Genomic DNA, 56,984 nt, shown 5'->3' with positions numbered 1-56,984 from the left:
CGGACGTGAACCGACAGGCAAGGGAGAAGCCTCGTGAGCTTTAATGCGATCAACACCGCCTCGGCCGGCCTGAAGGCGACCCAGGCCGCCATTGGCGTGGTCTCGCAGAACATCGCGAACGTCGGCACCGTTGGATACTCCAAGCGTACCCTCACGTCCGTGGCGCAGGGCATCGGCAATTCCGGCGTCTCCATCGGAACGCTCGGCCGCGCCTTCGATGCGGCGTCCCTCAAACAGTTGCGGATGGAAACCTCTGGGTCCGCCTATACGGGCTTCCTCTCGACGGTTCGCACGTCCCTCGACCAGCTCTACGGGATGCCGGGATCGTCGACCGCGCTCGATGGCGTCGTCAACGACTTCGCGCTGTCCCTGCAATCGTTGACCAACGATCCGACCTCCGCACCGGCCCGTGCCACCGTGGTTTCCAGGGCCGCGAACCTCGCCTCCACCATCGGCACCATCGCGCAGGGTGTACAGGATCTGCGCTCAGCCACCGAAAGCCAGGTCGGCAGCGACACGGCCAAGGCCAACGATTACCTGTCCTCGATCGCGACCCTCAACACGCAGATTACCAGCGCCTCCGACGAGGGCGCCCGTGCCAGCCTGCTTGACCAGCGCGACCAGGCCATCAACGGATTGTCCGCCTTTCTCGACGTGCAGACGGTGGATCAGCGCGACGGCACGGTGACGGTGATCACCACGTCCGGAATGACCCTGGTCGATCGCGGCGCGGCGGCGACCTTGAGCTTCGACGGCCGAGGCGCCCTGGATCCGGATTCCGCCTATACGCAGGATTCAGAGACGCGAGGCGTTGGCACCATCACCGCCACGACCCCCGGCGGCTCTCGCGTCGACCTCATCGCCTCGCAGGCCATTCGCTCGGGCTCACTCGCGGCAGCCATCGAGTTGCGCGACTCGATTCTGCCCCAAGCCCAGCGGCAGCTCGATGAACTCGCCGCCGGGCTGTCCCGCTCCATGTCCGACCGAGCCGCCGTCGGCACCGTGCCCTTGGATGGAACGGCGAATGCGCTGGACATCGATCTCGCCGGCCTCAGCTCGGGAAATGCGATCACGGTCAGCCTCAAGGACGCGATGGGCGTCTCGTATAATCGTGTGCTGATCCCCTACAGCTCGGCGACCCCACCGAGCGTCAATCGCGCGGATCTCAGCGATCCGAACGCCAAGATCAGCATGATCAGGCTGACCAATCCGACAACGGATCTTCGCGCCGCCCTGCAGGCTGCCCTCGGCTCCGAATTCAATGTCAGTAACCAGCCGGGCGCCGCCGCCGGCAGCTTGCGCATCGCCAGCAACCCGGCCGCCGGTGCTCCGACGCTTCTCGGCATCAGCGCCAGCGTAACTCAGGCCGCGAATCCAACGGACTTCCAGACCGGCAAGCCACAGATCCCGCTCTTCCTCGACAGCAGAGGCAAGGGGACGCTCTATACCGGCTCCTTCGAGGGCGGATCGCAACTGACCGGCTTTGCCCAGCGGATCACCGTCAACCAGGCCGTGGCCACCAACACCGCCCAACTCGTCAACACGGCGTCCAACACCCTGGCGTCAGACGCGACGCGCCCGCAATACCTCTACGGAGCGCTCATCGGCTCGAGCCGGACCTTCGCGGCGGCGAGCGGCATCGGGGGCGTCGACGCGCCCTACACATCCAGCGTCCAGGATTTCGCCCAGCGCATCATCGACACGCAGGGCGCCGGCGCCGCTTCCGCGCAGAGCCTCGACGAGGGCCAGGGAATCGCGCTGGCGACGGCGCAGGCCCGGGTCGCATCGGTGTCGGGGGTGAGCATCGACGAGGAGATGTCGAAGCTCGTGCAGCTCCAGACTGCCTACAGTGCCAACGCGCGCGTGCTCACGGCCGCCCGCGACCTTCTCGACACCCTGCTGCGGATCTAGGACGAGTCCGCGGTGTTCAGGCCTTCCCAACGCAAAGCCCGACCGAGGTCACGCATTCTCCCGAGGAACCGATGAGCATCGCTCCGTTCAACGCCAGCACCTATCTCGGCGACCGCAACACGGCCAATCTTGTCGGCCTGAAGGGTCGCCTCGATACGCTGACCAACCAGCTCGCCAGCGGCAAGACAGCCACGACGTATGGTGGCCTTGGGACGGGTCGCACCACCAGCCTCAGCGCGCATGCGGCCCTGAGCGCCCTTGATGGGTACGATGCAGCCATCACGGGCGCGACCACGCGCGTTACCCTGGCCAACCTGAGCATCACCCAGATCAACAATCTCGGTACCAATCTTCAGCGTTCGCTCGCCGCCAGCAACGGCTCGACCATCGACAACACGCCGCAGATCGCCCGCAACAGCCTGGACGCCGCGATCGATGCCCTGAACATCGACATGGGCGGCCAATACTTGTTCGGCGGGCGCGCGACCGATGCACCGCCGGTGGCCACTGCCGATACCATCCTGAACGGAGATGTCGCCCGGAACCTTGACGGACTGAAGACTCTGATCGCGGAACAGAAGGCAGCCGATCTCGGAACGGGTTCCGGCCGGATCACGACCGCGGCGAACGGCGCGACCGTCAGCCTCTCGGAAGACGGCATCGGCGCGGCCGGCATGGAGATGCGCGCCAATTTCGGGTTTCGACTGCTCGGCGCAACGAGTTCCAACCCGGCCGCGATCGAGCCGAGTGCGACCGGTGGCGGCGCACCGTCCAACGTCAGTTTCAAGTTCGCGGCGGCTCCGCAAGAGGGGGACCGCATTCGGGTGACCCTGGATCAACCCGACGGCACCCAGACCTTCGTTGATTATGCAATCAAGGCTGCAGCCACCGACGATGATCCGACAGCGCTGCGTCCGGATGTTGCCGAGGCCGTATTGAACCAGCGGTTCGGAGCGGATCGCGAGAAGAATTTTGGCAAAGCCACCGTCGCTGGAATCCAGGGGCCGGATCGGGTCGGAATCACCTCGACCTATAGCGGGGGCACGCCCGCGTCTCTGACCCTGGGCCTGATAGGGACGCCCCTTGCGGGCGACACCGTGACCGTCAGCGTCGGCCTGCGCGACGGCACGACCCAGACCTTGACCCTCACCGCCAGGGCCACCGCCGATGCCGCCTCCACGACGGAGTTCTCCCTCGAGGGCGACCGGGAGACCATCGCCAAGAGCCTGTCGAACGCCGTGACCAATGCCCTGAAGGGGTCTGCCTCGACCAGTCTCGCGGCCAGTTCGGCATCGCGGGCGGCGCAGGATTTTTTTGCCGGATCGCAATCGCCGGGCTTCGCTCCACGGCGCATCACGTTCGCCAACGGTCAGGCCACAGGTTACACCGAGCAGGCGAGCACCAAGACGGTGATCTGGTATAAGGGCGACGATACGTCTCCCGATCCGCGCGCCACGGCCACCGCTCAGATCGGCGCCAATCGAATCCTGAACATCGGCACCCAGGCCAACGAAGCGCCGATCCGTGCCGTGCTCTCGGGTCTTGCGATCATCGCGGCTGATCCGGGAACGACCGCCGTCAGCGGGACGCCGGACGCACAGCGCTTCAGCGCACTCGCCGACAGCGCCAGAGCCCTCCTGGTCACAGACTCGCGCAAAGGGGGCGGTGTTCCCGGCATTGCGAGCGATATGGGGCTTGCCGCCAACACACTCTCGAACACCAAGGCCGACAACCGGACCAATCGCGCCACCCTGGAGGGCTCGCTCGACGGCGTGGAAAACATCTCGGCCCAGGAGGTGACCGCCCAGCTGCTGCAACTCCAGACGCAACTTCAGGCGAGCTATCAGGTCACCTCGATGCTTTCGAAACTGAACCTCGTGAACTATCTCAGCTGACGCGCTCGCGCAGCGGTTTTCGGCTGACGAAGCAGCAGCTTCCGGCTGTCGAAGCAGCAGCTTCCGGCCGCCGAACTTGGCCGGGAAGGTGGGATGGCTTATCCCGGATTTCGGTTCAAGGACGGGAGACCCGGCATGACCTCTGCGATGCGTGCCGCATCGGCGATCGGCCTCGCCGCGCTTTTCGGCGGAGACCTTGCCGCGTCGGCGCAGCCGGGGGAGCGACCGAAACCGCATCCGGACCTGCGGCAGCGGGAGACCCGCCAGCCCTGCCCGAAGCAGGGTCCCGGCTTCGTGCGCGTTCCGGGCTCGCCGACCTGCATTCGCCTGAGCGGCCGGGCGGTCGGCGCCCTGGATATCGGCAGTCACGGCACTGCGCCCGTCACCGCGGGGCAGCTCTCGATCGACACCCGCAGTGAATCCGAGTTCGGGCCGGTGCGCGCCTTCGTGCGGATGGGCCACGGGCGGCCCTGACGCGCCACCCGGCCGTCGATCGCGTTCCTTGGTCCGTCGTCAGAGGCTGCGCGATAGGACCAGGGGCTGGCTGCGGGCGCCGCCGCTGCGTCCATAGGGGGAGGGCGCCTGCGAGGGGCGACCGTAGACCGTGGGGGTTCGAGCCCGGTCGATCTCGTCCACCAGGGTCTTTACCAAGCCTTCGGAGACGCCCCGCGCCGTGGCGAGGACCGCCTGATTGGTCTCCAGCGCCTGAGCAAAGCGAAGATGCGCCGCCTTCAGGGTTTCGATGTCCTCCGGTGCGAAACGGGCGAGCACGATGGCATTGGCCTTGATCGCCTCGAGCCCCTGGAAGTAGGCCGCCGCCAGGGCGGATTTGCGATCCATATCCGCAAGTCCCTCACGCATTCGACCGACCCGGATGTGATCGCTTTCCCGGGCCAGCACGGCTTCCAGCGCTTCGAGGCTCGCCAACACGCCGGTGACCAGCGCCTGAGCGCCGGCGCGGTCTGCGATGCGAGGCGTTTGTGTCTCAGCTGACCTTTGCACCGCCACCCTCCTGCATCTTCATCATCTCACGGAACACCTGATCGGCGATGCCGACGCCGCCGCTCTTCACGATCTGGCCGGCATATTCCTTGGTCAGCATCGAACGGTACACGCCACCGCCGGTGCCGTTCTCGCCGAGCGGGCCATCGGTGCCTTCGGATTGCGACAGGCGGTCGAGGGACTGCTCGAGAAACATCGATTCGAAATCCGTCGAAGCTTTCTTCGCCTTGGCCTCAGCGGCGGTTTTGGCGGCCGTGGCGGTGCCCGAGCCGACCGCACTTTGGACGGTCTTGGCGATGTCTCCGACGATGGCCTTGCCGACCCCAAGGGCGGCGCTGGCGGCGAGGGGCGCGAACAGCATGGGATTACCTCTCGGGTCAGTTTGAGGAGATGGAGAGAACAGGCATCACATCACCTCGATGTCGGCCTGCAGGGCGCCGGACGCCTTGATCGCCTGAAGGATCGAGATGAGATCGCGAGGACCGATACCGAGGGCGTTGAGGCCGTCGACGAGTTCCCGCAGGGTCACGCCCTCCTTCACGACGGCGAGCTTGTTGCCGTCGCCGGTATCGACCTTGACTCCGGTGCGCGGCACCACCGTCGTGGCGCCGTTGGAGAGGGGAGCGGGCTGGCTGACCTGCGGCTGTTCGGTGATCGTCACGGTCAGGTTGCCCTGCGCGATCGCCACGGTGGAGACGCGCACGTCACGCCCCATGACGATGATGCCGGAGCGCTCGTCGACGATGACCCGCGCGGTCTGGTCCGGCTCGACCTTGAGTTGCTCGACCTCGGTCACGAGCCGGATCATGTTGCCGGTGTAGCGGGCTGGAATCTGCAGAGTGACCGTGGCCGGGTCCGTCGGCTCGGCCGTGTCCGCCCCCATGAAGTCGTTGATCGCGGCCGCGATCCGCTTGGAGGTCGTGAAGTCGGGGTTGCGCAGGGAGAGACGAAGCGACCGCATGTCGTTCATCTTGAACGCCATCTCGCGCTCGATCATGGCCCCGTTCGGAACGCGCCCGTTGGTCGGCACGCCGCGCGTGATCTTGGCGGCGTCCCCTTCGGCGGAGAAGCCCGCAATGGCGACCGAGCCCTGGGCCAGGGCGTAGACTTCGCCATCGGCGCCGAGCAGAGGCGTGACCAGCAGAGTACCGCCCTGGAGAGACTTTGCGTCGCCGAGGGAGGAGACGGTGATGTCGATGCGATTCCCCTGGGTCGCGAAAGGCGGCAGGCTCGCCGTGACCATTACGGCCGCCAGATTCTGAGTGCGCATGGTCGCCCCGCGGGTGTTGACCCCGAGCCGTTCCAACATCGCCTGCAACGATTGCTTGGTGAACGGGATGTTGTTCAGGGTATCGCCGGTGCCATTGAGGCCGACGACGATGCCGTAACCAACGAGCTGATTCTGGCGCACGCCCTCGACGCTGGCGAGATCCTTGACCCGCGACAGGGCGAGGACAGGTGCCGCATGGCCGAAAACCAGGGCCATCGCTGCCAGCAAGCCGATGGTGAAGCGATGAAGCCGGGACGGGCCGTTCTGACTGTCAGGCATGGGGCTCTTCGCAGCAGGGATGTCCCGGATACCTTGCCAGGACCATGCCAAGCCAATCGTTTCCCCAATGCGTTGGAATTGAATGGTTTTCTTTTGTGAGGGCAGGGATGTACGATCCGTCGGACTGATTGCTTCATGCCGACCCGGCATTTTCTGCCGGGCTCTTTACGCCGGCTTAACCATCATCGGCGGATTCTCACGGTGCAGGGCGCACCGCCGCCCCGATTGGTCTTTTCCCATGCGCGTCGATCCCCGCTTCGTCACCTTGAACACCGGTCCGGCGGCCGCGGGCGCTCGTCGCAACGACACCATGCGGTCCTTTACCCTTTCAGACCCCGGCAAGGCGTCCACCAGCGCTGCGGCCACCCCGGCAGCCTCTCTGGCCGGACTCGATGCGATCCTGACCCTCCAGAGCAACGCGGACACCCCAGAGGAGCGTCGGCGGCGCTCGACCCAGCGCGGCAGCGACCTCCTTGATGGGCTGGACCGCCTCAAGGCCTCGCTCATCATGGGACGGGTCTCGACGCGCGACCTCCAGTCCATCGCGCGCCGCTTGGCCGACCGGACCGGGATCAGCGGTGACCCGCGTCTCGACGGTCTGATCGCCGATATTGAGTTGCGGGCCGCCGTCGAACTCGCCAAGCTCTCCCCCTCGGCAGCATTCTGACCTGCCTGGCGAAGGGCGGGGCACCAGCCAACTCAGCGCCCCGCTTCTCCCCTCGACCTCGAGGGACCGTTCAGCCCTTGGTCTTCGCCTTGGCGCGCGGTGCCTCCTCGGCAGCCTCGGCCACTTCGCTTCCATCCGTATTGATCCGCTCGGCGATCTCGCTGAGGAGCGCGTCGGTCTTCTTCTCCTCCTCAAGGGTCTGTTCCAGAAGCTTGGCGGCATCCGCGTAACCGAGCTGCCGCGCCCAGGTCTTCAACGTCCCGTAGCGAGCGATCTCGTAATGCTCGACAGCTTGGGCACAGGCAGCCAGCACAGCGTCGGCGGCCGGGCTGTCGGCGAAATCTTCGAGATCCTCTTCCATCTCGGAGGTGATGCCCTGCATCGCCTCGCAGGTTTTGGCGCGCGCCGGCTTGCCGATGATCTCGAAGACCTGTTGAAGACGCTCGACCTGCTCGGCGCTTTCCTCGGCATGCGTCTCGAAGGCGCTGCGAAGTTCCTCGTGCTGAGCCGCTTTCGCCGACTTCTTGAGGGCTCGGACCGACTGCTTCTCGGCGTAGTAAACGTCTTTCAGCGTCTCATAAAACGCATCGTGCAGAGACTTGACCTTGGTCGCCATGAGATATGCTCCGGATCGTATGAGAGAATAATCACTTGCCGAGACAGCAATCGGCGCATCGACTGCATGGTTCGCAGTGAATATTGAGCGATCCCCGCAGAACCACGTCGATACAGTCAAACAAGCAAAGCCAGTCTGACTGCTATCGGCCCCAAGCATCGACCATAAGTTAGGCCGATTATCTTGGTGGTAGTAACCTAGGTAAAACCTCGAGGAACTTCGGCCAAAATCTCGACTGCTGAAGACTTACCATTCTCGGCGGTGCCGAGCCCAACGTAGGGCCATCGCTCCGGTTCCGCTTGCGGCGCGCTGTGTTCGATCTCGGCCACAGGATTGGTGAGGCCGGCGGAAGCCATTCAGCCTGCATTTTAACGCAGATTAGAAAGTCCATGACAAAGCGTCGCCGTTGTTGCAGCGCAAAGCGACTTGCAGAGGGTTTGCAGCCGTTGCGTGTTTGCCGCAGCGCGCAAAACATCCGAGAGGATTGCCGTGAGTAGGGATCACGATGCGTTGTCGTGGCCTGCCCCCTGCATTATAGCCACGCAAAATGATCGCCGCGAACCGGCTGCAAGAGGCGCGAATGGCGAAGATCACGATTGAGGACGGATACGTACCGAGTGAAACCGAGCCGTTCATGAATGATCGGCAGCGGGAGTATTTCCGTCGCAAATTGCTCGGCTGGAAGTCTGATATCTTGCGGGAGGCGCAGGATACGCTGGTGGCATTACAGACCGAGAACGAAAATCATCCTGACCTCGCCGATCGCGCATCTTCTGAAACCGATCGCTCGATCGAGCTGCGGGCGCGCGACCGACAGCGAAAGCTTACCGGCAAAATCGATGCGGCGCTGGCGCGTCTGGAAGACGGCTCCTACGGCTATTGCGAGGAGACCGGCGAGCCGATCTCGCTGAAACGCCTCGATGCCCGTCCGATCGCCACACTGTCCCTGGAAGCCCAGGAGCGCCACGAGCGTCGCGAGCGAGTCTATCGCGACGACTGACCCCGGATGGCCTGTCACCTGATCTCGAACAGAATCCTCTCCTGGATCGACCCGTGATCGATCGGGCTGCTGACGACACGATCTCGGCGCCCATCCACGGGGCGCCGATCGGTCTCAGAACGGCAGCAACACATCGACCAACTGCTGGCCGTAACGCGGCTGCTGGACGTCTGTGATCTGACCGCGCCCGCCATAGGCGATCCGCGCCTGGGCGATCTTGCTGGATTCAATGGTGTTGTCCGACTCGATGTCCTCGGGACGGACCACGCCGGCGACGATGAGTTCCCGAACCTCGAAGTTGATCCGGATCTCCTGCTTGCCCTCGACCACGAGGTTTCCGTTGGGCAGGATCTGCGTCACGATCGCCGCCACGCTGGTGGTCACCGTCTCGTTGCGCTGAACCGAGCCGGCGCCGTCGCTCGACGTGTTCGAGGTGGCGGTGATGAGCTTGTCGGGGCTGATCCCGGATGCCGCGATGCCCTTGCTGCTCTCCAGACCGAAGGCATTGGGCAATCCCATTCCCTCCGCGTTCGAGCGCGAGCGCTTGGTCTCGTTGTTCAGGTTCGCCTTGTCGGTGACGTTGACCTTCACGGTGACGAGGTCGCCGATCCGGGCTGCACGCTGGTCTTTGAAGAAGGCGCGCGAGCCTGTCCGCCATAGGGAATTCGGCGCGTAGGACACCGGCTGAATCTCCGGCATCGGCAGGCGCACCGGCTTGTAGCCGGCCTGAGAAGTCGGATCCTCGATGGCCGAAAGGGCGGGGGTCGCACCGATCTGGGACAGGCGGTCGGCCGTGTTGCAGGCACCGAGCGCGGTGCACATCAGCGTGACGGCAAGAGCGGGCGAGAGGCGGTAGGTCATGGGGACCGGACCTTTGGCAAACCGGAAAAGGGACGCGAACGAAGCGGATCAGCGCTGAACGGTTGGTGGGTCGAAGGCCGCACTGGCCTGGCGCAGCAGCGGTGCCGGACCAACCGAGACACGGCCAGCCCCGATCACCGTGGCGGACAGGATCTTCTTCGAGATCGGGTTGGTCACCGTGATCGATGCCCCGAGACGGCCGCTCTCGTTGGCCTGCCCCCGGAGGGAGAGATTCAGGCCGGGGGAGTCGAACACGATGGTCACGGCCTCGCCACGTGCCACCAGATCGGGGGGTGCCAGGTCACCCGAACGCAGGATCGCGCCGGCACTCAGGCTGCGCTGCGCCACCTGCCCGGCGAGGTCGGCTTGCGCCCCCTGCGCATCGGCCGGGGTCGCCTCCCGCGGGCGGCGCTCGACTGTGAGATCCGAGGCCAGGATGGTCTCGCCGCGATTGAGGCTCCGGCCGAGGACCGCGACTTCGCGAATCTCTATGACCTGACCGGACACACGCAGGGATGCCTGACGCTCGCCGAGCGTGATCAGAGCAGCGATTCGACGTGAGCGGGCATCGTAGCTGAGGTCGAGGGCAACGGCCTGGCCGTTCAGATCGAGGGGCGCCAGCAGGACCGGCGCTTCGCCATCGAGGCGGATGGCCAAATTGCGGGAATCGACGCCGTAACCGGAATCGAGGGCGCGCTTGAGGGCGGCCTCGATCTCCGGCTGCGTCACCTTGCGGGCGGCGCGCTGGACCGACACCTGAAGCCGGCCGCCGGTCTCGACCGAGCCGAGCCCGAGCCCCGCGATCGCTTCGGCGATGCGGCGCACCTGGATGGTGCCGGTGGCGCCGAGAGCCGGCGCCCGGAACAACGGACGCAGGGCCATCTCGGCGGCCGCACCCTCCACGAGGTCGCCGAGCGTCAGCACGTCGCCGCGCGCCGTGACGTCGCCGCGGAGGCGCATGGGAGCGCCGGCCGATCGCGCGTCCTGCGCCAACACCTGCAGGGTGAGGACGGACAGGGCCAGCACGGCGAACAAAGTCCGCGCGACGATGGCGGCGCTCAAGGTCGCAACGCGGGCGGAACGGTGGGGCGGGATCTGTCGCAGAGCATGCATGGTCAGGAGCCCGATCAGCTGCGGAACATCTGGGAGGTGGTCGAGAGCATCTGATCGGCGGCCGTCACCACCTTCGAGTTCATCTCGTAGGCGCGCTGGGCAGCGATCAGGGAGGAGATCTCGGTGACGGCGTTGACGTTCGCCTCCTCGAGGTAGCTCTGCTGAAGGTTGCCGAAGCCCTCCGCCCCCGGCAGGCCGTTGATGGCGGGACCGGACCCGGCGGTCTCGATGAACAGGTTGTCGCCGATCGACTCGAGGCCGACCTTGTTGACGAAGCGGGCAAGCTGGAACTGGCCCAGCGCCTGCGGAGCCGTCTGGCCCGGCACGGTCGCCTGCACGGCACCCTGGGCGCTGATCGTCACCGAGGTGGCATTGTTCGGCACCGTCACGCCGGGATCGACGAGGTAACCGTCACGGGTGACGAGCTGGCCCTGTGCCGACAGATCGAACGAACCGTCTCGGGTGTAGGCCGTGCGCCCGTCCGGCAGGGTGACCCGAAACAGGCCCTCGCCGCGGATGGCGACGTCATATTCCTTCTCGGTGCTCGTCAGAGTGCCCTGCGACATCACCCGAGCAGTCGAGGTGGTCTTCACACCCGACCCGATGGCGAGGCCGGCGGGAAGTTGCGTGTTCTGGTCGGAGGTCGATGAGCCGGCCCGGCGCAGGTTCTGATACAGCAGATCCTGGAAGTGCGGTTGCTGGCGCTTGTAGCCGGTGGTGCGCAGGTTCGCGATGTTGTTCGAGATGACCTGAACGTTGAGTTCCTGGGCCGCCATGCCGGTGGCGGCAGCGTAGAGGGCACGCATCTGCGGAGATCCTTACGCGACGTCGGCGAGACGGCGGATCGCCGTGCCGCGCAGGTCGTCGAGGCGCGAGATCACGCCCGAAACCATGGTGTAGGTGCGGTTCACGTCCATGAGCCGGGTCATTTCCAGGACCGGCTTCACGTTCGAGCGCTCGAGGGCACCGGCCTCCACCCGCCCGGCGAGGCCGGCGGCCTGGGGTGGTGCCGTCGAGGCGTACAGGTTCGCGCCCTCATTGGTAAGCGCCTGAGGATTGGCGAAGGTTACCAGCCGGACGCGTCCGCGAATGCCGAGATTGGTCGAGACCGTTCCGTCGGGGCCGATGGCGATGCCGGTCTCTTGCGGATTGATCTGGATCGGACCGCCGTCACCCTGAACCGGATAGCCGTCGCTGGTCACCAGCGTGCCCCGGGCGTCGGTTTCGAATGCGCCGTTGCGGGTGTACCGGTCTCCGTTCGGCGTGCGGACCACCAGGAAAGCCTCACCCCGCACCGCCACGTGGAGGGGATTGCCGGTCTGCTCAATCGGGCCCTGGGCAAGATCGAGGGCGGTGCCCTGGTCGATCACGTAGGAGACGCGTCGGTCCGGCGTCTTGAACGATTCGGCGCTCGCCACCGGCATCAGGTACTCTTGGAAGCGGGTGTTGCGCCCCTTGAAGCCGTTAGTGGAGATGTTGGCCATGTTGTTGGCGATCACGTCCAGCTCGCGCTGAAGCGCGACTTGGCTTGATACCCCCACGAACAATGCATTCTGCATGACACTCTCAGTCCCGACGAGCGACGACGCAGACATCTCCGCATGCGGCGTGCCAAACCCGTTCGGAGTCTTTTATCTTTTAAAATGAGAGCATTACGTGAGTTTTAGGAGCCTCCGGAGGCTGACCATTACCGGCCGCACGGCAACTCCAACCCGGCAGCTTTTGCCGCCTTAACGGCGCGTTAACCTTATCTGCTCGATACCATTGTGAGAGCCGCGGGAATTGAGCGGCAGCCCGGCGCGCTACCGATCCACCTGCGAGGTCCACCGATGGCCAAGAAGCCGAAAAAGGCCGTCGCCGAAGGTGAAGAGGGTGTGGAAGGCGATGCCCCGCCCGCCGGCAAGAAGAAGATCCTCATCATCGGCGCGGTCGTCGTGGCGCTGGCGGCGGGCGGCGGATTCTTCTTCATGAAGAAGAAGGCTGGGGGCGACGGGCACGCCGACGCGGTTGCCGAGGTGAAGAAGCCGGTCGTGTTCCTCGATGTGCGGGAGATGACGGTCAATCTCGCCAACGAGCCCGGTCAGGATCGGACGCGTTTCGCCAAGGTCAAGGTCGCAATCGAGCTCAAGGATGCCAAGGTCGAAAGCGAGGTGAAGCCCCTGATGCCGCGCATCGAGGATACCCTCCAGGTGTACCTGCGCGATCTCAGGGCAAGCGACCTCGCTGGCTCGGCCGGCATCTACCGCCTGCGCGAGGAATTGTTGCGCCGGGTCAACGTCGCCATCCACCCGGCTCGGGCCGAGGCGGTGCTGTTCAAGGACGTGGTGATCCAATAGGCGATCCGCGCCTCAGCGCGCGCGTAAAGCGCGCGCGTTCATCCCGAGCGACCAACCAGATTGTCTGAGACGTTGCAGGTAACGAGAGTCTGATGGCCGGACCGGAAGACGAGATCGACGAAGACGATTGGGCCGCCGCGCTCATCGCCCAGAACGCCGAGGGCGGCGAAGCATCGCTCGCCGACGAGTGGGGCGCGGCCCTGGCCGAGCAGGGTACGACGACCCATGCCAGCGACGTCGCCGCCGAATGGGCGACGATGATCGAGGACGGGGAGACCGACAACCTCCCCGAACTTGCCGGCAACGACCGGATTCTGAACCAGGACGAGATCGACGGCGTCCTGGGCTTCTCCCTGCGCGAACTCTCCGCATCGGGAGCCGGCGGTGTCCGGGCGATCGTCGATTCCGGCGTCGTCCAGTACGAACGCCTGCCGATGCTGGAAATCGTCTTCGACCGGATGATCCGGTTGTTGTCGACAAGCCTGCGCAACTTCTTCCAGGACAACGTCGAGGTCACTCTCGACAACATCACCTCCGTGCGTTTCGGCGACTACCTGAACGCCATTCCGTTGCCGACGCTGCTGGGCGTCTTCCGTGCCGATGCCTGGGAGAATTCCGGGCTCGTCACGGTGGAATCGAACCTGGCCTACTCGACCCTCGACCTGCTGCTCGGCGGCAAGCGCGGTGGGTCCTCGACCCGCCTCGACGGACGCCCCTTCACCACCATCGAGATGCAGCTGGTCCGACGCCTCGTCGAGATCATCCTCACCGACCTCGAACTCTCTTTCCAGCCGCTCTCGCCGGTTCGCTTCGCCATCGACCGGATCGAGACCAACCCGCGCTTCGCCACCATCACCCGGCCCGCCAACGCCGCCATCCTAATCAGCCTCAAGCTCGACATGGACGGACGCGGCGGCCTGCTGCAGATCCTGTTTCCCTACGCCACCATCGAGCCGATCCGTGAACTGCTCATGCAGAGCTTCATGGGCGAGAAGCTCGGCCGCGACCACGTCTGGGAAAGTCACCTCGCGACCGAAATCTGGCAGGCCGACGCCACCATGGAGGCGGTGCTGCACGAGATGATGCTGCCGTTGAAGAAGGTCCTGTCCCTCAAGGTCGGCGATACACTGATGTTCGACACCAAGCCCTCCGACCTGATCGCGGTCCGGTGCGGCGACTGGGCTCTGACCCAAGGGCGGATCGGCCGGATCGACGACAACATCGCGGTGCAGCTCACCCGGCCCCTGCGCCGGTCGCGCACCACCCTCCAGGCCTTCGAGGCCTCCATGAACAACCGCAACGACGGGTGAGCGACCGACCATGAGCCTCCTCGTCACACTCGCCGCCGACATTCTCGTCGCCGTCCTCCTGGTTGCCAGCATCGTTTCGTCGATGCGGCTCAGCGGACGCATCACCAAGCTGAAGGCCGACGAGGCGGCGCTTCGCCAGACCATCGGCGACCTCGTCATGGCGAGTTCCACCGCCGAGCGCGCTATCGTGGGCCTGCGCGCAACGCTCGACGAGTGCGACCGGACCCTGGCTGACCGGCTCGGAACCGCCGAGCGTTACGCCACGGATCTCGCGGCTCATGTCGAGGCCGGCGAGACGGTCATCGCCCGCATCGCGTCGATCGTCGCGCAGGCTGCCCCGGGACGAGAGATTGTCCGCGCCGCCGCGCCACCGACGCAGGAGCCGCGCGACCTGGAGCGCGTGGTCGCCCCCGTCCGCATCGCCCCGGCCGGGCCGACAAGTCCCAACGGTGAGCGCCTCGGCGTCGCCGCTGCCGCTGCTCTCGCCATGTCCGAGCGGGCCCTGGGCCGCCTGAGGAGCAAAGCCGCGTGACGATTCCGGCTCGCACCCAGAAACCGAGCCGCCTGGTGCGGCTCCGCCAACAGCGGCCCATCAAGCTGCGCCTGATCGATGCCGTGACCCTGGCAGCTGTCGGATTGCTGGTGCTCAAGCTCGCAGCGATTACCGTTGAGGAATCGAGCCTGCAGCCGGGCGCGCCGATGCCGGATTTTGCGCGTGTTCTCGCCAAGGCTCGAACCAACTATGAGCCGGCCGACCCTGCGACCACCGGATCGGTCACGCCGAAGGAGCCGGAGAAACCAGCTCCGGAGCCTGAGAAACCCGCCGTGCGGCCGCCACCACCGCCGGAGGCGATGCCCGCTTCCGAACGCGCCATTCTCGAGCGTCTGGCCACACGGCGGGATACCCTCAAGCAACGCGGCGATGCCCTGGACCTGCGCGAGCAGTTGATCGGCAAGGCCGAACGCAAGCTGGAGGAGGGCGTCGATTCGCTGAAGCAGGGCGAGGACAAGGCGGACGGTAACAGTGCCCAGCGGGCCGAAGCCGAGAGAGCCGCCCTCAAGAACATCGTCACGATGTACGAGACGATGAAGCCGAAGGATGCCGCACGGGTGTTCGACAGGCTCGGCCTCGACATTCTCGTGCCCATCGTCCTCGCAATGAATCCCCGCAAGATGGCCGAGGTGCTTGCCCTCATGCAGTCCGAACCCGCCGAGAAGCTGACCGTCGCGCTCGCCAACCGTGCGCGCGGCCAGGGCGGCGTGACGGCGCCCACCGTCGCCTTGGGGCTCGGCGCCAACGAGCTTCCGGCGATCGACGCGCCGGGGTCTCCCGCGCCGCGCCGATGAAATGACGAATCGGAGGCTCCGTCCACCGCGTGATGCCGCGCTCCATTGCGCGCTGCGCCGCGCCCGACTAGGGGCAGGGTTCGCGGACGGAACAGGTATCCACCGCGTGGTTTCGGGGGAGCCAACTACGTGTCGTCCAGCAGCTTGATCCGTTCCCTTGCCGTGATGAGCCTCGCGCTGTTCGTGGCGGGGCCCGTCGTCGCGCAGGATGCGGCGGCACCGACCGCATCGGACCCGGCGGAGGCTCCTGCCAAACCGAAGCCCCGGAGGGCGACGCCTGCCAAGCCTGCGCCCACCAAGGCGGCCGCGCCCACGCCCGCCGCCACCCCTGCGGCCGGTGCGGGGTGGCCGAGTGGTGCGAGTTCCGTGAGCGAGGTCTACGGCGATTGGACCGTGACCTGTGCGAAGGCCGACACGAAGGTCGAATGCGCCGTCATGCAAGCGCAGGGGGCGAAGGGCCGTCGTGAATTCGCTCTGGAGATCCGGCCGCCCAGCGACGGACGGGCTCAGGGCTTCATCCTGATGCCGCTCGGTCTGGCCATCGAGCCGGGCGTATCGTTCAAGCTCGACGAGGCCGTGCTGGGCAAGGGTGCCCCATTCATGTCCTGCAGCCAGGAAGGCTGCCTGGTGCCGGTCAGCCTGCCGACGCTGGCCACCGACACGATGAAGACGGCCAAGAACCTGCTGGTTTCGGCTACGAAGCCGGATGCCAAGGAGCCGGTCGTCATCACGGTCCCGCTCGAGGGATTCGCGAATGCCCTGGCGCGCGCCGCCGCCCTGGCAGGCTAATCGGCAAGCGAGCGAGCACTCCAGCGGGACTGTGCACACCTCCTGTGTCCCACCCTTCGCTTCGAGCCAGCGACGCCATCGCTCTCGATAGGGAAGCAGACCGCAGGATCGAACTTCGAAGAAAAACCACGTGCCCGACCTGCGATGGGATCTGGCATCAGGGCGGACGCTCCAGGAGACATCTATGACGAGATCGGCTGCGCTGACGCGAAGCTTGACGGCCCTGGTCGTGGTCGGCGCCCTGACGGGTCACGCCAGCGCACAGGACGCATCGCCTCCGGAAAGGCCGCCCGGTCCTCCACCGACGGCGGCGGAAGCCAAGGCCGAGCAGCAGAAAAACAGTGCCGCCAAGCTCGCCGGCCTGCTGGCGTTCGTCGTAGCGTCCTGCCCGGACGTCAGGCCGAACACCGAGCGCTTCAAGGCCGTCGTCTCAGGTCTCGGCGTTGCGTACGACGATCTCGCCAGCGGCGAACTGCGGATTCGCGCTCAAGCTTATACCGAGGTCTACAGCAAGGATATCGCCGCCAACTGCGCCCGTGCGACGGAGAATTTCGGTCCCAAAGGCCGGACGATACCGGATTTAATTGTCAAACGTTAGGAGTTCGAACAAAGCGACCGGGGGTCTTAAGCGCCCGTTAGCCCCGAAGAGGGAGGATGCCTCACTGGTGCGGCGTTCGGCGAAACGGCTCGGTAGCGAGCGGGTTCGTCCCTTTAGGTTTGGTGAAAACTGCGATGGCACTCGGCGCCGATATCGCGACACAACGGCGTCGGCTTCGGACCGGCCTCGCCGCGATATCAGTCGCGGCAGCCACCCTGTGGGGAGCGACAGCCGCCTCCGCTGCGCGACTCACGGCCGTCAAGGGGGCCCAGATCGAACGTTACGGACGGATCGTCCTGAACTTCGACGGCGTCGTCTCCGTGAAAGCGCGTGTCTCCGGCTCCGTGCTGGTCCTGACTTTTTCCGAGAAAGCCAGCACCGGTCCGGAGCGGATCGCTTCCGAGATGCCGGACTTCGTCTCGGCGGTTCGGCGCGATCCGGACGGCACGGGTTTGCGGCTCGCACTCCAGAGGCCCTATCGGGTCAATGTGCAGCAGGCCGGCGAGACCGTCTTCGTCGATCTCCTGCCGCAGGATTGGAGCGGTCTGCCGCCGCCCCTGCCGTCCGATGTGATCGCCGAACTGTTTCGCCGAACTCAGGCGGCCGAGGCGGCCCTTCGCGCAGCCAAGCCCCCCACCGAACCGACGCCTCTGCGCCTCGAACTCGCCCACCTGTCGACGCTCACGCGTCTGAGCCTGCGCATGCCGGCATCGGCGCCCCTCGAATTCGATGCGGTCGGTGGAGCGACCCGTCTCGTTCTCCCAGGCGCTTGGCGGATCGACGACATCGCGACGCGCGGGCGTCTGAAGCCGGCGATCGCCGCGCTGTCGGTGGAGAACGGCGTGGCCGGCGCGCGTCTCCTCGTCACTCCGGCGGCGGGCTTTGAAATCAGAACCTTCCACGATGAGGACGGGGCGACGATCGACGTCGCGCGCAAGGCGACCGATCCCAAAGCGATGTCCGCAGCCGCCGCCGGATCGCCGCCGCAGGATGTTGGCGCGGCGGACCCTGACGCGAAGGCGTCCGCCCGGGCCGACGCCAAACCGATGGACGCCAAGCCGACCGACGCCAAGCCGGCCGACTTGAAGCCAACCGATACGAAGCCGGAACGCACCTCTGCGATACCCTCGTCGCCAATGACGGAAGCGCTTGGGCAGCATCCGCCCGAGCCAGTTCAAACTGCGATTCAGAGACCCGCCGGTCCAGGCCTCGTGTTTCCCTTCCGTACCCGGCCGCCCGCGGCCCTGTTCGAGCGCGCCGGCATCGCCCATCTGGTCTTCGAAACCACGGAACCGGTGGTCGTTCCGAGCGGCGATCCGCTGCTCACGCCGCTCGGGCCACCGACGCGAACCGGACGCGTCGTCCTCCTACGGTTTCCGGTCCCGCGTGATCGGCTGCTCGATCTTGTGCCCGTTGGTCCCGCAGAAGCACCCACCGGCTGGGAGCTCGTGGCGGGTGAGAACTTGGCGGCGAGCGTCGCGCTCTCGGCCGTCCGCGTCACCGACGCGGCCGGCCGGGTCGGCGTCGGCATCCGGCTCCCCCATCCCGGCGTCGCGTCCTGGCTCAACCTCGACGGCGAGCGCATCGCTGTCGTCACCGGCCAAGGCCCGAAGCCGGCCGGAATCCCGAAGCGCCAAGTCTTCGTCGATTTCGAACTGTTGCCGAGCCGCCAGGGCGTCGCGGTGCTGGCGCAGGCCGATGATCTTCTCGTGCGCCCTGATCTCGACGGTGTCGCAATCTCGCGCGACAGCGGCATGGCGGTCTCCGGGGTGGCACGCCAGGACGAGGCTCCGCTCGCGACGTTGAGCGACCTCGCCGTCGATCGGACCCCATGGGAAGCGTCCCAGCGCGGCGACATCCGCGAGGTTCTCAACGCGCAGATGCAGGCCATAGCGGAAGCGCCGCGCGCGGCGCGCGGCCCTCTGCGAATGGTGCTGGCCCGCACGATGCTGGCCAACCGTCTGGCGATCGAGGCCCTGGGCGTTCTGAAAACCGCCTTCGCCGACGACCCCGTTCTGGCCGGCCAGCGCGACATCCCGATGCTGACGGTAATCGCCGATGCCCTGCTGGGGCGCACGGGCGACATGCGCACGCACCTCGCCGCCGAGATCCTGCGCAACGATCCCGAGGCGCGAGCGTGGCAAGGCTACCTCGAATCGCTGGAGGGTCGTTGGAGCGCCGCCAACACATCGTTCCGCGCGACCGCGAGCGTGCTCGATCGCTACCCCGACGACCTTCAGGCGCTGTTGCGCACGGCCGCAACCGAAGCCGCGATCGAGACGGGCGACTGGGATGCCGCCAATCGGCAGATCATCGCGGCCACCCGCGCCGCCGATCACCCGACTCGGGAACGCCTCGCGCTGCTGCGTGCGCGGATCGACGAGGTCACGGGTCAGACCGTGGCGGCCCTCGACGCCTATGACCGGCTGAGCGACAGCACCGAGGCGCAGACCGCTGCAGCTGCCCGTCTGCGCGCGACGCTGCTGGCGCACGCCTCAGGCAAGATCCCGGTCGCCGATGCGATCGAGCGTCTCGAAACCCTGTCGCTGTCTTGGCACGGCGGCGATCTCGAGCCGAAAACTTTGTCCGGCCTCACGAAGCTCTACATCGAGGCCGGCCGGTGGCGCCAAGCCCTGATGACCGCGCGACGGGCCGATGCCCTCGGCTCGGATTCCCCCCTGGTCCGGGAGGTCCACGACACCGCGCAGAATCTGTTCGACGATCTCTTCCTCGGCGAGCGCAGCCCGAAGCTCTCGGGCGTGGAGGCCCTGGCGCTGTATTTCGACTTCAAGGATTTCGCCCCGATGGGCCGGCGCGGCGACGAGATCGTGCGCCGCCTGGCGGACCGTCTGGTCGAGCTCGATCTGCTGGATTCCGCCGGCGAACTCTTGCAGCATCAGGTCGATCGCCGCCTCACGGGCGCGAGCCGCGCGGGGGTGGCGACGCGTCTGGCCGCGATCCGTCTGATGGATGACAAGCCGTTGCAGGCCCTGCAGACGCTGGACAACACCTACTTGCCGGAACTGCCGGAGGATCTTCGCCGCGCCCGAGCACTCCTGCGCGCACGCGCGCTGTCGGACCTGTCCCGCACCGATCTCGCGCTGGAGACCATCGAGGGCGAGACCGGCGCGGACGCCGAGCGCTTGCGAGCGGACATCCTCTGGACCGGCCGGCGCTGGCGCGAGGCCGGTGAGGCCCACGAGGGACTGGTCGGCGACGCCTGGCGGCGGCGTGTTCCCCTGGAGGACGCGGCGCGGACCGACATCCTGCGGGCCGCAATCGCCTACGGGCTTGCCGGCGAAACCCTCGACATGGAACGCTTGCGCGGAAAATTCGCCGATGCGATGGCCGAGAGCGGCGACGCCCGCACCTTCGCGCTGCTCACTCAGGCGAACGCCGTGCGCACGCCCGGCTTCCGGGAGATCGCCCAGAAAGCCACCAGCGCCGAGACGCTGCAGGCGTTCCTCTCGGAATACCGCAAGCGCTATCCGGACAGTGCCGTCCCGACGCCGAGCAAGCGTGACACCGATGCGAGGGCGGATGCACAGGCGAGCGCGCCGCCGCCGGGCTGAGCGGGAACGCCTTGCCAGGGCGCCGGCGGAGCGCTTCGTAAAAGTCTGATCAGATTCGCGGATTTCAATTCAGCGCCGCGCAACAAACGCGGTGCGGCCACGTTCTGAATCCAATCGCATCGATCAGTGCGGCGCACGTTCCAGCCTGGCACATCAGAGGCCCACCATGTTCACGGAACCGCTCGACACCAATACCGGCAAGACCCACCTCGACATCTACGACAGCCAGCAGCGCAGCTCGATCGCATCGCGCCTCGGGGTCTCCGAAGATCGCCTGAAGCGCGCCGTGCGGCTCGTCGGCAATCGGATTTCGACCCTGAAAAGCTATCTCGAGCGCTGACCGGTCACGCAGGACTGATGTCGGACAGGGGCGCCCTCGGGCGCCCTTTTTCATGTCCGGCTCGTTCGGGCCGAGATCGCGGCCCGTCAGGTCCCGTAGCTCTGCACCAACGAACCGGCGACGAGGGTCCATCCATCGACCAGGACGAAGAAGATCAGCTTGAACGGAAGCGCCACCGTTGCGGGCGGCACCATCATCATGCCGACCGCCATCAGAATTGATGCGACGACGAGGTCGATGATGAGGAAAGGAATGAAGAGCAGAAAGCCGATTTCGAAGGCGCGGCGCAGCTCGGAGATCATGAAGGCTGGCGTCACCACTTCCAGGCCGACCGCCTCGGGCCCGGCGGGCACCGGCGCCTTGGCCATGTCGAGGAAGAGCTTCAGGTCCTTCTCCCGCACATTCTTGAGCATAAAGGTTTTGAAGGGCGCCGACGCGCGCTCGAACGCGACGCTCTGGGTGATCTGTCCGGCGATCAGCGGCTCGATGCCGTTTCGGTAGGCTTCCCGTCCGACCGGGGCCATCACGAAGGCCGTCAGGAACAGGGCCAAGCTGGTAACCACGGCATTCGGCGGTGCGCTCTGGGTTCCGAGCGCCGACCGCAGGATCGACAGCACCACGATGATCCGGGTGAACGAGGTCGCCATCACCAGCACGGACGGCGCCAGGGCGAGGACGGTGAGGAGTGCGACGAGCTGCAGCGCGCGTTCGGTCACGCCCCCGGTGCCGAGATCGACCGACAGGCTCTGAGCCTGCGCAGCTGCGGTACTCAACGCCAGACCCGCGCCGATCAGGATTGGGCGGCGCAGGCGCCTTGGCAGGGAGGGTCGGGGCTCAATGATCATGCGGGTTCCGGGTGGTGCGACGCAGCGTTGCCGCGCGCTTCTCATAGCACCCGGACTCCCGCGCGCATCCCCGCGAGGCCTGACCTACGACTTCCGATCGAGCGGCCGACCGAGAAGGCGCGCGAACTCGGCCTCGATCTCTTCCACGGAAAACGGATTCGGTGTTGGCGCTGCCTTCGTCGGCTTCGGCGCCGGTGTTACGGGCGCGACGAGGGGAGGCTGGTCGTCCGTCTGGTTTGCCGTCGATCCGGGAGGATTGTCCGTGGGCTTCGGCGCGTCCGCAACGACCTCGTGGACGACCGCCGTCGAGTCCTCGCTGGGCTCGGGCTCCTGGACCGGCGGGGTATCTCGGACAGGCTGATTTTCTCGGACAGGCTGATTTTCTTGGACAGGCTGGATTTTTTGGACAGCCTCACGCGCCTCATCAGAATCGCGCTCCCGGACGGGCTCGGGGATATTCTCGCGCTCGGGACTGTTGACGCGCTCGAACGGGGTGGACTCAGACTCGCCGGCCGAAGACCCGGAAGACGTGTCCGTGGCGGACGCAGGCTGGTCGCCTGCCGGACGATCGGTCGCGACGGCCTCGACCATGTCGGCGAAGAAGAGATCCTGACCGGCGGACGCTTCGGACGCCGCGGGTTCCGTCGGCGCCGGGCCCCGTGCCGTTGCAGCCATGGCGGCTGCGATCGGATCGATCGAGACCGGCCTTACGCCGTGTGGCGCCGGTTCGCGTTCGCCCGCGGTCATGCCGGCTTCGGCCTCGGCCGGTGGAATGGGCGCAGGCTGGACCGGCATGGCCGGACGGACCGCCGCGGACGGACGGCGCAACGCCTCTTCCAGCTGCCGCGCCATATCGGACAGGATCGCCGCATCGATGCCGCGCGTCGCCGGAGCCGATGAGACGGGTGCCGGCGGAGGAGCTGCGGGGGGAGCAACCGGAGCACGGGGGCTTGCCTGCTCGGGCGTTCCCGGAAAGCCGACCCGCTCGGCGAGACCGGCCGGGACGAGATTCGCGATCGACGGCGGCGTCCGCCTGATCACGCGCGCCAGCTGAGATTCCCGCGGCCGCGCTGTCAGGCCCGGATCAGGGAGCGGAGCCTCAGGAGTGGAAATCTCCGAGACAGGGGCCTCTGGGGTAAGGGGCTCGGGGACCGGTTCGGAATGCCCGAAGGCACCGAGCGGACGACCGACCGTCCGGGGCGGGGCGTCGGAGCCTGGCACCGGCGCAGAGACCACCACCGGCATCTCGAAGGTTGGCTCGCGATAGGGCGCGATCGGCTGGTACGCGGGGGCAGGAGCCGGTTGCGTCTGGTGGGCGATCGAGGGTTCGGGCAGCGGATTCAGTGTCGGCTCGGGCGCCTCGTCGAACGCTGGCTCCTCGGGCGGCAGGCGAGCGCTGATGCCCCGCAGGATGTTGCGTTCGATCACCACGTCGTTCGGACCACCGACGAGCAGGAGGTGCTCGACGTTGTCGCGTCGGAGGAGGATGAGCTGACGCTGACGATCCAATTCGTAGATGTCGACAATGCCGAGCCGCGGCTGGCGTCCCCGTGCCGAGTTCTTGTCCGACAAGGGCATTCCCTTGCCGCCGAGGCGCCGGATCACGAACACGACGGCCGCCAGGATCACGAAGATCACGGCGAAAATGATCGCGAACTGGAGAGGGAACGAGCCTTCCGAGCTGAAGAACGATGGCAAGACCGGGGTCTCTCGCTTTTAGGGGCTCGTGGCCCGACGCAACACTAGAGGGACCAGTATCATGCGCGGCAGCGGCGCGGGCAACAACGTTAAGACTTCGTTAACAGCTCCTTTTCAGCTTCCCGGACCCGTAGCAGTGAGAAGCATTTAGGAGAGGTCAGGTGCCCTGCCGCCCGATCTGATCACGGGCTGGCAGGGCATGCCGTGTCCACACGACGAAGCCGATACGCAACGCGGCTTGAGTGCGTTCTGAAGCAGGTGCGGTTAGCCGCGCTTCAACGTGCATTTGCGCCACGGTCTCGAAACGGGACCCGTTGACGAGCTCGGCGCGTTGCTACGGCACAGACTCGAGCGAGGATCGACGTGACGCCTGCGGATGACCACCACCAGCACCATCTCCGCGACGCCGTCGCGCTGGCCCGTGACAACGTCCTTCAGGGCGGCCGGCCCTATGGCGCCGTGATCGTACGGGACGGCGAAGTGCTGTCGCGGGCGGTCAACACGACGGCGATCACCCAAGATCCGACCGATCACGCCGAGATGGTGGCGATCCGGGAAGTCAGCCGAACACTGGGACGCACGAAGCTCGACGGCTGCATCGTCTACGCGAGCGGACGACCCTGCCCGATGTGTCACGCGGCCATGCGTCTGGCTGGAATCACCCGGGCCTTCTTCGCCTTTAGCGCGGAAGAGGGCGAGCGTTACGGCCTGATCGGTGCGGGCATCTACGCGGAACTCTGCCAGCCCTTGGCGGAACAGCCGATGCGCGTCGAGCACCAGCCCGTCGCCGTGGCCGAGCATCCCTACGCCCTCTGGCGCGACCGTCAGACAATCACCGATCGAGCAAACACGGATTGAGCACACACTGATTGAGGATGACGCGATGACTGTCCCGCGTTGGATCTCCTTCCTGGCCATTGCGCTATTTCTCGCGGCAGCGGTCACCCTCGGGCTCCTCTGGAGCCGGGGCGCTTTGCGGCACCCCAGCGAAGATGCCCGCGGCGGCGCCGCGCCAGCGGCCTGCGCACCGCTCAATCCCAATGGCCCACCTCCGGCCGACTGTCCGCAGGTTCGGCAGCCGACGGAGCGGAAACCGTAGGCGCCGTACGCTTTAGAGAGCAGACGGTTCGATTTTTAACGGTGCATTAACCATAGCAGTGGCAAATTCTGCCGGTCCTACCGGGCAGAGTCTTCCGGGTGAGGGGGAGGGTTTCACCCATGTCCATCACCGACCTTCCAGTTCTCGGCATGCTGCGCACACGCATGCAGTGGCACCAGAGCCGCCAGAAACTTCTGGCGGAGAACGTCGCCAACGTCGATCTCCCCGGGTTCAAGCCGCGTGATCTGGCTGACCCGAATCTTGGCCGAACCGGCCCCGTCCTGGCGCAACCGTCGGGGTCTACGACGAGCAACAGCCTCGCGATCACGAACGTTGCCCATATCGCGCCCGGCGGGGGGCCGGATGGCCCCGGCGCCGATCCCCGGCGCGTCAAGGAGTTCGAGATCCGTCCCAACGGCAACGGCGTCAATCTCGAGGACGAGATGATGAAGGCCGGCGACAACCAAGCCGACTACCAGATGGCGGCTTCGCTCTACCAGAAGAGCATCGACACCCTCAAAATCGCCATCGGCAAGCGCTGAGCGGCCATCGATCTCTTGTCGGAGCTTGTCATGGATTTCCTGAAATCGCTCACCACTGCCGCCTCGGGGCTCAAGGCTCAGTCGAGCCGGATGCGCATCATCGCCGAGAACATCGCCAACGCGGATTCCGCTCCCAGCACGGTCGGCGGGCAGCCATACCGGCGCAAGATCGCGACCTTCACCCAGCAGGTCGATCGCGAGACCGGCGCGGCGCTGATCGAGCAGGGACGGGTCCGTCGCGATACCTCACCGTTCCGGACCAAGTACGACCCGGGCAACCCGAGCGCCAATGCCCAGGGCGAGGTAGCGATGCCCAACGTCAACGGGCTGATCGAGAACATGGATATGCGCGAGGCCCAGCGCTCCTACGAGGCCAATCTCAACATGGTGACGGCCACCCGCCGGATGGTCGCCAAGACCCTGGAAATCCTCAAGGCCTGATCCCATCCCCGATCTTCACTGAAAGCCCCACCCTATGACGACCAACGCTTTTGCCGCCGGGGCTTATTCGGCAATCCAGAACATCGGGGCCAAAGGCGCTCCCAAGATCGCGTCGCCCACGGGCGCAACGGGATCGAACTTCACCTCGCTGCTGACCTCCACCCTCGACTCCGTCGGCGAGGCGGGCCGCAAGGCCGACACTCAGGCCCTGGCGGTGGCGGGCGGCAAGGCGAACGTCGTCGACGTCGTGACGGCAGTGGCCGAGAGCGAAACCGCCCTCCAGACGCTCGTGGCCGTCCGCGATCGCGTGATCTCGGCTTACGAGGAAATCATGCGGATGCAGATCTAGGGCAACGGGTCGGACATCTCTTTTCCCTTTGAATCGAGCACTTTACCCCAGACGCAAGATGACATTCCTCCCATGACCGGTCTCGCCATCATCGACGTCGCCCGCGACGGCATCTTCGTCTTCCTCAAGGTTGCGGGGCCGATCATGCTGGTCGCCCTCGTAGTCGGTCTCGTCGTGTCCCTGCTACAGGCCCTGACGCAGATCCAGGAGCAGACCCTGATCTACGTTCCGAAGATCGTGGCGGTGTTCGCGACGCTTCTGCTGATGCTGCCCTTCATGGGCGACGCCCTCGGCAGCTACATGACCCGCATCGCGGCCCGCATCGTTTCCGGCGGCTGAAGCCTGTTATGACGGGGCATGAATCTCCTCCTGCCGGGCATCGCCGCGTCCTTCCTGGTCACCTTCGCGCGGATCGGCACCCTGGTGATGCTGATGCCGGGGGTCGGCGAACAACTCATCTCCCCGCGCCTGCGACTCGCCTTCGCGCTGCTGCTTTCGCTCATCCTGTTCCCGACCGTGCGGCCGCTTCTGCCGATGCAGGGCGGCGCCATCGCGGGGCCGGACTTGATCACGCTCCTGATCGGCGAATTGCTGATCGGGCTGGTGCTCGGGCTGACGGTTCGGATGGTCCTCGCCTCCCTGCAGACGGCCGGCATGATCGTGTCGCAGCAGCTCGGATTGTCGTATGCCATGACGGTCGATCCGACCCAGGGCGGGCAGCAGGCGGCGATCGGCAATTTCCTCGCCCTTCTCGGCGTGACGCTGATCCTCGCCACCGATCTGCACCACATCGCCCTGGACGGGATCGGACGCAGCTACGTCCTGCTGCCGCCGACCGGCCTGCCCAGTATGGGCGAGGCGGCGAGCCTCGCACTCAAGGCGATCGCGCGCGGCTTCGCGCTCGGCGTCCAGATCTCGGCCCCGTTCATCGCCTTCGGCATCCTGTTCAATGTCGGGCTCGGAGTCTTGGCGCGGCTGATGCCGCAGATGCAGGTGTTCTTCGTCGCCGTTCCGGCCTCGGTCCTCATCGGGATGCTTCTGCTGCTGGGCAGCCTCGGCGTGATGATGGGCGTCTTCCTCGACGATATCGGGCGTTACTTGGCGGACCTCGCCGGGCGCTGACGCGCAGCACGGAGTCCTGAGCCGTGGCCGACGATTCCGATCCGGAAGACAAGACCGAAGACCCGACTCCGCGGCGCATCGAGAAGGCGATCGAGCAGGGCAACGTCCCGAACAGCCCGGAGATCAACACCTTCTTCATCCTGGCGGCCTTCACCATGGCCCTGCTGATGGTGTCGGGCATGATCGCCAAGGATATGGTGGCGAGCATGCGCGGGTTCCTGATGAACGCCCACATGGTGCCGTCGGACCCGACGGCCTATACCGAGATGGGATTGCGCACGCTGATCATCTGCGCGCAGGCCCTGTGTATACCAGTGGGTCTCGTCGTGGTCGCGGGCCTGGCGGCGGGCATGATCCAGCACCCCTTCGTCTTCAGCACCGAGGCGCTCGGCCCGAAATGGGATCGGGTCTCGCCGATGGCCGGCGTCAAGCGCGTCTTCGGCATGGAAGCCTTGTTCCAGTTCGTGAAAGGGCTTGCCAAGCTCGGCATGGTCGGGGTCGTCGCCGGCACCATCCTGTGGGGCGAGCGCGACCGGATGGAGGTGTTCGCGCGCCTCGACCCGAGTGCCGTCCTGGCCGGAATCCTTACCCTCGCCCTGAAGATGATGGCGGGCATGCTCGCGGTGTTCGTGGCCATCGCCCTCGGCGACGCCGTCTACCAGCGCTTCCGCTGGCGCCAGCGCCTGCGCATGTCGAAGGAGGAGATGAAGCAGGAGCACAAGGAGAGCGAGGGCAGCCCCGAGGTGAAGGGCCGCTTGAAGCAGCTCCGTGCCCAGCGCGTGAAGAAGCGCATGATGGCCGCCGTGCCCACCGCCACCGTCATCGTCACGAACCCGACCCACTACGCGGTCGCGCTGCGCTACGAGGCCGGCATGGCGGCGCCGGTCTGCGTCGCCAAGGGCGTGGATTCGCTGGCGCTCAAGATCCGCGCGGTGGCCAAGGACCACGACGTCCCGATCCTTGAGAACCCGCCGCTCGCGCGCGCGCTGCACGCCACCGTGGAGATCGACGAGGAAATCCCGGCCGAGCATTACCGTGCGGTGGCCGAGGTCATCGGCTACGTCATGCGCCTGCGCCGGCGCGCGGCGTAAAGGAGAGCCGCGTGACGATTGGCGCGCGCGCCCGCCACCCTTTATGCACCGTCTTTCGCGAGAATTCTCGGCGACTTGCGCCGGTTGGCCCTTGCTGCGAACGGAAGCAGGGCGCTAACCGGAATGGCTTCAGGGGTGGATCGGCGGCGGATGGTTGAGTTCAGCGGACACGGAAAGCCCGCGTCGAACGCGATCGATCGCTCCGAGCGGCCGGGGCGCGTCGGGCTGCTGCTGGTGCTGGCCGGTTTGCTGGTCGGCGCGGCGGTCGGCCTGTCCTTCGTCGCCAGCGACCAGGCCCAGCCGCTCATCCTCGGCCTGCTGGCACTGCTCGCCATGGCGGGGGTGTTCTGCCTGTTCGCCCTGGCGATCGGCGCGATCCAGTTCGCCGGCCAGACCACCCGCGACGACATCACCAAGGCGATCGTCGATGCGGCGCCGGATGGCGCCATCGTGGTGGAGGAGGGCGGCCGCCTGATCTACGCCAACGAATCCTACCTGCGCCTCGCGGGCGGCGAGACCGTCGCCAGCCTGCGGCCGGTGGAGCGGGTCTTCGTCGGCTCGCCCGAGGTGTCGGAGGCCGTCTACCGCCTGGCTCAGGCCTCCCGCGACGGCCTCGGGCACGCCGAGGAGATCCGGATGGCGCCGCCGCCGGGTAGCGCCGCCGAGCGGGCCTTCGCGTGGTTCCGCATCAGCGTGCGCCCGGTCGAGCGTCCGCGCCGGGCCGCCACCCTCTGGACCGTCAGCGACATCACCCACGAGCGCGAGCGCCAGGAGAACGTCTTCCAGGAACTCCAGCACGCGATCGACTACCTCGATCACGCCCCCGCCGGCTTCCTGTCGATCGATCCCGCCGGTTCGATCGTCTACATGAACGCGACCCTGGCCGCCTGGCTCGGCTACGATCTTGCCACGGTCGGCTCCGGCGGGCTCCGCCTCGCCGAGATCGCGCCCGGCGCCGATGTCCTCACCGCCTCCGAGGGCCTGCCCGGGGAGGTCCGCACCGATCGCTTCGACCTCGATCTGCGCCGCCGCAACGGCCATCCGCTGCCGACGCGCCTGTACCATCGCGTCGCGTTCGGCCAAGACGGACGGCCGGGCCCGTCCCGCACCTTCGTGCTCAACCGCTCGGCCGGCGCCGAGAGCGACGAGCCGCAGCGCGTGGCCGAGGTGCGCCTCGCCCGCTTCCTCAACAACAGCCCCATCGCCATCGCGACCCTCGACCAGAGCGGCCACATCGCCCGGGCCAACGCCTCGTTCGCGCGGCTGTTCGGCGGCGTGCCGCGCCAGGCGCTGCCCGATGGACGCAACGACCTGCACGGCGAGCCGACGATGTGGGAGGCCGTGGCCGAGCGCGATCGCGCGGCCCTCGAAGCGGCCCTGAGCAAGGCCGCCGCCGGCCTCGCCGAGGTGCTGCCGATCGAGATCGCCCTGTCGGGACCGGGCAACCGCTCGGCCCGGGTGTGGCTGAGCCCGGCGGGCGGCGAACCGGCCGCGGTCGGCCGCGACGGCGCCGAGGCCGACCAGGGCGACCGCGAGCGCGTGATCCTCTACGCCCTTGACACCACGGCCCAGCGCCAGCTCGAGCAGCAGGTGGCCCAGGCCCAAAAGATGGACACGGTGGGCCAGCTCGCCGGCGGCATCGCGCATGATTTCAACAACGTGCTCCAGGCCATCATCGGCTACTCGGATCTGCTGCTGGCGAGCCACCGGCCGACCGATCCGGCCTTCCAGGACATCATGCAGATCAAGCAGAACGCCAACCGGGCCGCCAGCCTGGTGCGTCAGCTGCTCGCCTTCTCGCGGCGCCAGACCCTGCGCCCGGAGGTGATGAATGTCGGCGAGGCGCTGTCCGACCTGACCCTGCTGCTCAAGCGCCTGCTCGGCGAGCGGGTCGACCTCGACCTCAAGCACGGACGGGACATCTGGCCGATCAAGGCCGACGTCAATCAGTTCGAGCAGGTCATCGTCAACCTCGCGGTCAACGCCCGCGACGCGATGCCGGAGGGCGGCCGCCTCCTCATCCGCACCGCCAACATCGCGCACGACGCCGTCCCCACGGAGAACCGGGACGGGATGCCGACCGGCGACCATGTCCTGATCGAGGTGCTCGACACCGGGCAGGGAATCCCGCCCGACGTCATGGAGAAGATCTTCGAGCCGTTCTTCACCACCAAGGAAATCGGCAAGGGCACCGGCCTCGGGCTCTCGACCGTGTTCGGCATCGTCAAGCAGAGCGGCGGCACCATCGACGTGCGCTCCACGGTGGGGGAGGGGACCGCCTTCCGCATCTCCTTCCCGCGCCACGAGCCCGCCGCCGAGCCGGCGCCCGAGCCCGAGATCGCCCTGGCACCCCCGAGCCCGCAGACGACCGCCGCCATCGCGGCCGACCGACTCAAGGTGACGTCGAGCCGGGCCGAGGCCGAGAAGCCCGCGCCGCGCAAGCCCGCGCCGGACCATACCGGGCAGGGCGTGATCCTGCTGGTGGAGGACGAGGACCCGGTGCGCGCGGTCAACAGCCGTGCCCTGTCGGCGCGGGGCTACACCGTGCTGGAGGCCGCCTCCGGCCTCGATGCCCTGCGGATCATCGCCGAGACCACCGAGACCATCGACCTCGTGGTGTCCGACGTGGTGATGCCCGAGATGGACGGGCCGACCCTGTTGCGCGAACTGCGCAAGCAATCGCCCGACCTCAAGGTCATCTTCGTCTCGGGCTATGCCGAGGACGCCTTCCGCAAGAACCTTCCCGACGGCGAGGATTTCAACTTCCTGCCCAAGCCCTTCAGCCTGAAGCAGCTCGTCGAGACGGTGAAGGAGATCATCGCGCGCTGAGCCGGCGGCGACGCAGATTCCTGGACCGGAGTCCCGGGAATCTGCATCGCCGCCCTTGTTTCGTGAGAACAAAACAGGTACATAATCGGCAACCGGGGCGCATTGAGCCTTGCACCTCCCCCATGCATAAGGATGCCGACGAATGGCCCAGCCCGCGCTGAAAGTTGTGGATTCCCCGATGGTGGATAAGGACAAGGCGAAGGCGATCGACGCCGCTCTGTCGCAGATCGAGCGGGCCTTCGGCAAAGGCTCGATCATGCGCCTTGGCAAGAACGACAAGGTCCAGGAAGTGGAGGTGGTCTCCACCGGCTCCATCGGGTTGGACATCGCGCTCGGCGTCGGCGGATTGCCGCGCGGCCGCGTCATCGAGATCTACGGGCCGGAATCCTCCGGCAAGACCACCCTTGCCCTGCACACCATCGCGGAGGCTCAGAAGAAGGGCGGCGTCTGCGCCTTCGTCGATGCCGAGCACGCCCTCGATCCGGTCTATGCGCGCAAGCTCGGCGTGCAGCTCGACGATCTCCTGATCTCGCAGCCCGATACCGGCGAGCAGGCCCTGGAGATCACCGATACGCTGGTGCGCTCCGGTGCCATCGACGTGCTGGTGGTCGATTCGGTGGCGGCCCTGACGCCGCGCGCCGAGATCGAGGGCGAGATGGGCGATTCGCAGCCCGGCCTTCAGGCCCGTCTGATGAGCCAGGCCCTGCGCAAGCTCACGGGCTCGATCTCGCGTTCGAAATGCATGGTCATCTTCATCAACCAGATCCGCATGAAGATCGGCGTGATGTATGGCAGCCCCGAGACCACCACGGGCGGCAACGCCCTGAAGTTCTACGCCTCGGTGCGCCTGGACATCCGCCGGATCTCGACCCTGAAGGATCGGGACGAGGCGATCGGCAACCAGGTTCGCGTCAAGGTCGTGAAGAACAAGGTCGCGCCGCCCTTCAAGCAGGTCGAGTTCGACATCATGTTCGGCGAGGGCGTCTCGAAGGTCGGCGAGTTGATCGACCTCGGGGTCAAGGCGGGCATCGTCGAGAAGTCCGGCGCGTGGTTCTCCTATGCCAGCCAGCGCCTCGGCCAGGGTCGTGAGAACTCGAAGGGGTTCCTGCGCGACAACCCCGAGATCGCCAACAAGATCGAAGCCTCGATCCGCCAGAATTCCGGACTGGTGGCCGAGAAGATCCTCGAAAACGCCAAGCCGACCGAGGACGACCTCGACGAGGGCGAAGCCTGAGATCAACGCCTCCGCCGTTCCCGCGGAGGCCGTCTGGATCAGCGAAAGGCCGCCGGACTTCGTCCGGCGGCCTTTCTCGTTCTCAAACCTGACCGGTCGGTTGGAAAAGACCCTCGCTCCCGTATGGGCGACGGTGTTCACCCACCCGTTTTCGCAAGCAGTGGCGTCCCTCTCCCCCTTGTAGGGGGAGGTTCGAAGTGGGGGTGGCTCCGCCAGCCTTCGCAGCACGCGGGTCGGCCGACCACCCCCACCTGCAACGCCCTTTGAGACGGGGGAATGCCATATCCGTGCGGGACAGAGACCCCGTGCTCGCCAGCAACCAGCCCTCTGAATGAAGCCACCATCGAACCCCGTAAGGCCTATCCGGGGGGAAGAACGTCGACCTGGATCGCCGCATAATAGGCGGCCAGATCGGCGATCTCGGTGTCGCTGAGCGGCTTGGCGACCACGTTCATGATCGCGTTGCGCCGGACACCGTCCCGATATTCCGTCAGCGCCTTGACGAGGTAGGGCTCGACCTGACCCGAGAGATTCGGCGCCTCGGGCAGCTTCGAGACCCCATCGAGGCCATGGCAGGTCTGACAGGCGATGGCGGCCTTGCGCCCGGCCTTGGCATCACCCGCCTGCGCCGCCGCCGGGAGCAGGACCGATGCGAGGAGGCCGAACAGGGCCGCGCCTAGGCCGGGGCGAGCCATCGTCACTGGCCCTCGTACGAGATGCGGTAGATCGCCCCCGCCGTGTCGTCGGCGACGAGGAGCGAGCCGTCGAGCAGGACAGCGACGTCGGCGGGACGGCCGAGATATTCACCGTCCGCCGTCAGCCAGCCCTCGGCGAAGGGCTTGGGCGTCCCGGCCTTGCCGTCCTTGTCGAGCGGCACGAACATGATCCGGGCTCCGATCGGCTGGGTCCGGTTCCAGGAGCCGTGCTCGGCGGTGAAGAGGCCGCCCTTGTAGGAATCCGGGAACTGGCGGCCGGTGTAGAAGGTCATGCCGAGATCGGCGGCGTGCGGCGGCAGTTCGGCCTGCGGAAACACCGCGTCCGTCGGCGGCGTCTCGTCCTTGTACTCGACGGTGCGGACATGCCCGCCGCCGAACCACGGGAAGCCGAAATTCTCGCCCGCCTTGGCGATGCGGTTCAGCTCACCGGGCGGGGTATCGTCGCCCATGCCGTCGACCTGATTGTCGGTGAACCACAGGGCCTTGTCGGCCGGGTTGAAATCCATCCCGACGGAGTTGCGGATGCCGGTGGCGTAGACCTCGCGGTTCTTGCCGTCCGCCTCCATGCGGATGATGCCGCCGATGCCCGTCCGCGCGTAGAGGTCGCGCTTGGCGGCCGGCGGCACGTTGTAGGGCTGACCGAGCGAGATGTAGGTCTTGCCGTCCGGTCCGACGCGGCACATCCGGGCCGTGTGGTTGTAGCTCTCCTCGGACGCCGGGATCAGCTCGCCCTGCTTGACCAGGATGCCGGCCGCCACGTCCGGGCTCTCGTAGAAGAACTCCGCCGCCGGGAACGACAGCACGCGGTTCTGCTCGACGATGGTGAGGACGCCGTCCTTCGAGAAGCAGACGCCGTTGGGGATCTTGAAGTCGATGCCCGGGGCGAAGGCCCGAACCTCGTCGGCGACGCGGTCCTTGTCGCGGTCGGTGACCGTGTAGACCTTGCTCTTGCGGGTGCCGACGAACAGCACGCCGGCATTGGGGCCGACCGCGATCGAGCGTGCATCCGGCACCACGGCGTAGAGGTCGATCTTGAAGCCCTCGGGCAGCTTGATCTTGGAGAGGGTCCGGCGCAGCGCGTCGGCGCGCCGGCCGGTCTGAGGAATTTCCGGCGCCTCCGCGGTTCCCGTGCTCTGCATGCCGGTCAGCGTTTCCAGCGCGTCGGCCTTGGTTTTCGTGTCGGCCGAGGAAGCGCCCTGCGCCAGGGCGCCGGCGGAGAGCGCCAGCCCGGCACAGCCGGCCAGCAGCGTCGCGGTGAGGACCGTTCGCATGGATGTTCTCCCGAACTCCGCCCGCATGGTCGGGGCGGTTGCCCCGACGATATGAGCCTCGCAGACGGGCCGGCAAGAGTCCGAGTTGCGGATCGGCGGCGGCCTTAGGGGGTGTAGGGCAGGAGCTTGATGAACAGGCCCCAGAGGATGAACAGGATGCCGATGATGGAGACGAACCAGATCAGGGACCGGACCTTCGGAATGCCGAAGCCGTAGACCGGCAGGTAGACCAGCCGGGCGAAGAAGTAGAGATACGCTCCGAGCACCACCGCGGTGTTGTGGCGGCCGGTCGCCACGCAGGCGAGGACCAGGGCGGCGAAGATCGGAAAGGTCTCGAAGAAGTTCTTCGACGCCTTCTCGAGGCGGCTCGCCGCGCCCGTCACCTCGGGAGTCTTGCCCTCGCGGTTGCCGGAGGCCCAGGCGAGCCCGCCGCGCTGCTGCACGCCGCTGGCGGAAGCGGCGATGATGTGGACCAGCCCGAGCAGGCAGGACCAGGCGAGAAGGCGGATTTCGACCGGCATAAAACGATGTCCCTGAGATCAGCGAAGACGTGTTCCTAGCTCGGCCCTGGGCAAAAACGAAACCCGGTCGTGACTTGCGCCGGAACGCTCCTTATGAGTGCGCCTGCGCGGCGGAGCCCCCGGACACGGGGTGTTCGGCGCGCAGCATCCCGCGCACCGGAGCATTCCGGCGCGTCGGCATGCCGGCGGCACCCTACGACAGAGTTGTGATGCGATGAGCGGCGTCAACGAGATCCGGTCGACCTTCCTCGACTACTTCGCGAAAGAGGGCCACGAAGTGGTGCCGTCCTCGTCGCTGGTGCCGCGCAACGACCCGACGCTGATGTTCACCAATGCCGGCATGGTGCAGTTCAAGAACGTCTTCACCGGCATCGAGAAGCGCCCCTACGACCGCGCGACGACGGCCCAGAAATGCGTCCGCGCCGGCGGCAAGCACAACGACCTCGACAATGTCGGCTACACCGCCCGGCACCACACCTTCTTCGAGATGCTCGGCAATTTCTCGTTCGGCGACTACTTCAAGCCGCGGGCGATCGAGCTGGCTTGGAACCTGATCACCCGGGAGTTCGGCCTGTCCAAGGACCGGCTCCTGGTGACGGTCTACGCCGACGACGACGAGGCCGCCGGGCTCTGGCGCAAGATCGCCGGGTTCTCGGACGACCGCATCATCCGGATCGGCACCTCCGACAACTTCTGGCAGATGGGCGATACCGGCCCGTGCGGCCCCTGCTCGGAGATCTTCATCGACCAGGGTCCGGACCTCAAGGGCGGCCCGCCCGGCTCGCCGGACGAGGACGGCGACCGCTTCCTCGAGTTCTGGAACCTCGTGTTCATGCAGTACGAGCAGGTCGAGCCGGGCAACCGCCTCGACCTGCCGCGCCCGTCCATCGACACGGGCCTCGGCCTGGAGCGCATGGCGGCGATCCTCCAGGGCGTGAAGAGCAACTACGACACCGATCTGTTCCGGGCGCTCATCGATGCGGTGGCCCACGCCGTCGGCCGTCCGCCCGAGCCCGGCACCGTCGCTTCCTACCGGGTCATCGCCGACCACCTGCGCGCCGCCTCCTTCCTGGTGGCGGATGGCGTGCTGCCGGGCAACGAGGGCCGCGGCTACGTCCTGCGCCGCATCATGCGTCGCGCCATGCGCCATGCGGAGCTGCTCGGCTCGCGCGAGCCGATGATGTACCGCCTGGTGCCGACGCTGCTGCGCGAGATGGGCCAGGCCTATCCCGAACTCACCCGCGCCGAGGGCCTGATCGGCGAGACCCTGCGCCTGGAGGAAACCCGGTTCCGCCGCACCCTGGAGCGCGGCTTGGCGATCCTCGATGCCGAGAGCCGGACCCTCGGCGCCGGCCAGAACCTCTCCGGCGAGACCGCCTTCACCCTCTACGACACCTACGGCTTCCCCCTCGACCTGACGCAGGATGCCCTGAAGGCGCGCGGCATCGGCGTCGACACAGACGCCTTCGGGCAGGCGATGGAGCGCCAGCGCAAGGCGGCGCGCGCCGCCTGGACGGGCTCCGGCGAGGCCGCCACCGAAACGGTCTGGTACGGCCTCAAGGAACGCGTCGGGGCGACCGAATTCCTCGGCTACGAGACCGAGAGCGCCGAGGGCATCGTCACCGCCCTCCTGCGCGACGGCGCCGAGACCGAGACCTTGAAGGCCGGCGAGACCGGCCTCGTCCTCGTCAATCAGACACCGTTCTACGCCGAGTCGGGCGGCCAGGTCGGCGACACCGGCACCCTCACGGGCGCGGGCCTGAAGGCGCGGGTGACGGCAACGGAGAAGAAGCTGGGCGACCTGTTCGTCCACCACGTCACGGTCGACGCGGGCAGCCTGTCGCCGAACCAGCCCGTGGAGCTGGCCGTCGACCACGCGCGCCGGGGAGCCATCCGCGCCAACCACTCGGCCACGCACCTGCTGCACGAGGCCCTGCGCCAGGTCCTGGGCGATCACGTCGCCCAGAAGGGATCGCTGGTTTCGGCCGACCGCCTGCGCTTCGATTTCAGCCATCCGAAGCCGATGGACGAGGCCGAGATCCGCGCCGTCGAGGACATCGCCAACGCGGTCCTGTTGCAGAACACCCCCGTGGTGACCAAGCTCATGGCGGTGGACGAGGCCATCGAATCCGGTGCGCGCGCGCTGTTCGGCGAGAAATACGGCGACGAGGTGCGGGTCGTCTCGATGGGCGCGCCGATCGCCGGCGAGGGCGGACGCACCAAGGCGTTCTCGGTGGAACTCTGCGGCGGCACCCATGCGGGCCGCACCGGTGACATCGGGCAGGTCTCGGTGGTGGGCGAGAGCGCGGTCGGCGCCGGCGTCCGCCGCATCGAGGCCCTGACGGCGGGGGCGGCGCGCCGCTACCGTGCCGAGGAGAGCCGGACCCTGGCGCAGGTCGCCGGCCTCCTCAAGGCGTCGGCCACCGACGTGCCGGATCGGCTCGCGGCGCTGCTGGAGGATCGTCGGCGGCTCGAACGTGATCTGACCGAGGCCCGCAAGAAGCTCGCCATGGGCGGCGGCGGCAGCGCCGGCGACGACGGGATCGTCGAGATCGGCGGCGTGAAGGTCATGGCGCGGGTGGTCGAGGGCGTCGAGATGCGCGACCTCAAGAGCCTCGCCGACGAGGGCAAGACCCGCCTGGGCTCCGGCATCGTCGCCATCGTGGGCGTCGCTCCGGATGGCAAGGCCGGCCTCGTGGTCGGCGTGACCCCGGACCTGACGGAGCGCTACGACGCCGTGGCCCTGGTCCGGGCCGGCGCCGGGCATCTCGGCGGCAAGGGCGGCGGGGGACGCCGCGACATGGCCCAGGCCGGGGGCCCCGAGGGCGCCGGTGCCGAAGCTGCCATCGCGGCGATCCGGTCCGCGCTCACGGCCTGATCGCACCGGACGCCGGCCCCTCGCGCCTGGGGCCGGGGCCGGACCGGGTGGGAGCGCTCAGTTCGCGCGTTTCCAGGTCTGGCTCTTGCAGAAGACGCTCATGACGCAACCCGAGACCTCGATCACGTCCGGGCTCTTGATGGTCATGGTACCGGCGTAGGTTTTGCCGTCCTTCGGGTTGTAGAGCGTTCCCTCGAAGCCGCTGCCGGCTGCCGTCCGGGTGTTCATGATCTGCACGCCGACGAGGCTGCGGGAGCGCAGCGACGGGTCCGGATTCTGCGCGTCGAGGCCCGGACCGGAGACGCTGGCCAGCACGCCGCAATAGCCGTTGCCGCACCGGCTGATCCGCACCTTCGAACCGCCGGTCTCCGTGAGCCAGAGCCCGGTCGGGTCGCGTCCCTGCTGCGCCAGCGCGGTGCCGCCGAGCATCAGCGTCACGGCCGCCGCCCAACCGGCGCGCTGCCAGATCCACCCTCTGGTCGTCATATCGAATGTCCCTCATCCCCCAGGTGATCGGGGCGAAGGCCATAGCGTGCCCGGTCCCGGCTTTCCAGAGCGTTGCGGTTCCACACCGCCAGCGATGGAGGCTGAGGCTCACCCTTTCTCATGATAGCGCCTCGCTCAGGGCAGCGCCCGGCCCAGGACGGCGCCCGCGTAGATCTCCGCGACCTCGCACAGCGGCAAGCCATCCTGGCGAAGCAGGAGCGCCTCGATCGCGAAGAGGGGATCGTCCGGGCCTACCGATTCCGGCCTGCCGGCACACGGCAGGAGGCGCAGGGCGAGGGTCTGCCGGGAAGGCGCCAGGGCGTGGACGACGCGGCCGAACGGCACTTCGCTCGTTTCCAGCATCCGGTTCATGTCGCGGGTCAGCCGGTCCGGAACGTACCAGTTGTCGGCCTCCGACAGGACGAGCGCTCCGCACGCGAGGCGCACCCGGCGATAGCGCACGAGGGCGTCCGGCGGCACCTTCAGGCGCGCGCGCATGGCGGGGCTCGCGGGGCGATCCGGGCCCGCAACGGCGTGGGCCACGAGGCCGGAGGCAGGCGCGAGGCCGCGTTCGCGGGACCAGTCCTCAAGAACCCGGGTGGCACTCGGACCGGCCAGCAGGCGGTCGCAGAGAACCTTCAGATCGGCCGACGCGGACCGGGCCGGGGCCGCTTCACCAGGAGGGAACGTCGCCATGAACACCGAACCACGTCCCATCCCATGACAGAACGCCGTGTCGTGGCCACCGCGCCCGCCTTACCCGTGCTGCCCCTGCGCCGTGCCATACGCAGCCGGACGGCGCCCGTCCATGTCGAAGCGCGCACCCATCACGAAGAACATCATGTCGAAGAAGGAAGATTTGGTGGAGCCTAACGGGATCGAACCGATGACCTCTTCCATGCCATGGAAGCGCTCTCCCAGCTGAGCTAAGGCCCCACTCTCAACACCCCGGCGTCTGGAACACACGGGGTGGTCGTTCGCACGGGCAGGGTCTGAACCGCGCCGGCGATGGCGGTGTATACTGGCGGTCGGGCCGCGCCTCAACCCCTATTTCGCGTCCGCGGCGCTTTCCTGCCGCGTCATCGTCCGGTGCCGTTGTGATGCGCCGCGCCGGCTCACGCCAACAGGCGCGATCCCGCAACCAGCCAGGAAAGATCAAGGCGATCCACCCGATCGGATGTCGGTGCGTCAAAACAAGATCAGGGCGTTCAGCAGCCCGGTGGGACGGGCGAGATTGGTGGAGCCTAACGGGATCGAACCGATGACCTCTTCCATGCCATGGAAGCGCTCTCCCAGCTGAGCTAAGGCCCCACTCTCAACACACCGGCGTCTGGAACACACGGGGTGGTCTTCGTCGTCGCCGGCCACGTTGGCCGCCGTCGATGGCGGTGATGTACTGGGGCTTGTCCGCCGCCTCAACCCCCTTTGTGCCCCGCCGGCAAACTTTTTTCGCGGCGGGGCTCGGCGGTCGTCGGACGAGACTCAGCTTTCCTCGTCGTTCTCGATGTCGCTGTCGATCAGGTCCGCGACGTCGTCGTCGCCGGTGTCCTCTTCCTCCAGGAAGGTGTCGTCGGCATCGTCGTTGCTGTCGCCATCCACGTCCTCGGTCGTGGTATCGGCATCGTCCTCGGCCGCTTCGACCTCATCCAGGGAGACGATCTCCGGACCACCCTTCTCGGCGTCCGTATCCTCGTCGTCGTCGGCCGGGACCGCGGCGGCGCGGGCCGCCAGGGCGGGAGCGGCGCGGCCGGAGGCCGCCGCCACCTGATAGATCGTCCCGCATTTCGGGCAGGTCGGCGGATCGTTGTCGAGGTCATAGAACTTGGCGCCGCAGCTCATGCATTGACGCTTCAAGCCGAGTTCCGGTCTGGCCACGGGTGAACCTCTAATACGTGCAATCTTTTGGGAGAGCGGCCCCGTTAGTCGCGTGGGACGCTCCTGTCAAATCCGCTCGATCACCGCGGCATGCCGGAGCGCGGCCGTGAACTTTTCCCGAGCGTTTTCGGATCCCCGGATCGCCACGCCGCAGGCCTCGGATGACGTCGGCACCCCCGCGTGTTAACCGGCGTCACAAAGGACGTGCAGGCCTGCGAAGGCCGGCGCGCCGCTGCCCAGCTGAAAAGTCGTTGCCCGTGTCCCATGATTCCGAGCCCCAGCCGCTGACCGCCCATGCGGGCCTGCCCCTGAAGGGCGGCCTGCGACCGCCCGGCGACAAGTCGATCTCGCACCGGGCGATGATCCTGGGCCTGCTCAGCATCGGCGAGACCAACGTTCGGGGCCTGCTCGAGGGCGACGACGTCCTGAGGACCGCCGCCGCCGCCAAAGCCCTGGGCGCCGACGTCGAGCGCGTCGGCGACGGGCTCTGGCGCGTGCGCGGGGTCGGCCTCGGGGGCATGTCCGATCCCGAGGAAGTCCTGGATTTCGGGAATGCCGGCACCGGCTCCCGGTTGATGATGGGTGTCGTCGGCGGCCAGCCGGTGACGGCGACGTTCGACGGCGATGCCTCCCTGCGCAAGCGGCCGATGCGCCGCATCCTGGACCCGCTCGTCCGCATGGGCGCCGAGGTGGTGAGCGAGGAGGCGGGCGGCCGCGTGCCCCTGACCCTGCGGGGCCCTCGCGAGGCGATCCCGATCACCTACGAGACCCCCGTGGCCTCGGCGCAGATCAAGTCGGCGGTGCTGCTCGCCGGGCTGAACGCGCCGGGCATCACCACGGTGATCGAGGCGGCGGCCACCCGGGATCATACCGAGCGCATGCTGCGCCTGTTCGGAGCCGAGGTCACCGTCACGCCGCACGGTCCCGAGGGCCATGGCCGTGCGATCGCCCTCACGGGCCAGCCGACCCTGCGCGGCACCAAGGTGATCGTGCCGGCCGATCCGTCCTCGGCGGCCTTCCCGCTGGTGGCGGCCCTGATCGTGCCCGGCTCCGAGGTGACGCTGGAGGGCGTGATGATGAACCCGCTGCGAATCGGGCTGATCACCACCCTGCTGGAGATGGGCGCCGATATCGAGCGCCTGCGCGAGCGGGAGGAGGGGGGCGAGACCGTGGCGGACCTGCGGGTGCGGGCGAGCCGCCTGCGGGGCGTCGATGTCCCCCCCGAGCGGGCGCCGGCGATGATCGACGAATATCCGGTGCTGGCGGTGGCGGCCGCCTTCGCCGAGGGCACGACCCGGATGCAGGGGCTCCATGAACTCCGCGTCAAGGAATCCGACCGCCTCGCCGCGGTGGCGGACGGCCTCAGCGCCAACGGCGTCGCCTATCTCGTCGAGGGCGACGATCTGATCGTCCATGGCACCGGTGAGCCGGCGCGCGGCGGCGGCACGGTGGCGACCCATCTCGACCACCGCATCGCCATGGCGTTCCTGGTGATGGGGCTCGCCACCCGCGAGCCCGTGACCGTGGATGACGGCGCGATGATCGCCACGAGTTTCCCGAGCTTCCTGCCGACGATGCAGGACCTCGGCGGCCGGATCGAAGGTTGAGCGCGATGTCGATGGTGATCGCGATCGACGGCCCGGCCGCTTCGGGCAAGGGTACCCTCGCCAAGCGCCTGGCCGAGCATTACGGCCTGCCGCATCTCGATACCGGCCTGCTGTACCGGGCGGTCGCCCTGACGGTGATCGATGCGGGCCGCAACCTGGACGACCATCAGGCCGCGGCGCGCGCCGCCTCCAGCCTGATCGCCGACCGCCTCGCGGACCCGCGCCTGCGCGAGCGTGCCATGGGCGAGGCAGCCTCCCGTATCTCGGCCGTTCCGGCCGTGCGCGCGGCGCTTCTCGCCTGGCAGCAGCGCTTCGCCGGCAACGCCAGCGGAGCGGTGCTCGACGGTCGCGACATCGGCACCGTGGTCTGCCCGAACGCGCAGGTGAAGCTGTTCATCACGGCCGCGCCCGAGGAGCGGGCCCGGCGCCGTCACCTGGAGTTGCTGCGACGGGGCGAGTCGGCCAGTCTCGGCGCCATCCTGGACGATATCGTGGCCCGGGACGCACGGGACGCGCAGCGGTCCACGGCGCCCCTCAAGGCTGCCGCCGACGCCGTCGTGCTCGACACCACGGACCTCGACGCCGACGAGGCTTTCGCGGCGGCGCGGGCCGTGGTCGACCGCGCCCGTCCGCACTGAACCTGCGCGACGGACGCCAAATCCCTCGCCGGACTACCGTCCGGCGAGGCGGACCGGCTCAGCCGCGCTGGTCGATCGGGGTGTATTCGCGCTTGTCCGGGCCGATATAGAGCTGGCGCGGACGGCCGATCTTCTGCGAGGGGTCCTCGATCATCTCGGCCCACTGGGCGATCCAGCCGGTGGTGCGGGCGAGGGCGAACAGCACCGTGAACATCGAGGTCGGGAAGCCCATCGCCTTGAGGGTGATGCCCGAATAGAAATCGATGTTCGGATAGAGCTTCTTCTCGATGAAGTAATCGTCCTTGAGGGCGATCTGTTCGAGCTGCACCGCGACTTCGAGCAGCGGATCGTCCTTGATGCCGAGCTGGCCCAGCACCTCGTGGGTGGTCTTCTGCATGATCCGGGCGCGCGGATCGTAGTTCTTGTACACCCGGTGGCCGAAGCCCATCAGGCGGAACGGATCGTTCTTGTCCTTCGCCTTGGCGACGTACTTGGCCACGTTCTCCGGATGGCCGATCTCCTCGAGCATCTTGAGGGCCGCCTCGTTGGCACCGCCATGGGCGGGCCCCCACAGGCAGGCGATGCCGGCGGCGATGCAGGCGAAGGGGTTGGCTCCCGACGACCCGGCCAGACGCACGGTCGAGGTCGAGGCGTTCTGCTCGTGATCGGCGTGCAGGATGAAGATCCGGTCCAGCGCGCGGGCGAAGATCGGATTGACCTTGAACTCCTCGCACGGCACCGCGAAGCACATCCGCAGGAAGTTCGAGGTGTAGTCGAGGTCGTTCTTCGGATAGACGAACGGCTGACCGATCGAATATTTGTACGCCATCGCCGCCAGGGTGGGCATCTTGGCAATCATCCGCATCGACGCGACCATGCGCTGCTGGTCGTCCGAGATGTCGGTCGAGTCGTGGTAGAACGCCGACAGGGCGCCGACGCAGGCGACCATGATCGCCATCGGGTGCGCGTCGCGGCGGAAGCCCTGGAAGAAGCGGTTCATCTGATCGTGCACCATGGTGTGGCGCGTGATCCGGTAGTCGAAATCGGCCTTCTGGGACGGGGTCGGCAATTCGCCGAACAGCATCAGGTAGCAGGTCTCGAGGAAGTCGCCGTTCTCGGCGATCTGCTCGATCGGATAGCCGCGATAGAGGAGAACACCCGCATCGCCGTCGATGTAGGTGATCTTCGACTCGCAGGAGGCGGTCGAGGTGAATCCGGGGTCGAAGGTGAACTTGCCCGTCTTGGCGTAGAGCTTGCCGATGTCGATGACATCGGGGCCAATCGTGCCGGTCTTGATGGGAAGCTCGACGTGGTCGTCGCCCACGGTGATCGTGCTGGAGGCGCTCATGGAGACCTGGACCCTTTCGTGACAGCGGGGCGGCGCCGGCCCGCGTGGCGATGCAGTCAGCCACCCGGATCCGGGGCGCAACTGCAGCCTATGCTGCACTTGCTCACACGAGCATGGGGGTAGCGGATCGGCGAACCGTCATCAACCGACGGTCCGCCTCTCACCGGCATCGAAGCGAAATCCAGGCCGATTTGTCATGCCTCGGCGCCCGGGGAACGCCTGGTCCGGTCACCGTTTCGGGATCGCCCTCAGCCCGTCTGGTCGCGGAGACGGCCGAGGCATTCCTCCCGCCCGAGCACCGCCATGACGTCGAAGACCGGCGGCGACGTGGCGCGGCCGGTCAGCGCCGCGCGGAGCGGCTGGGCGATCTGGCCGAGCTTCAGGCTCTCGGTCTCGGCGAAAAGCCGGACGGCGCCCTCGGTCGCCGCCGCACTCCAGTCCGGCAGTGCCTCCAGGGCCGGGACGAGGGCGGCGAGCCGCGCCCTGGCCTCCTCGCCGAGGAGCCCCTTGGCCTTCTCGTCGGGGACCAGGGGCCGGGCCGCGGTGAGGTAATAGGCGCTGTCGAGGAGTTCCACGAGGGTCTTGGCCCGCTCCTTCAGGCCCGGCATCGCGACCAGGAGTTTCTCGCGCAGGGCAGGTGCCAGCGGCACCGCGATGCCGCGGGCCGGCCCGAGCGCCGGAAGCACGTCCTCGATCGACCGGACGAGATCCGCATCCGCCGCGCCGCGGATGTAGAGACCGTTCAGGTTCTCCAGCTTGGCGAAGTCGAAGCGCGCCGGGGAGCGGCCGATCGCCTTCAGGTCGAAGGCCGCGATCATCTCATCGGTGGAGAAGACCTCCTGGTCGCCGTGGCTCCAGCCGAGGCGCACGAGGTAGTTGCGCAGCGCGCTCGGCAGGTAGCCGAGGTCGCGATAGGCATCGACCCCCAGCGCCCCGTGGCGCTTCGAGAGCTTGGCGCCGTCCGCCCCGTGAATCAGCGGAATATGCGCCATGGCGGGCGCCGCCCAGCCGAGGGCGTCGGAGATCTGGCGCTGGCGCGCCGCGTTGGTGAGATGGTCGTCGCCCCGGATCACCTGGGTCACGCCCATGTCGTGGTCGTCCACCACCACGGCGAGCATGTAGGTCGGGTTGCCGTCCGAGCGCAGCAGGACCAGATCGTCGAGGTCCTTGTTCTGCCAGACGACGCGGCCCTGAACGCCATCCTCGACCACGGTTTCGCCCTCGGTCGGCGCGCGCAGGCGGATCACCGGCTTGACCCCGGCGGGCGCGTCGGACGGATCGCGATCGCGCCAGCGGCCGTCGTAGCGCAATGGCCGGCCTTCGGCGCGCGCCGCCTCGCGCATCGCCGTCAACTCCTCCGGCGTGGCGTAGCAGCGGTAGGCGTTGCCGGTGGCCAGCAGGCTCTCGGCCGCCTCCCGGTGTCGGGCGGCCCGGGCATACTGATAGATGACGTCGCCGTCCCAATCGAGGCCGAGCCAGCGCATGCCGTCGAGGATCGCGTCGATGGCGCCCTGAGTCGAGCGTTCGCGGTCGGTGTCCTCGATGCGCAGCAGCATGCGACCGCCGAATCGGCGCGCATAAAGCCAGTTGAACAGGGCCGTACGGGCCCCGCCGATATGCAGGTAGCCCGTGGGCGAGGGGGCAAAGCGCGTGACGACGGCTGACGACATCAATCTGGACTTGAACTGCCTAGTGGAACAGGCGGGAAGCGGATCGACCGGCCTGGAGCGGCGCGTGTAGCATGCGCGACGCCCAGCGTTAAGAAATCGTCCCCTGGAAATCATGTCTTCCGAAATGGACTAAGGTCGCTGGCCCGACGGTGCGACCGGAAAGCGTGAACGATGGCGCAGGTGCGCGCGGCTGCAGCGGTGGGGCGATGGACGCGCCGCTTCGCCGTGCGCCGGGCGGTCTGGCGGCTCGTTGCGAACTGGGTCGGGGCCGGTTGGACCCGGGAGATCGAGCAGCGTCGCCTGTTCGCCTGGCTGGCGGTCGCCTTCGGGGCCGGCATCCTGGTCTTCTTCCTCGGGACGCAGGGCGCGCCGTCCCTCGCAGCCCCCCTCGTGGCGGCGGTGCTCCTCGGTGCCCTCACGCCCCTGCTGGTGGCGCGTCCGGTCGGGCTCGCGCTGGTTCTCGCCGGCATCGCCGCCCTCCTGGGCTTTGCCGCCGCGACGTTCCGCGTCCAGCAGGTCGCCGGCCCGATCCTCGCCCGGACGACGATCGCCCCGCTGGTCGGCACCATCGAGGGGCTGGACGAGCGGGAGGAGGGCGCGCGCCTGATCGTACGAGTGGAAAGCTTCGGGACCCTTGCCGACGCGGTGCGACCGAGGCGCGTGCGCGTCTCCTACCGCAAGGCCATCCTGCTGAAGCCGGGCGACCGGATCGCCGCGACCGCTCGCCTGCTTCCGCCCCCGGACGCGGCCCGCCCGGGCGGCTACGACTTCGCCCGCGACGCCTTCTTCCGACAGATCGGCGCGGTCGGCTCCCTCGTCGGCACGATCGAGCGGCGGCCGCCGGTCCTCCCGACGCCGTGGACTGACCGCCTCGCGGCCGCCGTCGACGACGCGCGCAACGCCCTCACGCGACGGATCACCGACGCCAATGGCGGGCAGGCGGGGGCGGTGGCGGCCGCGCTGGTCACCGGCAAGCGCGGCCTGATCAACAGCGACACCAACGACGTGCTGCGCGCGGCCGGGATTTATCACGTGGTCTCGATGTTGCGTGTTCGCCGGCAAATCTCGTAGGCCCAGGCTCCGGGCGATGGGTTGGGCTGGACCATGGACGACGATGACCACCGGGTTCCGATGACGAAGGAACCGCCTGCAATCGCCTATTCCTACCTCCGGCTCAGTTCGAAGAGGCAATCGAACCAAGCGGACAGCAAGAAATATCGCGACGGCTACCGCCGCCAGATCGAGTTGCGAGATGCGTACCTCGCAGAAAACCCGCACCTCACCCTCGATACCCAGTTCGTGCTGCACGACATCGGCCTCTCGGGTTGGACGGGAGCGAACTCGGACCCTGACGGCGACGGGAAGCTCGCGCTGTTCCTCGCCGAGGTCCGTGCGGGCCGCATCGCGGCCGGCAGCTACCTGCTGGTCGAGAGCCTGGACCGCATGTCGCGCCAGCAGGTGAACCTCGCCTTGGCGCTCCTCCTCGGCCTCGTGAACGCCGGCATCATCGTCGTGTCCCTGGTGGACGATCAGACGTACCGGGCGAGCGCGGCCCCGACCCAGTTCATGATCTCGATCATGAACCTCTCGCGGGCGCACGAGGAGTCCCAGATGAAGGCGTCGCGCCTGCGCGCGACCTGGGAGCAGAAGCGCAGGGTCGCGACCGAGCGAAAGCTCAGCGCACGCTGCCCGTCCTGGCTTGAGCTTGTCGACGGCGAATTCCGGCCGCGGGATGAACGGGTCGAGATCGTACGGGAGGTGCTGCGCCTCCTATCGGAAGGCTGGGGTCGGGACCGGATCGCGAGGGAGCTGAACGAACGGGGGGTGACCCCCTGGGGGGGCGCCGCGATCTGGCATGGCGGGACCGTGCAGAAGGTCACCGACGCACGGTCTTTGATCGGTGAGTTCCAGCCGCACAAGCTCGTCTACGAGGCCCGTAAGGGGATCATGGTCTCCAAGCGGGTGCCCGTAGGCGATCCGATCCCGGACTATTTCCCGCGCGTGGTGGATGACGACCTTTGGGACCTGGCACAGGCGGTCGCGGTCAAGCGCCGGCGGGGCAAGGCGCCGAACGCGGGAGGCCGGTTGGGCACCGTCGTCTCGAATTTGTTCGGTACGGTTGCCCACTGCGAGGTCTGCGGGCAGCGCATGGCGTACCGCGACCGGGGCCCGCGGTCGTTCCCGGTTTTGCGATGCTCCGGGGAAAGGGCGGGGGCATGCAGCAACGGCTTTCGCTACTTCTACCACGACAACGAAAACGCGATCCTCTCCTGGTTGGTGACGCTCGACCTCTCCGCCGGGGCCGCCGGCGAAGCCTCGCGTCTCGACGAGGAATTGAGGACGGAGGTCGCCAGGACCGAGACGCTCCAGGCCCAGGGCGAGGCCATCGTTCGCGAGGTCGGGGCGCAGACTCGTTTCGCCAGGGCGCCACTCGCCGAGATCGAGGAACGGATGGCCCGGTCCGAACAACGGATCGCCGAACTGCGCGCGAGGTTGGCAACCCTCAAGGCCACGGGCGGGAACGACGAGCGTCGCATGGCGGTCGCCCATCTCGTCGAGCTGTTTCGCGAGAAGGCGCCTCAGGCCAAGGTCTTCGCCGCACGGTCGCGCATCCGTCAGATCATCCGGGACACCTTCGAGACGATGCTGTGCCACCCGGACGGCACCATCGTCATCACCACCATCGACGGGCGTGAGCACCGGTTCCGGGATGGCTACTGGTGGTACGAGCCCGACGACATGTGGGTGCCGTGGGCGGGGGCCATGCTCGGGGCGGGCTACCAAGCCAACAAGGCTGAGCTCGCTCGCCGCGGGATCTGGCTGGCGGCTCATAGAAGGGCACGGGATGCAGGTCTGGCCGCCGGCACTGGCTTAGCGTCAAACCTGGTCAAATGAGGCCGGCGCATTGGAGCGCAGTTCGTGTTCTTAACTACCGGTTCGACGTGTGACTTCTAGAATTCACACGTCGAACCGGTAGTTAAGGCGCACGGCAAAATTCTTAATTAGCACAGTCGCTTAGTCCTTATTGCGTCCTGTTGATCGGCAAAGGGATCTCCAACGAACGGGGAGACCGCCTAGGACCTAGGGTTTCCCCCGGTTGTCGGGCGGCTGCCACCCCCCTGCCTCAAGCCTCGTTCTGGTGACTTTCCAGCGATGGTGACACCCTCCTTGCCACGGTACTCTCAGTGGATTCGGGTGACGGTAATGACTTCGACATTGAAGCGGCTTGCCAGGAGCAGCGAGCCTTCGTCCTTCGACGCCACGCCACTGGACCCAGTGGTCGACGAGGGCATACGGACTTTCAAGCCCACCCGGCATACGCCGTTCGTGCCCGTCCCGCGCGGTAATCGCGAGCCGGCGTTCGGTTCCGTCGACGATCCGACCGTCCTCCGGGACCTCGCCTTGGGCGGGCACGGATGGTTGCACCGCGATGGGCGCCTCGTCTCGAACGGTTCGCTTTACGGGGCCTCCGCGCTTCGTGCGCTCCCCGAGACGGCCGTCGTCCTGGAACGCCTCGACGGCGAGCTCATCGAGGTCAAGGCCGCTCGTCAACGGGAGTGGGACGTCGCCCTGGCCGATCACGTGGCCGGCGGAGGGACCGAGGACGACTTCCATGATGACCACGCAACGCAGGAATTGAGCGAGCGCATCGACGAGGACAATCCGGACCCGGACATCAAGCGCGCGCTCGAAAACGTGGGATGGGTCGCGGTCACCCTTCGGCGGGATTACGGTACCAAGGAAGTCGTCTGCGATTTCGACCGCAAGGATGTCCCGGTGTTCGAGGATCACCTGCGGAAGATCGCCGGGCATTTCCAATGCCGGCTGGACGGTACGGTGAAGCACTCCGTCGATTTGGATCAGGCGGACGAAGACGACCTGGGGCGCAATCCGGCCCCATGACGTTCTAGGTAGCCTTCCGCCGGTTCTCGTAAACCAAGATTACGGGCGAAAGCTGCCGAATGCCGGCGGCATCCGACGTCTTGAAGGTTGCGTAACGCGGACGTGGGCATCTGCATCTCGCCATCGAGATGGGGATGCCCGTGCCTGACGACGCCTTCGAGATCGAGATACCCGATGTTGGTCCGCGACGCGCGATCCAGCCGGTCTACGTCCCTCCGGTCGATCCCGAGCGACCGGCCGCGAAGCGGTGGATAGCGGCGTCGGGCTTCGAGACGTTTGAAGGGCCGCCGGCCCCGAGCGGTCCGGCCGAGGCGACCGAGAGGGCCCTCCGCACCGCGGCGGCATGGACGAGCGAGGCCTTGGCATCCGCAAAGCCCGGCGACGAGGCGTTGCCGGACAGGGCGGCACACCTGCATACGCTCGCCGCGGATCTGCGACGCGAGTCCGGAGCTTGGGCCGCATGCACCGAGAACTACCATGCGCTGACCCGACACCATCTCGCGCGGCGCGAGATGAGGATGGCCATGGCCTCCATGAACCGATTGGTCGCCGTCTCAAGCCACTCGAAGACGGCTGCCGACCGCATCGACGCGGATATCCTGGCATCGCAGGTCTATTGCGCGTTCGATGACTTCGCCGCGGCGAGCGCGGCGATGACGCGCGCTGCCGTCCTGGCCGTAAGGCAGGCCGATCTCAAGGGCCTCGAACGGATCTCCGCCGCCGTCGGCGCGATCCACGATGCCACGGTATCGTTCTCCGCCCGCGAGGGGGAAGCGGCGGCATGCAAATGCGGCAGTGCCCTTCGATACGAAGCCTGCTGCAAGAAGGCGGATCGGCCGCCGGCCGAGTTCCTGTCCCGTGCCGTGGGAGTGAAGTCGTCCACGATGCGTCCGGCGAGCAGCCCCTGGCTGTCCGTCGCCAGGGACGGTCTGGACGTCTTCATGGAGCGCCCGCTTACATCCGGTGAAACGCCTTATTGGGTTTCGCATGTGATCGAGAACGGTCGCAATGTCCTCGTGACGCTCCCGAACTGGACGGGCCGGGCGATGACGGCCGCCAGGGCGATGCAGCAATACTCACTGGATCATCCCGACGGGTTTGAAGGGCCGACCTCGACCGTCCTGCAGGTGCACTGCGCACTCGAAGCGTTCATCAACGGCGCCCTGTACTTCATCTCCGATGAGGATGAAGGACAGTGGGAGGGCCGGCTTATCGAACAGCGGCTCGACAAGACCAAGCGAAAGAACGCAGGCGCCTTGGCTTTGCGCTGGGAGCAGGTCGGAGAAGGCGTGCTCGGGAAGGATTGGGTCGCCCGAAATCGGCTCGACGACCTTTCGCTGTTCGCGAGTCTGCGTGCTGCGTTGGTGCACTACAAGGAAGATAACATCGAGCAGATCTTCCCGGAGCCGGACATCGCTCACGAGTTCATCGCGGCGTTCAAGGACCATAGGGATTTCCAGGTTCCAGGTGCGATGCATCCCGGAGTTGGACCGTGGGTCGACAGACTCCTGACACCTCACCTCGCGGGTTGGGCCGTTGCGCTGGGTGAGGAGTTGATCGCTTCTTTCCGGAACGCCTGGCATGAGGCGGGCGAGCGTTACGACCGCGAGGTCGGGTACGATCCCGGCGATGCCGACGACGGTCCCGATGCAGGATGGGACGAGATGAGAAGCGCCTGACGGCGGGACATGTCGCCGTCCTCGGTCGCTTGCCCGGGAGCGATACGGACCGGCCATGCATGCAACCGGTACGGCGACCGATGACGGCCGGCTCGACGAGCATTGGCCCGGAAGGCGATCCTTCCGGGCCAATGCTCCTACCCTCAAGTCGCCGAGGGCGTGCGTCGGGGTCGAGCGGCGCGACGCGACAACCATCGCGCGTAGGTACGACGGCTAGTCGCCTCACGCTTCGTAAGAAAGTTTTTCGCCCAGGCCTCATGGGGTCGCGAGAGCTCGGGCAGGGCGCCGAACCGTTCGGGTGCCTGGGCCGCGAGGGTTTCGGCGATGGAGACCCATTCCTCGGTCCGGAGCATTTGGGCAGGCCGGTACACCCAGTGCGATTGGCATCCGCCGAACGTTTGCGAAAGATGGTTCCAGGAAGTGCCGGTCAGAAGCGCCATCACGATGACCTCGACGGTCAGTCTGGGATCGGGGTTCGTCATGGCCCAGCGCCTTCCGGTAGCCGCGGGCAACAGGTGGCGAACCGCCTCCCAGTCGGCGTCGGTGACGAAGGCGTGTCCGCCGGCATACCTCGCCTTCTGGTCGAGGCTTACGCTTGAGATACGCTCCCGGCCCCGGGTGCGCTGGTACGCACCCGTGAGGACGCGCTCCGCCGTGGGCCGTTCGACGACCGCGCCTTCGATGTGGATCATCGACCCCAGACGAAGGGTGACGGAGGCATCGAACCGACCACGGCCGGCCCAGGTCAGGTCGATGCGCGAGACGACCTGCCTGATCGTTGCGGCAACCCTCAGTCCGGCCTCGTCGAGAAGGCGGATGGGGCCCTTGAGGGGCAAAGCCTGGACCGCATCGCGAAGCGCCGTCATCTTGCCCTTGTCGACCTGGGCGACGGCCCTGTTCGCAGGTGTCGCGGCAAGCTCTCGCTCGGCCGCCTCCAAGTCCCATTCGAGTGTCTTTCGCGCGTTCTCGATCCGGGATTCGCTGAAGCCCTTCGTGACGGCACGGTCGAACGATGCCGTCCACTTTCGTGTAAGGACGTCCACACGACGCTGGCGTGCGGCCCTGAGATCCGTCAGGCGCTCATCGGCCTGACCCCTCTCGGCATTGTATGCCTCCACGTAGGCCTCGACGTACGAAGCGTGCTGAAGCTCGTTTGCGATGAGGTGAAGCACGATGGTGTCGAGGCCATTGACGGAAAACATCTTAGCGAAGTCGCAACCCACCGCGTCCTTGCTCTTGTAGCAATGCCACTGCTTGTGACGGGCGGGTCCTGCGACGTGCATGACATTATCGCACTTGGGGCACCTGACACGCCCCGAGAGCAGATAGGAAGGCCTCTCGTCCGTGGTGCGCTCGGGAACGACGGCGCGTTGGAGCTCGACCGCCCGCGCACGGTCCCACAGGTCCTGATCGACGATGCGTGCGCCGGGCACCTCCGCCACGATCCAGTTGGATCGAGGATTGGCGTGGACCGAACGTACGCCGGTTTCGGTGTCCTTCAGGATCTTGTGGCGGCCATAGACCAGCATCCCCCTGTAGCGGTCGTTGTTCAGGATGCCCTTCACCGTCTGGTGCACGAATTGCCGCCCCGCAACGCCCTTGAAGCCCTCTTGGTTGAGGATCTTGCTGATTGAGTTACGACCGATGCCTTCGGCGCGCATCTCGAAGACGCGAACGATGGCCGCCGCGGCTGCGGGGTCGATGTCGAGCACGCCGGGTTGACCGGGGACCTTGACGTAACCGAAGCAGGGACCGCTGGGAAACTTGCCCTCGCGTGCCATGTCCCGGATGCCGAATTGCGTGCGTTCGCAGGTCACCCTCCTGGTTTCGTCTCCCATGACGGCCTGGAAGGCGAGATCGATGAGGGAGAGGGGACCGCGTCCGGGCACATGCACGGAAACGCCCGCACGCTGGAGCTTCTTGAAAACGGTACCGGCGATGCCGAGATCGCGGGCGAGACGGTCGACGTGTTCGAGGGCCACGCCTTCGAACATCCCGGCCTTGGCATCGCGGACCATCTCTTCGAGGCCGTGGCGCCCCACGGTGGTTGCACCACTGATGGCTTCATCGAAGTAGATCTTGTAGATCTTTTTTCCGATCAGCTGGGCGTAGGCCTCGCAGGCCTCGATCTGGCGCTCGATGCTCAGGACGTTCTGGCCGGCGGTGCTGTATCGAGCGTAGACGGCGATGAAGTCCATGTTGGGACCCTTGGGAATGGGTGCCCTGGTGGGGCTCGCACTGAGCGAGGCCAGAAGTGCCCGGTCGGTAGACCTGGCGATGCGATCTGAATTGTAGTCCATGGGAATGGCTCCGCACGTCCGCCGGACCCATCAGGTCGCTCGGCGGCCCGGCCCGCAGGGGCCGTATGATTTTGGGAAGGGTTGGTATTCGGGGGACCGGAGTCGCGAGCGTCACGCGTCGTCGACGGTGCCCCCGGAGGGGGCTAGACCGGCTGGCTGGCCACCGCCCGCGCCACGGTCACTGGGACCGGTGCGGGCGGGGTGGCTGGTCGAAAGGTCTTCATGGCGCCTGGGAAGTCCTGTTGTTGACCTCAGCAGGATCCCAGAAAGCCCCCGGCGATGCAATGTAACCGCCCGATTCAAGCCAACCAGATAATAGCCAGCAATATCAGTGCGTTATGCTAAAAACCGGCGGGATTTCCCACAGCCAATGCAGGTCGCTCGAACCAGGGACTCCGCGGATAAACATGGAATTCGCGCCTTTGACTTGTTTCTACTGTTCAATCCCGATGTCGCGGGTTCGACTTGCTTGCGAAATTCCGGGCGTCGACGTTCGCCATGAGACGTCCGAGCGCGCGAGCCAGGGCCAGAAGGCCAGGGTCCAGGGTCGCGTCCACCGGTGGGGCGGCGGGTTCGCCCGGCACCGGAGGCCGACGCCTGCCGGGCCGGCGAGAGGGTCGACCCGTCGCTGCGGGCTCGTTCGTATGCGTTCGGTCCATCATTGATCTCCATTGCGATCCGGTCGGTCCGGCTGGCCGGTTCTCGGCTTCCGGCCCCGTCGTGGGTGGCGCCTTGTTCCCTGGTGGTCGGTGGGGAACGGAATGACCGCGCAGCGCGGGGGCCTCGGGGGCGGCTCGTGCAGGATGAAGGACCTGCGTTCGGCCTCCGCCATCGCCTCGGCGCCGATGGCCTTCATCAGCGTCCACGTGAGGGCGTCGAAGTGCTCGGGTGCGATGACATCCTGGATGCTGAGCAGCCGCCTCAGCACCTCGGTGACGCGTTCGTCGGACGAGTTCTCAAGCATGGTGGCCTCCCGTCGTCCGGATGGTGGCGACGGCGTTCGTGATCGAGCGCCCGATGATGCTCCTGAGGGTGTGACCGTCGATGATCCGGGACTTGGCGAGGACGTGAGCCACGGTGTCGATGACGTCCATGTGGGCGGCGACTTGCGCCTGCGCCTCGGCGAAAAGCCTGGCGAGATCGCGCTCCACGACGGCCCGGAAGGCGGCGTCGGTCCGCACCAGGTCGAAGGCCTGCTCGTCGGTCGCGCGCATGGCGAGAGTTCCGCCCAGGCCGAGCGACGCGTGGCAGGACGCGATGGTGCGGGTGGCGGTCCCGAGGTCGGACGCAGGGTGGCCTCCCGCACCTGCGGAGACGCCGCCCCAGAGCGCGTCGGCCGCCCTGCCGGCGAGGATGGTCACGACGTAGGCGTCGAGCTCGTCCCGGGTGGGGGAGGCCGAGCAAAGGAGTCTGGCCCGCATGTACCCCGCCGTCGTTCCGGTCGGGATGATCGAAACGTGGGAGACTTCCGAGACCCCCATGATCTCGGAAAGGCATGCGTGGCTTGCCTCATGTCTCGCCGTCGACAGGATCTCGGCCGGGGAGCGTCGGTCGGGCGGGGTGATCTCGGCCATCAGGTCGGCTTGGATCATGGCGCGGCCGGCGACCCGTGCCGTGCGGCGCGCGCCCTTGACCCAACCGGTGATCTCCGCGCCGGTCGAACCGGCGCCCAGGGTCGCCAGCGCCGACAGGTCGACCCCCGCCAGGTCGTCTCCCAGATGCTGCCGTAGGATGCCGGCCACGGCGGTCGCGTCGGGTGGTTCGAGATGGATGACGCGGTTGAGCCGGCCCGGCCTGATGAGGGCCTCATCCAAGGCGTGCGCGTAATTGGTCGCCCCGATGATGACCAGCTTTCCGGCGTCGCCGGAGACGGCGCTATCGAGGGCCAAGAGGACATGCCCGATGATGGGAGCCCAATAGTCGCCGTTCCGGCCCAGGGCCGAGCGTCGAGGCAAGCCGTCCAATTCATCTAGAAGTAGCACCGCCGGGCCGTTCGCAACCGCTTGCACGAGCAGCGTATCCACGAACTTGACGATCTCGTTGATGTAACCTCCGGTTGAGGAAAACCAGTGCGCGACCGACGTTGGCACCAGAGGCATGCCCAGGGACTTGGCCACCGAGCGCGCAAAGGAAGTCTTACCTAGACCAGGAATACTTGCCAAAACAACGGCACGGTCGATTTGCTTCCAATCAAGCTCGCCCCGGCGCCAGGCGTCGACGTCGTCGACCAGCTTCAGTGCCCATTCCTGGGCGCCGCCCTGGTACCCGTGAAGGTCGCGGATGTGGGGAACGTCGGAAAGGTGAGGGGCGGCCATCGACCGGGATCGCGTCATGGCGGCGAGCCTGCGGACGCAGTCGGCCGGGGAGGATTGGATGCGGATGGCCGCGCAGAGGTCGTGAAAGGAGAGGCCCATGGCGACTCGGGGCGGCAGCTTGCGCGGGCGCTGCTTCGTCACCTCCAGGATCAGGTTGGAGATGACCCTGTTCGACGGGGCGGTGATCTCGATCCGGATGTCGGCGCCCGCGACCAGGGAGGCCGGCAGGTAGCGTTCCGGCATGCTGCTGACCCCGGCCACGTTGTGGTTGGCTGCCAGGTATCGGCCGATCTCGTCGTTCCCGACCTCGGGTCGATCTTGTAGCCGTGCGGCGCCGCTCCTGGCTACGACGTGGGGGAACGGTCCGTACCGGCGAAGGGCGTCCTTGATCGGATCGATCCAGTCGGGGGAGGGGACCTGGACGACGACAGCCACCGCGAGGAAGCCTCGCATGCGGGCGCAATCCCGGGTCGAGAACGCGTCTTCCAGGACCGCTCGCGCCAGAACGCTGGAAACGGGGCGGGCCTGATGCGGTTCGAGTTCGGAGTCGGCGACCTCGGCGAGGTAGTCGTCGAGGCTGGTGGGCTGCTCGCCCTTTGCGAGCGTCTTGAGGGGAGAGGTCTTCTTGGCCATGGCTTGCCTCCGTCACGAGGCAGCCGGGCTCAATCGAGCGCGCCGGTCAGGCCTCGGGGGGTGGATTGGAAAGGGGTTCGGCGGCGCGGTTCTTGGGTATTCGTTTCATCGGGAGCCTCCGGATGGGTGCTTCGCCATGTTCGGCAGGACCGGCCCCCTCGTTCCGGGGAGGGTGCTAGGGGCGGTCAGCGGGAGGGCTTGCTCGCCGTGGCGATGCGACGGTCCAGCGCCGCGAGGACGGCCCTCAGGGTGCCGGCGAGGCCATCCTCGCAGCGTGCGGCATCCTCGAAGACCCGACGGATCACCGCGCCGAGAAGTGCATCGGTGCTGATCGCGCGTGGTGGCGGGTCCGCGAACGACGGGTAGTATCGGGTTTGCCGGTTTGGGGTATCGGTCATGACGCTTGCCTCGGACGGAGGCGAGCGGGCGCGTTCGCGCCGGTCAGGCCTCGGAGTTTCTTGGGGGAATGGGCGCTGATCCGCCTGTCGGCGGCAGGGCTATCCCTCGGAGGTGGCTGTGTGTCGTCACGGCTCTGGCCTGCGGCGATGGTTGGTTCGCTCGAACCCGTGATACCGGGAACGGATGAGGAACGGGAATAAGGAACGTCTCCGCGCGAAGGTCAACACCCTTCGGCCAAATCCCTGGCCTTGAGCGCTTGCAAACCAGCTGAGGCTGTGGATCCGGGTGGATATCCCAGCCTATATTCCTCGCTACGAAGCGGAAGCAATAGTGGGTAGCGCTACCAGCTATCGCTACCCATCGAGGCGGAATCCGTTAACCATTAAGGCGCTCGCTCCTGGCGACAAGCGGGGCTCTAGTCGGGCTTCGGAACCGTTTCAGGCCTCACGATCCGATCTCCGTCTCGAAAGAGAGCGGGCATCGACGTTAGACCGCGTTCGTGTTTTGTTCTTGTAGGCGCAGCGCGTGGCGATTAGGGTTGCGACGGAAGCATGACGGTCGGACGTGCGATCCCATTGAGTGGATAACA

50 protein-coding genes, 2 tRNA genes and 1 pseudogene are annotated in these 56,984 nt (G+C 67.1%); 29 read left to right on the top strand and 24 right to left on the bottom strand.

Annotation, left to right across the window (positions count from 1 at the left end; translation table 11 throughout):
- Positions 1-33 precede the first annotated feature (33 nt).
- The 3 genes from flgK (at position 34) to ASF60_RS14775 (ending at position 4,280) form a co-directional block, all read left to right on the top strand.
- Positions 34-1,911 carry a flagellar hook-associated protein FlgK gene (flgK, locus tag ASF60_RS14785; RefSeq protein ID WP_056186268.1) on the top strand — a complete coding sequence of 626 codons (1,878 nt, stop codon included), beginning with the start codon at positions 34-36 and terminating at the stop codon, positions 1,909-1,911.
- 71 nt (positions 1,912-1,982) lie between these two features.
- Positions 1,983-3,806 (top strand): hypothetical protein, encoded by a 1,824-nt coding sequence (locus ASF60_RS14780; protein ID WP_056186264.1) that lies wholly within the window; start codon positions 1,983-1,985, stop codon positions 3,804-3,806.
- A gap of 135 nt (positions 3,807-3,941) precedes the next feature.
- Positions 3,942-4,280, top strand: a complete 339-nt coding sequence (locus tag ASF60_RS14775) for a hypothetical protein (protein ID WP_056186262.1) — start codon at positions 3,942-3,944, stop codon at positions 4,278-4,280.
- 39 nt (positions 4,281-4,319) lie between these two features.
- Here the strand turns inward: ASF60_RS14775 and ASF60_RS14770 are convergent, their stop codons facing one another.
- From ASF60_RS14770 to ASF60_RS14760, 3 genes are read right to left on the bottom strand one after another with little or no spacing between them, the layout of a single operon-like run.
- Positions 4,320-4,808, bottom strand: coding sequence for a hypothetical protein (locus tag ASF60_RS14770; RefSeq protein ID WP_056186609.1), 489 nt, complete (start codon positions 4,806-4,808; stop codon positions 4,320-4,322).
- Positions 4,792-5,169, bottom strand: coding sequence for a rod-binding protein (locus ASF60_RS14765; RefSeq protein WP_056186259.1), 378 nt, complete (start codon positions 5,167-5,169; stop codon positions 4,792-4,794). Before ASF60_RS14765 ends, ASF60_RS14770 begins: the two co-directional genes overlap by 17 nt.
- Positions 5,170-5,214: 45 nt before the next feature.
- A complete protein-coding gene (locus ASF60_RS14760; protein WP_056186607.1) occupies positions 5,215-6,294 on the bottom strand; it encodes a flagellar basal body P-ring protein FlgI in 1,080 nt (359 codons plus the stop codon).
- A 301-nt stretch (positions 6,295-6,595) separates the two neighbouring features.
- Between ASF60_RS14760 and ASF60_RS14755 the strand changes: the two genes are divergently transcribed.
- The gene (locus ASF60_RS14755; RefSeq protein WP_056186256.1) at positions 6,596-7,024 is read left to right on the top strand and encodes a flagellar assembly protein FliX; all 429 of its coding nucleotides are present in this window, start codon (positions 6,596-6,598) and stop codon (positions 7,022-7,024) included.
- 70 nt (positions 7,025-7,094) lie between these two features.
- On the opposite strand, the gene ASF60_RS14750 is transcribed toward ASF60_RS14755, so the two are convergent.
- The gene (locus ASF60_RS14750) at positions 7,095-7,640 is read right to left on the bottom strand and encodes a YciE/YciF ferroxidase family protein (protein WP_056186252.1); all 546 of its coding nucleotides are present in this window, start codon (positions 7,638-7,640) and stop codon (positions 7,095-7,097) included.
- 580 nt (positions 7,641-8,220) lie between these two features.
- Here ASF60_RS14750 and dksA point away from each other — a divergent pair.
- Positions 8,221-8,640: an RNA polymerase-binding protein DksA gene (dksA, locus tag ASF60_RS14745; RefSeq protein WP_056186249.1), complete on the top strand. Its 420-nt coding sequence runs from the start codon at positions 8,221-8,223 to the stop codon at positions 8,638-8,640.
- A gap of 114 nt (positions 8,641-8,754) precedes the next feature.
- Here dksA and flgH read toward each other — a convergent pair whose 3' ends face one another.
- The 4 genes from flgH to flgF are packed head-to-tail and all read right to left on the bottom strand — an operon-like array spanning position 8,755 to position 12,173.
- Entirely contained in the window at positions 8,755-9,501 is a 747-nt protein-coding gene (gene flgH / locus ASF60_RS14740) for a flagellar basal body L-ring protein FlgH (protein ID WP_056186246.1), read from the bottom strand.
- 48 nt (positions 9,502-9,549) lie between these two features.
- Positions 9,550-10,614 (bottom strand): flagellar basal body P-ring formation chaperone FlgA, encoded by a 1,065-nt coding sequence (gene flgA, locus ASF60_RS14735; RefSeq protein ID WP_056186242.1) that lies wholly within the window; start codon positions 10,612-10,614, stop codon positions 9,550-9,552.
- Between the two features lie 14 nt (positions 10,615-10,628).
- Positions 10,629-11,420 (bottom strand): flagellar basal-body rod protein FlgG, encoded by a 792-nt coding sequence (gene flgG, locus ASF60_RS14730; RefSeq protein ID WP_056186239.1) that lies wholly within the window; start codon positions 11,418-11,420, stop codon positions 10,629-10,631.
- A gap of 12 nt (positions 11,421-11,432) precedes the next feature.
- Positions 11,433-12,173, bottom strand: coding sequence for a flagellar basal-body rod protein FlgF (gene flgF / locus ASF60_RS14725; protein ID WP_056186237.1), 741 nt, complete (start codon positions 12,171-12,173; stop codon positions 11,433-11,435).
- 270 nt (positions 12,174-12,443) lie between these two features.
- On the opposite strand from flgF, the gene fliL reads away from it, so the two are divergent.
- The 8 genes from fliL to ASF60_RS23780 all read left to right on the top strand — a co-directional run bounded on the left by fliL (position 12,444) and on the right by ASF60_RS23780 (position 20,906).
- On the top strand, positions 12,444-12,950 hold the full coding sequence (gene fliL, locus ASF60_RS14720) for a flagellar basal body-associated protein FliL (protein ID WP_056186235.1): 507 nt from the start codon (positions 12,444-12,446) through the stop codon (positions 12,948-12,950).
- Between the two features lie 92 nt (positions 12,951-13,042).
- Positions 13,043-14,260, top strand: coding sequence for a flagellar motor switch protein FliM (gene fliM / locus ASF60_RS14715; protein WP_056186231.1), 1,218 nt, complete (start codon positions 13,043-13,045; stop codon positions 14,258-14,260).
- A gap of 10 nt (positions 14,261-14,270) precedes the next feature.
- The gene (locus ASF60_RS14710; RefSeq protein ID WP_056186228.1) at positions 14,271-14,792 is read left to right on the top strand and encodes a DUF6468 domain-containing protein; all 522 of its coding nucleotides are present in this window, start codon (positions 14,271-14,273) and stop codon (positions 14,790-14,792) included.
- Positions 14,789-15,607, top strand: coding sequence for a MotE family protein (locus ASF60_RS14705; RefSeq protein ID WP_056186224.1), 819 nt, complete (start codon positions 14,789-14,791; stop codon positions 15,605-15,607). The genes ASF60_RS14710 and ASF60_RS14705 overlap by 4 nt, the downstream gene beginning before the upstream one ends.
- 165 nt (positions 15,608-15,772) lie before the next feature.
- A complete protein-coding gene (locus ASF60_RS14700) occupies positions 15,773-16,396 on the top strand; it encodes an invasion associated locus B family protein (RefSeq protein WP_056186221.1) in 624 nt (207 codons plus the stop codon).
- 214 nt (positions 16,397-16,610) lie between these two features.
- Entirely contained in the window at positions 16,611-16,994 is a 384-nt protein-coding gene (locus ASF60_RS14695; RefSeq protein ID WP_244478439.1) for a hypothetical protein, read from the top strand.
- Between the two features lie 134 nt (positions 16,995-17,128).
- The gene (locus tag ASF60_RS14690) at positions 17,129-20,566 is read left to right on the top strand and encodes a hypothetical protein (RefSeq protein WP_056186219.1); all 3,438 of its coding nucleotides are present in this window, start codon (positions 17,129-17,131) and stop codon (positions 20,564-20,566) included.
- Between the two features lie 166 nt (positions 20,567-20,732).
- Positions 20,733-20,906, top strand: a complete 174-nt coding sequence (locus tag ASF60_RS23780) for a DUF3606 domain-containing protein (RefSeq protein ID WP_082507968.1) — start codon at positions 20,733-20,735, stop codon at positions 20,904-20,906.
- A gap of 86 nt (positions 20,907-20,992) precedes the next feature.
- Here ASF60_RS23780 and fliP read toward each other — a convergent pair whose 3' ends face one another.
- Positions 20,993-21,751 carry a flagellar type III secretion system pore protein FliP gene (gene fliP, locus ASF60_RS14685; protein WP_056186216.1) on the bottom strand — a complete coding sequence of 253 codons (759 nt, stop codon included), beginning with the start codon at positions 21,749-21,751 and terminating at the stop codon, positions 20,993-20,995.
- An 84-nt stretch (positions 21,752-21,835) separates the two neighbouring features.
- Entirely contained in the window at positions 21,836-23,389 is a 1,554-nt protein-coding gene (locus ASF60_RS14680) for a hypothetical protein (protein ID WP_244478438.1), read from the bottom strand.
- 423 nt (positions 23,390-23,812) lie between these two features.
- Here ASF60_RS14680 and ASF60_RS14675 point away from each other — a divergent pair, with 423 nt between their 5' ends.
- From ASF60_RS14675 to recA, 9 genes are all read left to right on the top strand, one after another.
- Positions 23,813-24,307, top strand: coding sequence for a nucleoside deaminase (locus tag ASF60_RS14675; protein WP_056186210.1), 495 nt, complete (start codon positions 23,813-23,815; stop codon positions 24,305-24,307).
- 360 nt (positions 24,308-24,667) lie between these two features.
- Positions 24,668-25,090: a flagellar basal body rod protein FlgB gene (gene flgB, locus ASF60_RS14670; RefSeq protein WP_056186208.1), complete on the top strand. Its 423-nt coding sequence runs from the start codon at positions 24,668-24,670 to the stop codon at positions 25,088-25,090.
- A gap of 30 nt (positions 25,091-25,120) precedes the next feature.
- Positions 25,121-25,531 carry a flagellar basal body rod protein FlgC gene (gene flgC / locus ASF60_RS14665; protein ID WP_056186205.1) on the top strand — a complete coding sequence of 137 codons (411 nt, stop codon included), beginning with the start codon at positions 25,121-25,123 and terminating at the stop codon, positions 25,529-25,531.
- A 34-nt stretch (positions 25,532-25,565) separates the two neighbouring features.
- Complete coding sequence (gene fliE, locus ASF60_RS14660; RefSeq protein ID WP_056186203.1) at positions 25,566-25,880, top strand: flagellar hook-basal body complex protein FliE; 315 nt, start codon at positions 25,566-25,568, stop codon at positions 25,878-25,880.
- Between the two features lie 72 nt (positions 25,881-25,952).
- Entirely contained in the window at positions 25,953-26,219 is a 267-nt protein-coding gene (gene fliQ / locus ASF60_RS14655; RefSeq protein WP_056186199.1) for a flagellar biosynthesis protein FliQ, read from the top strand.
- Positions 26,220-26,237: 18 nt separating this feature from the next.
- Complete coding sequence (gene fliR, locus ASF60_RS14650; RefSeq protein WP_056186196.1) at positions 26,238-27,002, top strand: flagellar biosynthetic protein FliR; 765 nt, start codon at positions 26,238-26,240, stop codon at positions 27,000-27,002.
- A gap of 23 nt (positions 27,003-27,025) precedes the next feature.
- Positions 27,026-28,093: a flagellar biosynthesis protein FlhB gene (gene flhB, locus ASF60_RS14645; RefSeq protein ID WP_056186194.1), complete on the top strand. Its 1,068-nt coding sequence runs from the start codon at positions 27,026-27,028 to the stop codon at positions 28,091-28,093.
- A 150-nt stretch (positions 28,094-28,243) separates the two neighbouring features.
- On the top strand, positions 28,244-30,922 hold the full coding sequence (cckA, locus tag ASF60_RS14640) for a cell cycle histidine kinase CckA (RefSeq protein ID WP_056186191.1): 2,679 nt from the start codon (positions 28,244-28,246) through the stop codon (positions 30,920-30,922).
- 142 nt (positions 30,923-31,064) lie between these two features.
- Complete coding sequence (gene recA, locus ASF60_RS14635) at positions 31,065-32,156, top strand: recombinase RecA (protein WP_056186188.1); 1,092 nt, start codon at positions 31,065-31,067, stop codon at positions 32,154-32,156.
- A 359-nt stretch (positions 32,157-32,515) separates the two neighbouring features.
- On the opposite strand, the gene ASF60_RS14630 is transcribed toward recA, so the two are convergent.
- From ASF60_RS14630 to ASF60_RS14620, 3 genes are all read right to left on the bottom strand, one after another.
- On the bottom strand, positions 32,516-32,851 hold the full coding sequence (locus ASF60_RS14630; RefSeq protein ID WP_056186184.1) for a c-type cytochrome: 336 nt from the start codon (positions 32,849-32,851) through the stop codon (positions 32,516-32,518).
- Positions 32,852-32,853: 2 nt separating this feature from the next.
- Positions 32,854-34,143, bottom strand: a complete 1,290-nt coding sequence (locus ASF60_RS14625; protein WP_056186181.1) for a PQQ-dependent sugar dehydrogenase — start codon at positions 34,141-34,143, stop codon at positions 32,854-32,856.
- A 104-nt stretch (positions 34,144-34,247) separates the two neighbouring features.
- Positions 34,248-34,664, bottom strand: a complete 417-nt coding sequence (locus tag ASF60_RS14620; RefSeq protein ID WP_056186178.1) for an MAPEG family protein — start codon at positions 34,662-34,664, stop codon at positions 34,248-34,250.
- A gap of 214 nt (positions 34,665-34,878) precedes the next feature.
- On the opposite strand from ASF60_RS14620, the gene alaS reads away from it, so the two are divergent.
- Positions 34,879-37,542 carry an alanine--tRNA ligase gene (gene alaS, locus ASF60_RS14615; protein ID WP_056186175.1) on the top strand — a complete coding sequence of 888 codons (2,664 nt, stop codon included), beginning with the start codon at positions 34,879-34,881 and terminating at the stop codon, positions 37,540-37,542.
- Positions 37,543-37,599: 57 nt separating this feature from the next.
- On the opposite strand, the gene ASF60_RS14610 is transcribed toward alaS, so the two are convergent.
- From ASF60_RS14610 to ASF60_RS14590, 5 genes are all read right to left on the bottom strand, one after another.
- A complete protein-coding gene (locus tag ASF60_RS14610; RefSeq protein ID WP_056186172.1) occupies positions 37,600-38,028 on the bottom strand; it encodes a DUF2147 domain-containing protein in 429 nt (142 codons plus the stop codon).
- Positions 38,029-38,163: 135 nt separating this feature from the next.
- The gene (locus tag ASF60_RS14605; RefSeq protein ID WP_056186604.1) at positions 38,164-38,724 is read right to left on the bottom strand and encodes a hypothetical protein; all 561 of its coding nucleotides are present in this window, start codon (positions 38,722-38,724) and stop codon (positions 38,164-38,166) included.
- 164 nt (positions 38,725-38,888) lie between these two features.
- Positions 38,889-38,964, bottom strand: a tRNA-Ala gene (locus ASF60_RS14600).
- A 299-nt stretch (positions 38,965-39,263) separates the two neighbouring features.
- Positions 39,264-39,339: transfer RNA gene (locus tag ASF60_RS14595), tRNA-Ala, on the bottom strand.
- Positions 39,340-39,510: 171 nt separating this feature from the next.
- The gene (locus ASF60_RS14590) at positions 39,511-39,903 is read right to left on the bottom strand and encodes a TIGR02300 family protein (protein ID WP_082503635.1); all 393 of its coding nucleotides are present in this window, start codon (positions 39,901-39,903) and stop codon (positions 39,511-39,513) included.
- Between the two features lie 257 nt (positions 39,904-40,160).
- Between ASF60_RS14590 and aroA the strand changes: the two genes are divergently transcribed.
- Together aroA and cmk are read left to right on the top strand one after the other, a co-directional pair.
- Positions 40,161-41,510, top strand: a complete 1,350-nt coding sequence (gene aroA, locus ASF60_RS14585; protein ID WP_056186602.1) for a 3-phosphoshikimate 1-carboxyvinyltransferase — start codon at positions 40,161-40,163, stop codon at positions 41,508-41,510.
- A 5-nt stretch (positions 41,511-41,515) separates the two neighbouring features.
- Entirely contained in the window at positions 41,516-42,148 is a 633-nt protein-coding gene (cmk, locus tag ASF60_RS14580) for a (d)CMP kinase (protein ID WP_056186166.1), read from the top strand.
- A gap of 58 nt (positions 42,149-42,206) precedes the next feature.
- Here cmk and gltA read toward each other — a convergent pair whose 3' ends face one another.
- Both gltA and gltX read right to left on the bottom strand, forming a co-directional pair.
- Positions 42,207-43,496: a citrate synthase gene (gene gltA, locus ASF60_RS14575; RefSeq protein WP_056186163.1), complete on the bottom strand. Its 1,290-nt coding sequence runs from the start codon at positions 43,494-43,496 to the stop codon at positions 42,207-42,209.
- 248 nt (positions 43,497-43,744) lie between these two features.
- Positions 43,745-45,166 carry a glutamate--tRNA ligase gene (gene gltX / locus ASF60_RS14570; RefSeq protein WP_056186160.1) on the bottom strand — a complete coding sequence of 474 codons (1,422 nt, stop codon included), beginning with the start codon at positions 45,164-45,166 and terminating at the stop codon, positions 43,745-43,747.
- Between the two features lie 171 nt (positions 45,167-45,337).
- On the opposite strand from gltX, the pseudogene ASF60_RS14565 reads away from it, so the two are divergent.
- From ASF60_RS14565 to ASF60_RS14550, 4 genes and pseudogenes are all read left to right on the top strand, one after another.
- Positions 45,338-46,210: pseudogene (locus ASF60_RS14565) on the top strand (ComEC/Rec2 family competence protein); the annotation flags it as partial.
- Between the two features lie 60 nt (positions 46,211-46,270).
- Positions 46,271-48,061 carry a recombinase family protein gene (locus tag ASF60_RS14560; protein ID WP_056186158.1) on the top strand — a complete coding sequence of 597 codons (1,791 nt, stop codon included), beginning with the start codon at positions 46,271-46,273 and terminating at the stop codon, positions 48,059-48,061.
- A 309-nt stretch (positions 48,062-48,370) separates the two neighbouring features.
- On the top strand, positions 48,371-49,069 hold the full coding sequence (locus tag ASF60_RS14555; protein ID WP_156634118.1) for a hypothetical protein: 699 nt from the start codon (positions 48,371-48,373) through the stop codon (positions 49,067-49,069).
- A gap of 140 nt (positions 49,070-49,209) precedes the next feature.
- On the top strand, positions 49,210-50,748 hold the full coding sequence (locus tag ASF60_RS14550) for a hypothetical protein (RefSeq protein ID WP_156634116.1): 1,539 nt from the start codon (positions 49,210-49,212) through the stop codon (positions 50,746-50,748).
- A gap of 143 nt (positions 50,749-50,891) precedes the next feature.
- Here the strand turns inward: ASF60_RS14550 and ASF60_RS14545 are convergent, their stop codons facing one another.
- The 4 genes from ASF60_RS14545 to ASF60_RS14530 all read right to left on the bottom strand — a co-directional run bounded on the left by ASF60_RS14545 (position 50,892) and on the right by ASF60_RS14530 (position 56,394).
- A complete protein-coding gene (locus tag ASF60_RS14545; protein ID WP_082507966.1) occupies positions 50,892-53,048 on the bottom strand; it encodes a recombinase family protein in 2,157 nt (718 codons plus the stop codon).
- A gap of 658 nt (positions 53,049-53,706) precedes the next feature.
- Positions 53,707-54,012, bottom strand: coding sequence for a hypothetical protein (locus ASF60_RS14540; RefSeq protein WP_056186144.1), 306 nt, complete (start codon positions 54,010-54,012; stop codon positions 53,707-53,709).
- A complete protein-coding gene (locus tag ASF60_RS14535) occupies positions 54,005-55,996 on the bottom strand; it encodes an AAA family ATPase (RefSeq protein ID WP_056186140.1) in 1,992 nt (663 codons plus the stop codon). Before ASF60_RS14535 ends, ASF60_RS14540 begins: the two co-directional genes overlap by 8 nt.
- 185 nt (positions 55,997-56,181) lie before the next feature.
- Positions 56,182-56,394, bottom strand: a complete 213-nt coding sequence (locus ASF60_RS14530; protein ID WP_056186136.1) for a hypothetical protein — start codon at positions 56,392-56,394, stop codon at positions 56,182-56,184.
- Positions 56,395-56,984 lie beyond the last annotated feature (590 nt).

The sequence above is a fragment of the Methylobacterium sp. Leaf113 genome, assembly GCF_001423325.1.
GTDB lineage: Bacteria > Pseudomonadota > Alphaproteobacteria > Rhizobiales > Beijerinckiaceae > Methylobacterium.
This window is presented reverse-complemented; position numbering and strand designations above follow the sequence as displayed.

What these genes read in the sequence shown, in the direction of transcription:
- ASF60_RS14780 (WP_056186264.1), top strand. Translation starts at nt 1,983, where the DNA reads ATGAGCATCGCTCCGTTCAACGCCAGCACCTATCTCGGCGACCGCAAC.
- ASF60_RS14775 (WP_056186262.1), top strand. Translation starts at nt 3,942, where the DNA reads ATGACCTCTGCGATGCGTGCCGCATCGGCGATCGGCCTCGCCGCGCTT.
- ASF60_RS14765 (WP_056186259.1), bottom strand. Translation starts at nt 5,169, where the DNA reads ATGCTGTTCGCGCCCCTCGCCGCCAGCGCCGCCCTTGGGGTCGGCAAG.
- ASF60_RS14760 (WP_056186607.1), bottom strand. Translation starts at nt 6,294, where the DNA reads ATGGCCCTGGTTTTCGGCCATGCGGCACCTGTCCTCGCCCTGTCGCGG.
- ASF60_RS14755 (WP_056186256.1), top strand. Translation starts at nt 6,596, where the DNA reads ATGCGCGTCGATCCCCGCTTCGTCACCTTGAACACCGGTCCGGCGGCC.
- ASF60_RS14750 (WP_056186252.1), bottom strand. Translation starts at nt 7,640, where the DNA reads ATGGCGACCAAGGTCAAGTCTCTGCACGATGCGTTTTATGAGACGCTG.
- dksA (WP_056186249.1), top strand. Translation starts at nt 8,221, where the DNA reads ATGGCGAAGATCACGATTGAGGACGGATACGTACCGAGTGAAACCGAG.
- flgH (WP_056186246.1), bottom strand. Translation starts at nt 9,501, where the DNA reads ATGACCTACCGCCTCTCGCCCGCTCTTGCCGTCACGCTGATGTGCACC.
- flgA (WP_056186242.1), bottom strand. Translation starts at nt 10,614, where the DNA reads ATGCATGCTCTGCGACAGATCCCGCCCCACCGTTCCGCCCGCGTTGCG.
- flgG (WP_056186239.1), bottom strand. Translation starts at nt 11,420, where the DNA reads ATGCGTGCCCTCTACGCTGCCGCCACCGGCATGGCGGCCCAGGAACTC.
- flgF (WP_056186237.1), bottom strand. Translation starts at nt 12,173, where the DNA reads ATGCAGAATGCATTGTTCGTGGGGGTATCAAGCCAAGTCGCGCTTCAG.
- fliL (WP_056186235.1), top strand. Translation starts at nt 12,444, where the DNA reads ATGGCCAAGAAGCCGAAAAAGGCCGTCGCCGAAGGTGAAGAGGGTGTG.
- fliM (WP_056186231.1), top strand. Translation starts at nt 13,043, where the DNA reads ATGGCCGGACCGGAAGACGAGATCGACGAAGACGATTGGGCCGCCGCG.
- ASF60_RS14710 (WP_056186228.1), top strand. Translation starts at nt 14,271, where the DNA reads ATGAGCCTCCTCGTCACACTCGCCGCCGACATTCTCGTCGCCGTCCTC.
- ASF60_RS14700 (WP_056186221.1), top strand. Translation starts at nt 15,773, where the DNA reads ATGAGCCTCGCGCTGTTCGTGGCGGGGCCCGTCGTCGCGCAGGATGCG.
- ASF60_RS14690 (WP_056186219.1), top strand. Translation starts at nt 17,129, where the DNA reads ATGGCACTCGGCGCCGATATCGCGACACAACGGCGTCGGCTTCGGACC.
- ASF60_RS23780 (WP_082507968.1), top strand. Translation starts at nt 20,733, where the DNA reads ATGTTCACGGAACCGCTCGACACCAATACCGGCAAGACCCACCTCGAC.
- fliP (WP_056186216.1), bottom strand. Translation starts at nt 21,751, where the DNA reads ATGATCATTGAGCCCCGACCCTCCCTGCCAAGGCGCCTGCGCCGCCCA.
- flgB (WP_056186208.1), top strand. Translation starts at nt 24,668, where the DNA reads ATGTCCATCACCGACCTTCCAGTTCTCGGCATGCTGCGCACACGCATG.
- flgC (WP_056186205.1), top strand. Translation starts at nt 25,121, where the DNA reads ATGGATTTCCTGAAATCGCTCACCACTGCCGCCTCGGGGCTCAAGGCT.
- fliE (WP_056186203.1), top strand. Translation starts at nt 25,566, where the DNA reads ATGACGACCAACGCTTTTGCCGCCGGGGCTTATTCGGCAATCCAGAAC.
- fliQ (WP_056186199.1), top strand. Translation starts at nt 25,953, where the DNA reads ATGACCGGTCTCGCCATCATCGACGTCGCCCGCGACGGCATCTTCGTC.
- fliR (WP_056186196.1), top strand. Translation starts at nt 26,238, where the DNA reads ATGAATCTCCTCCTGCCGGGCATCGCCGCGTCCTTCCTGGTCACCTTC.
- cckA (WP_056186191.1), top strand. Translation starts at nt 28,244, where the DNA reads ATGGTTGAGTTCAGCGGACACGGAAAGCCCGCGTCGAACGCGATCGAT.
- recA (WP_056186188.1), top strand. Translation starts at nt 31,065, where the DNA reads ATGGCCCAGCCCGCGCTGAAAGTTGTGGATTCCCCGATGGTGGATAAG.
- ASF60_RS14630 (WP_056186184.1), bottom strand. Translation starts at nt 32,851, where the DNA reads ATGGCTCGCCCCGGCCTAGGCGCGGCCCTGTTCGGCCTCCTCGCATCG.
- ASF60_RS14625 (WP_056186181.1), bottom strand. Translation starts at nt 34,143, where the DNA reads ATGCGAACGGTCCTCACCGCGACGCTGCTGGCCGGCTGTGCCGGGCTG.
- ASF60_RS14620 (WP_056186178.1), bottom strand. Translation starts at nt 34,664, where the DNA reads ATGCCGGTCGAAATCCGCCTTCTCGCCTGGTCCTGCCTGCTCGGGCTG.
- alaS (WP_056186175.1), top strand. Translation starts at nt 34,879, where the DNA reads ATGAGCGGCGTCAACGAGATCCGGTCGACCTTCCTCGACTACTTCGCG.
- ASF60_RS14610 (WP_056186172.1), bottom strand. Translation starts at nt 38,028, where the DNA reads ATGACGACCAGAGGGTGGATCTGGCAGCGCGCCGGTTGGGCGGCGGCC.
- ASF60_RS14605 (WP_056186604.1), bottom strand. Translation starts at nt 38,724, where the DNA reads ATGGCGACGTTCCCTCCTGGTGAAGCGGCCCCGGCCCGGTCCGCGTCG.
- cmk (WP_056186166.1), top strand. Translation starts at nt 41,516, where the DNA reads ATGTCGATGGTGATCGCGATCGACGGCCCGGCCGCTTCGGGCAAGGGT.
- gltA (WP_056186163.1), bottom strand. Translation starts at nt 43,496, where the DNA reads ATGAGCGCCTCCAGCACGATCACCGTGGGCGACGACCACGTCGAGCTT.
- gltX (WP_056186160.1), bottom strand. Translation starts at nt 45,166, where the DNA reads ATGTCGTCAGCCGTCGTCACGCGCTTTGCCCCCTCGCCCACGGGCTAC.
- ASF60_RS14560 (WP_056186158.1), top strand. Translation starts at nt 46,271, where the DNA reads ATGGACGACGATGACCACCGGGTTCCGATGACGAAGGAACCGCCTGCA.
- ASF60_RS14555 (WP_156634118.1), top strand. Translation starts at nt 48,371, where the DNA reads ATGACTTCGACATTGAAGCGGCTTGCCAGGAGCAGCGAGCCTTCGTCC.
- ASF60_RS14545 (WP_082507966.1), bottom strand. Translation starts at nt 53,048, where the DNA reads ATGGACTACAATTCAGATCGCATCGCCAGGTCTACCGACCGGGCACTT.
- ASF60_RS14540 (WP_056186144.1), bottom strand. Translation starts at nt 54,012, where the DNA reads ATGCTTGAGAACTCGTCCGACGAACGCGTCACCGAGGTGCTGAGGCGG.
- ASF60_RS14535 (WP_056186140.1), bottom strand. Translation starts at nt 55,996, where the DNA reads ATGGCCAAGAAGACCTCTCCCCTCAAGACGCTCGCAAAGGGCGAGCAG.
- ASF60_RS14530 (WP_056186136.1), bottom strand. Translation starts at nt 56,394, where the DNA reads ATGACCGATACCCCAAACCGGCAAACCCGATACTACCCGTCGTTCGCG.